Below are 55,934 nucleotides of genomic sequence, written 5' to 3' on the forward strand. Positions count from 1 at the left end.
GGCGTCGGCCACCTTCTGCAGCTCGCTCTCCGGCAGAAGCCGGAGACGATCCGGCGTCTCAAGACCCTCAAGGATCGTCGTGTCCGCTAGTGCCAATGCCTTCACCCGTCTCTCAATGCGTTCCCGTCGGCAGGCGGCTCCTGCAGGGCCGTACGCTCGAAGCCTCGAACGCGGCCCGCCTTCGGATCTCGCCCGCTCCCCGGAAACCGCTCTCCCGGGACATATGAACGATCATTCTAGCGCAAACCGATCACGGGATACCATGATCTCGCTGCAACAGCGGCACGTCTTTCAGAGGATTCGGCTGCCTCGTCTGCCTTCAGAGTTAAGGCAGCCCCGCGATTTCACGCGTGACGCGCCATCAATTATGGATGAAGGCTGCATTGATCAACATCTCACCCGCTCTTCTCAAGGCTGTCGCCCGATGCCTATCGCCGCAACGTTACCGGCTACGGTCGCGCTGGCGCTCGTCCTGATCAGCGGGAGCGTGGCCTGGGCGGCGGATGCCGGCAGGACCCGCCTCAACACGGTGCACTGCCCCGACGACGTGCGCTGCCGCCGTCCGCCGGGACCGCCGGACAGGGACATCCGCCCCCTGATCGAGCCACTCGGACGGCCCTGCGGCTTCCGCTGGAGGGAGACGCCGTCCGGCCCGCGCCGCGTCCGGGTCTGCTACTGAGCCGGCAATGGCGCTGCGTCCCCTCGTTCCGGCCCTTCTCCTCCTCGCCCTCTCCCACGCGGCGGCGTCGCAGGCCTTGCCGGAGGCGCCGGCCTGCCCGGCCCTGTTCGCGGACGGCCGGGCGCCGGCCCTCACCAACCCGAAGCTCGCGGACGGAGCCGTCCCACTCTGTTTCGAGGTCTTCGCCGTCCTGCATTCGGGCGCGTCGCGCACGCCGCTCTACGCCGCCGAACACCTGACGCGCCGGAGCGTGTCCGCTGCCCGGCGGGTCGAGCGCGCCGATGCCTTCCACGACGAGGACCGCCTGCCCGAGGACGACCGGGCGAGCCTCGCCGACTACGTCCGAAGCGGATACGACCGCGGCCATCTCGCGCCGGCCGGCGACATGCCGAGCGCGGTGGCCCAGGCCGAGTCCTTCAGCCTCGCCAATATCGTGCCCCAGAACCGGGCGCTGAACCGCGGCCTGTGGGCGGCGATCGAGGAGAGCGTGCGCCGGCTCGCGAGCGAGCGCGGCGAGGTCTTTGTCGTGACCGGCCCGATCTTCGAGGGCCGCTCGGTCGGTGCGATCAAGGGGCGGGTGCTGGTGCCGACCCAGCTCTTCAAGGCGATCTACGATCCGCGCACCGGCGAGGCCGGGGCCTATCTCGCGCCGAACAAGGCGGGCGCGGAGTGGCGCACGGTCTCGCTCGCGACCCTGCGGGACATGGCCGGGCTCGACGTGTTCCCGGCGCTGCCCGAGGCGATCAAGGCCAAGGCCATGACGCTGCCCGAGCCGCATGAATTCTCCCGCGACGGCCATGGTCAGGAATCCTTCGCCGACTTCCTCAAGCAACTGGCCGTCGATGTGCTGCGCCGGCTCTGGCGCGAATTGATGCGCGCGATCTTCTGAGTGATCTTCTGAGACGGGGGCCCCGATGCCGCGCCGAAAAGCCGATGTCCTTCCCTTCCGCCCCTTCGCAGAGGATGCGGGCGTCCAGACGTTCGCCGATTTCTCGATCGAGAACGGCACCCGCCGCATCGCCCTGCACGGCAGCCTCGACATCACCCGCGACCGTGCGGGGCTGAAGCGTGCGAGGGAGCTGAAGGGCCTGTTCGAGGCTATCGCCGCCGCACTCGAAGGTGAGGACCTGCCCGAAGCCGTCCCCGACGAGCCCGAGGTATCGGAGCCGGTGCGCAACCCGTTCGCCTGAGACCCTTTCGCTCGCGTCCCCGAGATCCGACATCGAGCCGGCACCCGGCGGTTCGCCTTGCCCCTGCCCGGCGGCCCTGATACTCGAACACGAAATTCTTCATCCGCGAGCGGACGGCGCCCCGCGCGGCATGGCTCGATCGAGCCAGCCTCGCGCGAGAGGCCACGCATCCGCGATCGCCGGCCTGACCGGCTCCCACGCTTCACGCAGGACGAACGCACATGGCCCGCGAATTCATCTACCACATGCGGGGTCTGACCAAGACCTATGTCGGGGGCAAGAAGGTCCTCGATAACGTCAACCTGTCCTTCTACCCCGATGCCAAGATCGGCGTGCTCGGCATCAACGGTGCCGGCAAGTCGACACTCCTGAAGATCATGGCCGGCATCGACAAGGACTGGACCGGCGAAGGCTTCGTCGCGCAAGGAGCGCGTGTCGGCTACCTGCCGCAGGAGCCGCAGCTCGACCCGAACAAGTCGGTGCGCGAGAACGTCATGGAGGGCGTGGCCGAGAAGCAGGCGCTGCTCGACCGCTACAACGAGCTCGCGATGAACTATTCCGAGGAGACGGCGGACGAGATGACCGCCCTCCAGGACCAGATCGAGGCACAGAACCTGTGGGAGCTCGACTCCAAGGTCGATCAGGCCATGGAGGCGCTGGGCTGCCCGAGCGACGAGCAGCCGGTGGCGACCCTCTCGGGTGGTGAGCGCCGCCGCGTCGCGCTCTGCAAGCTGCTCCTGTGGGAGCCGGAACTTCTGCTCCTCGACGAGCCGACCAACCACCTCGACGCCGAGACGGTGAACTGGCTCGAAGGTCACCTCAAGCAGTATCCGGGCGCGATCCTGATCGTGACCCACGACCGCTACTTCCTCGACAACGTCACGGGCTGGATCCTCGAGCTCGATCGCGGCCGGGGCATCCCCTACGAGGGCAACTACTCCGCTTGGCTGGTGCAGAAGCAGAAGCGCCTGGAGCAGGAGGGCCGCGAGGACATGGCCCGCCAGCGCTCGATCGCCCGCGAGCAGGAGTGGATCGCCGCCTCGCCCAAGGCCCGGCAGTCGAAGTCGAAGGCGCGTATCACCCGCTACGAGGAACTGGTCGCCAAGCAGCAGCAGAAGGTCGACGCGGCCGCGCAGATCGTCATCCCGATCGACGAGCGGCTCGGGCAGAACGTCATCGAGTTCAGTCACCTCAACAAGGCCTTCGGCGACCGCCTGCTGATCGAGGATCTCTCGTTCAAGCTGCCGCCTGGCGGCATCGTCGGCGTCATCGGCCCGAACGGCGCCGGCAAGACCACGCTGTTCAAGATGATCACCGGCCAGGAGAAGCCCGATGGCGGGACGATCGAGGTCGGCGACACGGTCAAGCTCGGCTACGTCGACCAGTCGCGCGATGCGCTCGATCCCAACGCCACCGTCTGGCAGGAGATCTCGGGCGGCAACGACATCATCTATTTCAACAAGCGCGAGATCAATTCGCGCGCCTACTGCGCGGCCTTCGCCTTCAAGGGCGGTGATCAGCAGAAGAAGGTCGGCACGCTCTCGGGCGGCGAGCGCAACCGCGTGCATCTGGCCCGCACGCTCAAGGGCGGCGCCAACGTGCTGCTGCTCGACGAGCCGACCAACGACCTCGACATGGAGACGCTGCGGGCGCTCGAGGACGCGCTGGAGGATTACGCAGGCTGCGCCGTCATCATCAGCCACGATCGCTGGTTCCTGAACCGCATCGCGACCCACATCCTCGCCTTCGAGGGCGAGAGCCACGTCGAGTGGTTCGAGGGCAACTTCTCGGATTACGAGGCGGACAAGAAGCGCCGGCTCGGGCTCGACTCGATTATCCCGAAGAAGCTGAAATACAAGAAGTTTTCGCGCTGATCGCCTGAACTTCGGCTCTCCTCCCCCGCCGTCTCATCCTGAGGTGCCCGCGTCGGCGGGCCTCGAAGGATCCTCCAGATCGCTCGCGATTCCTGGAAGACCTTTCGAGGCCGCTTCGCGGCCCCTCAGGGTGAGGGGGAATGACGGGCGGGAGCGAGCGAGACGCTCACCACCATGCCCGGCCCGCCCCGAGCGGCGGCAAGCCGAGATGCACCGCGACCGAGGCGCCGATATCCGCGAAGGTTTCGCGTTGCCCGATGGAGCGCGGTGTCAGACCCGGCCCGAAGGCCAGTACCGGCACCTGCTCGCGGGTATGCTCGGTACCGGTCCAAGTCGGATCGTTGCCGTGATCGGCGGTGATCACGCAGAGATCGCCCGGCTTCAGCACGGCTTGAATCTCGGGGAGGCGGGCGTCGAAGGCTTCCAGCTCGGCGGCATAACCCGGCACGTCCCGGCGGTGGCCGTGCTCGGTGTCGAAATCCACGAGATTGAGGAAGACGAAGCCGCCCTCGGGCAGTCCGGTAAAGGCGTCGAGCGCCGCGTCGAGGCAGGCAGCGTTGCCGCCGGGCTTGATCTCGCGGCCGGTGGCGCGATGGGCGAAGATGTCGCCGATCTTGCCGACACTCACAACGGAGCGTCCTGCCGCCGCCAGTTCATCGAGCAGCGTCCCGGCCGGCGGGGCAACGGAAAAATCCTTGCGGTTTCCGGTGCGGCGAAAGCCGTCTGCCTCGCTGCCCAGAAAGGGCCGCGCGATCACCCGACCGACACGGTAGGGGTTGCAGACTTCCCGTGCGATCCGACAGGCCTCGTAGAGCCGCTCCAGTCCGAACGTCTCCTCGTGGGCGGCGATCTGGAACACGCTGTCGGCCGAGGTGTAGCAGATCGGTCTGCCCGTCCGGACGTGCTCGGCTCCGAACGCCTCGATGATCGCGGTGCCAGAGGCGTGGCGATCGCCGAGAATGCCGGGGAGGCCGGCCCGCTCGATCAGCGCCGCGGTCAGCTCGGCCGGGAAGGCGGGGCGGGTGTCGGGAAAATGGCCCCAGGGCTCCCGCACCGGAACGCCGGCGATCTCCCAGTGGCCGGAGGGCGTATCCTTGCCGGCCGCGGTCTCGACGGCGTGGCCCCAGAGCGCCTGCACGGGTCCCTCAGCCGCGAGCCCCGGCGGCATGCGACCGGTGGCGCCTTCACAGGCCAGCCCGAGGCCGAGGCCCGTGAGGTTCGGCAGGCGTAAGGCCCCCGCGCGCAGGCCCGGCCGGTCGCCGCGCCCGGCGGCGCAGGCTTCCGCGATGTGACCGACCGTGTCGGAGCCGGCATCGCCGTAGCGGTCCGCGTCCGGGGCGCCGCCGATGCCGACGGAATCGAGGACGATGAGGAGGGCGCGGGCCATGCGTCAGACCGGCTCGCTCTCGGCGGTGGTCGCGGCATCCATCTCGAAGGCCGCCGCGAACAGGGTGCGGGTGTACTCGGTCTTGGGCGTCGAAAAGATCTCCTCGGCCGGTCCCTCCTCGACCACCTGGCCGTGCTGCATCACCATGACGTAGTTCGACAGCGCCCGAACCACCTTGAGGTCGTGGCTGATGAACAGGTAGGCGATGCCCCGCTCCCGCTGCAGGTCACGCAGGAGCGTCACGATCTGTGCCTGCACCGAGCGATCGAGCGCCGAGGTCGGCTCGTCGAGGACGACGAAGCGGGGCTTGAGTACGATGGCGCGGGCGATGGCGATGCGCTGGCGCTGGCCGCCGGAGAACTCGTGCGGGTAACGATCCATCACCGCCGGGTCGAGCCCGACATCGGCGAGCGCCTTCGCCACCAGGGTACGGCGCTCGTCGCTTCCCTTCACCAGCCCCTGCACGGCCAGCCCCTCGGCGACGATGTCGCCCACCGACATGCGCGGAGAGAGCGAGCCGTAGGGATCCTGGAAGACCACCTGCATGTCCTTGCGCAGAGGGCGCATCAGGGCAGGCCCGCGTCCCTCGATCCGCTGTCCGAGGAACACGATTGGCCCCTCGGACTCGGTGAGGCGCAGCAGGGCGAGGCCCAAAGTGGTCTTGCCCGAACCGGATTCGCCGACGACGCCGACCGTCTCACCGGCCCGTACCTTGAGCCGCACCCCATCGACCGCCTTGACGTGGCCCACGGTGCGGCGGAGCAGACCCGCCTTGAGGGGGAACCACACCTTGAGCGGTCCGGCCTCGACCAGTTCCGCCGCATCGGCCGGCACGGGGTTCGCCCGTCCTGTGGGCTCGGCGGCCAGAAGCCGCTGCGTGTATGCGTGCCGAGGCCGGGTGAAGACCCGCTCCACCGGCCCCGCCTCGACGATCCGGCCCGCGAGCATCACGCAGACTGAGGTGGCGATGCGCCGGACGATGCCGAGATCGTGGGTGATGAACAGCATCGCCATGCCGAGCCGCTTCTGGAGGTCGGCGAGCAGCGCCAGGATCTGCGCCTGAACGGTGACGTCGAGGGCGGTGGTCGGCTCGTCGGCCACGAGCAGGTCGGGCTCGCAGGCGAGCGCCATGGCGATCATCACCCGCTGGCGCTGGCCGCCCGACAATTCGTGCGGGTAGGCGCCGAGCCGCCGCTCGGCGTCGCGGATGCCGACGAGGTCGAGCAGTTCGAGGATTCTTTTGCGCGCAGCCTTGCCCTTCAGGCCCCGATGGATCTCCAGCACCTCGCCGATCTGCCGCTGGATGGTGTGGAGCGGGTTGAGCGAGGTCATCGGCTCCTGGAACACCATGGTGATGTCCGCGCCGCGCACCGCGCGCAGGTCGCGCTCGGGCAACTGTAGGAGGTCGCGCCCCTTGAACAGGATCTTGCCGCCTGGGTGATGCGCGGCGCCATCGAGCAGGCGCAGGATCGACAGGGCGGTCACCGACTTGCCGGAGCCGGATTCGCCCACCAGTGCCAGGGTCTCGCCCCGTTCGATGGCGAAGCTGACGCGATCCACCGCCAGCGTCTCGCGCGCGCCCCCCCGGAAGGCGACCGAGAGATCCTCGACGGTCAGCAGCGTATCGGACATCGAACCCCGGCGACGAAAATCGGCCCGCCGCGCTCCGGTGTCGGGCGGGCGGGCCGAGGGGTTATAGCGCGCGGGCACTCACACGCGAATTGTCTTCGCGTCGCGCGACTACTGCGCCAACCCGACCTGCACGAGGTTGTCGCTGAAGGTCGGCGAGTGGCCCATGCCGCCATAAGTCGAGGCGCTGATGACGTTCACCGCCCCGTCGCGGTTGAGTGAGTGCCAGTAGCCGAGCGAAGCGATGACGAGGCCGGGCGGCACCTCGTCGGTCACCCGCGCCTGCCCGTGGAAAGCGCCGCGGTCGTTGAACACCCGCACCAGCGCGCCTTCCGTGATCTCGCGGCTCGTCGCGTCGTGCGGGTTGATCAGGATCGTCTGCTCGCCCTGCGCCCGGACCTTGTGCGCCTCGTTGGCGTATTGCGAGTTGAGGAAGCCGTGGCTCTTCGGCGAGACGATGTTGAGGGGGTAGCGCTCGGCCTGGGCTGGGTTCGTCTCCGGGCGCTCGTTGGCCGGCACGTAGCCCGGCAGCGGGTCGAGGGGCTCACCGCCCTGGAACTGCTCGTACATCTGCCGGAAGGGCGGGGCGACGAAGTTTCCGCCGGTGATTGCGGCCTCCGAGTAGAACTCGCACTTGCCCGAAGGCGTCGGGAAGTTGCCCTCCGCGTGGGGCGTGCGCGTGGCCGGATCGCCGATGTTGAGGCGGTACCAGCCGTGCTGTCGAAAGTGATCCATGGAGATGCCGCCGAGCTTCGGGCTCTCCCAGTCGAGATACCATTCCATGAGTTCGGCCTCGCTCATGGAGAACTGAGGCTCGGTGAAGCCGAAGGTCTTGGCGAGCCGCCGGAACAACTCGGCATTCGAGACCGTCTCGCCCGGCGGCTCGATCGCCTTCTGGTTCAGCGTGAAGAAGAAGTGGCCCCAGGAGAACATCATGTCGTCGTGCTCGGCCGCCATGGTGGCGGGGAGTAGGATGTCGGCGTAGCGCGCCGTGTCGGTGACGAAGTGCTCGCTGACGACCGTGAACAGGTCCTCGCGCGCAAGCCCGCGCTTGATCTTGGCGGTCTCGGTCGAGTTCGAGACCGGGTTGGCGTTGTAGACCATCAGGGCATGGATTCCGGGCTCGATGCCCGCTTCGCCGGTCAGCACCTCGCCGAGCTTGAGCACGTTGAGCACCCGCGTGCCCTCCGGGATCAGGTCCGGCCGGCAGACCCGGTCCCAGTGCACGGGGAATTCCCACAGCGGCATCTGGTAGACGCCGCCGCCCGGATCCTTCCAAGACCCCGTCAGGGCGGGAAGCGAGAAGATCGCGCGCAGAGCCTGGGCGCCGCCGGCGCTGCGCTCCACCGCCACGCCCGGGCGCAGGGCCGCGTTGGGGGTGGTGGCGTATTCGCGTGCCAAGTGCCGGATGTCCTCGGCCGGGATGCCGCAGATCTCGGCCGCGTATTCCGGCGTGAAGGCTCGCGCCCGCTCCTTCAGCGGCTCGAAGCCGACGGTGTGGCGCGCGATGTAGTCGTCATCGGTCAACCCCTCGGCGATGATGACGTGGATCATCGCCATGGCGAGCGCGCCGTCGGTGCCGGGCTTCGGCATCAGGTGCCAATCGGCCTGTGCCGCCGTGCGCGAGCGGTAGGGATCGATCACGACGACCTTCGCGCCGTTGCGTTGCGCCTCCTTCACCACGTGCCAGTGGTGGATGTTGGTCGAGACCGAATTGCAGCCCCAGATCACGATCAGCTTCGACTGCGCGAAGCTCATCGGGTCGGTGCCGTTGGTCGGGCCGACCGTGAGCAGCCACGCCGTGCACGAGCCGGAGCCGCAGAAGGTTTTCTCCGCCACCGTCGCCCCGAGGCGGTTGAAGAAGGCGTCGCCGACGGTGAGCCCCTGCACCACGCCCTCGTTGCCGAGGTAGTTGTAGGGAAGGATCGCTTCCGCCCCGTGCGCCTCGATGGTCGCGCTGAACCGGCGGTGGATCTCGGACAGTGCCTCGTCCCAGGTGATCCGCTCGAACTGTCCGCTGCCCTTCGGGCCGGCGCGGCGCATCGGGTACAGGATGCGGTCGGGATTGTAGTGGTGCCGGTCGAAGTCCTTGAGCTTGCCGCAGAGCGCACCGCGGGTCATCGGATGGTCGGGATTGCCGCGCACGTCGATCAGTCGCCCGTCCTGGACGGTGTAGATCATCGAGCAGGTGTCCGGGCAGTCGTGCGGGCAGGCGCCCAGCCGAGTGATGGCCTCGGAAGCCGACTTGGCGGCCGCTTCGGTGTCGATCTCCGAGATGCGCTCTTCGAGCATCGTGTTCCTCCTCGTGAGGCCGGATCTTGGCGTCCGGCTCTTGCAAGCATCGAGCCTAACGCGGAGAGTATTAGAAAAATAGTGCGATTCTAAGAACGATCCTAAAGTACAACTGCCTCGCGAAGCTCTGAGCCCGGCACAATGATGCTCAAGGACAGGGCAGGCCGTGCCGAGTCGGAAGGCAGCCATCCCCTTCCTGGGCCAGTGCCCTAGATCAGCCGCCGTGCATCGCCTCGCTCTCGCCCTGCTGCCGGCCGTCCTTATCGTCTGCGCCGGATCCTCCCGCGCGGCCCCCTCGCCTGAGAGCGAGACGGTGGAGCAGGCGCTCTGCCGGCTGATCGAGGATTCGGCCAAGGCCCGCAGCCTGCCGGTGCCGTTCCTGACCCGGCTGATCTGGCGCGAGAGTTCGTTTCGCGTCGGCGTGGTGAGCCCGGCCGGCGCGCAGGGCGTGGCGCAATTCATGCCCGGCACGGCCAAGGACCGCGGGCTCGGCGATCCGTTCGATCCCGAGCAGGCGATCCCGCACGCCGCGCATTTCCTGGCCGACCTCAAGCGGCAATTCGGCAATCTCGGGCTCGCGGCGGCCGCCTATAACGGCGGCCCGGGACGCGTCTCGGCCTGGCTCGCCGGCAGCGGTGGCCTGCCCGCCGAGACACGGGCCTACGTCATCGCCATCACCGGCCGCCCGGCGGAGGATTGGCGGCCGAACGCCAGCGTCGAGATGCCGGAGGGGGCCGGTCCGGCGGCGAAGAAGCCGCAAGACAAGGCACAAGAGAAGACGGAGCAGAAAGCTGAGGACAAGCCGCCCCTGCCGGAGGCGGAGACGCAGACCTGCCTCCAGGTCACCGCCGCCTTGCGCATCCCGTCGCGCGGAGACCGCTTCGCCCTGGCGATCGAGGGCGGCCCGGCCGCGCCCTGGGGCGTGCAGCTCGCCGGCAACTTTTCCAAGTCGCTGGCGCTGGCAAGCTTCCAGCGGGCGCGCACGCGCTACACCGGCGTGATCGGCGAGGTGCGCCCGATGATCATCGGCACGCGCCTGCGCTTCCGCGGCACCCGCACCTTCTACCGGGTGCGCATCCCGGCCGAGAGCCGGGGCGCGGCCGACGGCCTCTGCCAGAAGATCCGCACTGTGGGCGGCGCCTGCATCGTCCTGAGGACATAACTCCCAACGCTGCCACCGCGCGGCCATGAAACCGCCGCGACCGCCGCGTCAATCATGGATCACATGATCAAGGCACTCGTCTTCCTCGTCTCCCTGGTCTGCCTCGGCCTCACCACCTTGGGCTTGAGCGGCTGCTCGCCGCTGGCGCTGTTCGATGCGCTGGGACCGCGCGACAAGGGCGGGCGCCTCGCGGTCCGCGACGCGGCCTACGGCGCGGATCCGCGTCAGCGCCTCGACGTGTTCGTGCCCACCGTGCCGGTGGAGCGGGCACCGGTACTGGTGTTCTTCTACGGCGGCTCGTGGAACAGCGGCAGCAAGGACGACTATGCCTTCGCCGCGCAGGCCTTCGCCGCCCAGGGCTTCGTGACCGTGCTGCCGGATTACCGGCTCTACCCGCAAGCGCGCTTTCCCGACTTCCTGAAGGACGGGGCGGCGGCCATCGCCTGGGTGCGCGACAACATCGCGGCGCAGGGGGGCGATCCGAACCGGATCGTACTGGCCGGCCACTCGGCGGGCGCCTACAACGCGGCGATGCTCGGGCTCGACCCGGAATACCTGCGGCAGGCCGGCGTCGATCCTCGGGCCATCCGGGCGGTGGCCGGTCTGTCGGGTCCCTACGACTTCCTGCCCTTCGACCAGAAGACCTCGATCGATGTGTTCGGGCAGGCGCCCGATCCGGAGGCGACGCAGCCCGTCTCCTTCGCCGGCGCCCACTCGCCGCCGACCTTCCTCGCCACCGGCGACAAGGATATCGTGGTGAAGCCCCGCAACACGGCGAGTCTCGCCGCGCGCCTGCGCACCGCACGCGTGCCGGTGCAGGAGCGGGTCTACGAGGGCCTCGACCATTCCGACACGCTTCTGTCGCTTTCCGTCAGCTTCCGCCGCAAGGCGCCGGTGCTCGCCGAGATGAGCGCCTTCCTCCACCAGCACGCGGGCGCGCGCCGGCTCACCACGCTGACGATGCACTGAAGCCCGATCCGCGCTCGTCGGGCGAGCGCGTCGATCCGTCGATCAGACCTGCCGCTCCTCCGGGATCGGCCGCGGCCGCCTGTCGGGGCCGATGGCGACGAAAGTGAAGAACCCTTCCGTCACCTTCATCGTGGCTTCGCCCTCCCGCTCCCGGCGCCAGACCTCGACCTGGATGCCCATCGAGGTGCGGCCGGTCTTCACGATCCAGGCATAGAAGCTGACCTCGTCGCCGACGAAGACCGGCCGGTGAAAGGTCATCGCCTCCGCCGAGATCGTGGCGCACCGCCCGCGTGCCCGGCGCGCGGCGACGTTGCCCGCGGCCATGTCCATCTGCGCCATCAGCCAACCGCCGAAGATATCGCCGGCGGGGTTCGTGTCGGTCGGCATCGCCACGGTGCGGATCACCGGCGGCCCGCGCTCGGTGGGCTGCGCGGACTCGGCGGAAGGCAGTTCGCTCGTCATCGGAGGACTTTGCGGATCATGGGGTGAGGCCAAGCGTAGCAGGTGCCATGTTGGTCGGGCCACCGCGCCCGGTGACGGTGCTCGGGACTTGTTTCGCGCCGGTTCTCGCACCCCTCGCGGACGTCGCCACACCGGTCGATCAAATGCGACGGATCGCGTTAACCGATTTTTAACCCGGCGATTGCGGCCGGCGGGCGGCTGTGAGAGCTTCATTAACGGAAGCTTAACTGCTCGGTCAGGGCCATGCGTATCGCGTTCTCCAAGCTCTGTGTCGTTCGGCCCGCCCGCTCTTTCGCGGCCCGCCTGGTGGCGGGCCTCGCCCTGGCCGGGGCCTTCCTCGCCACGCCGGCCTTCGAGGCTGAGGCACAGCCGTCCGCCGCGCTCCCGGCGATGAGCCTGTCGGCGGTGACCACCGGCCCCGCCCGGCCGATCGCCGCCTGGGCCGAGTTCTGCGAACGCTATTCCGGTGAGTGCGCGGTCGATCGCACCGAGGCCGCCAGCATCACCCTGACCTCGGCGCTGTGGCAGACGATCAATGCGGTCAATCGCCGGATCAACCGGGCGGTGGAGGCGGTGACGGATCAGGATCACTGGCGCGCCGCCGACCGCTGGGACCTCGCCGAGGACGGCCGGGGCGACTGCGAGGACTTCCAGCTCCTCAAGCGCCGCCTGCTGGTCGAGGCCGGCCTGCCGCGTCGGGCGATGCGGATGACCGTGGTGATCGATGAGAAGGGCGAGGGACATGCCGTCCTCACCCTCATCACCAACCGCGGAGATCTGATCCTCGACAACAAGACCAGCGCGGTGCTGCCCTGGACCCAGACCGGCTACACCTTCGTCAAGCGCGAGAGCCAGGAGGCGGTGGGTTGGGTGGCGCTCGGCCGCGACGCCTCGCCGCTCACGGCGGCTAACCGCTGAGCGGAACTTTTTCGGAAATTTTTCCTGATCCCAAATCGGGACCGGATCGGGACCTCAGGCGTTAGCAGGTTTTAACGGTTCGGCGGCCAAGGTTGACGAGAGGTTTCCGCGAGCGCGCGCCGCCCCGGAAAACCCCGTCACTGTCTCAGGTTCGCCGTCCCAGGGTCTGCTCGTCCCATGCGTCGCGTCCTCCTCGCCACCCTTCCAGCCCTTAGCGCCCTCGCTCTTCTCGCCGCTGTCCCGGCGCGGGCGGAAAGCTCGGAAGGCGCGCGCCACGCGGCGTGGCAGACCTGTCTCGACGAAACCTTCGCGGAGCAGGTTCGCACTACGAGCCGCAGCTTCGCCGCGACCAAGGCGGTCTCCACCTGCCGCGACCGGGAAGAGGCCTATCTCGGCGTGCTCGCCGGCTCGCCGTTCCTCGACGGCGAGGATGTCGCCCGCATCCGCCCCGCCCTCGTCGCCCGCGCCCGCGACCGTCTGATGGGCGAGCGTCGCTACAGCGCGCTCTGACCGGCCCGACCTGTCTGCCCCTCACGCCAGCATGTAGGCGAGCAGCGAGCGCAGCTGCGCCGGCTTGATCGGCTTGTGGACGAGTTCGGCCCCCGTGGCCTGGGCGCGGGCGGCAATGTCGGCCCCATGGTCTGCGGTGGTGAGGATCACCGGCGTCACCCAGCCCCGGTTGCGCCGCAGGTAATCCACCACGTCGAGGCCGCAGGCGCCGTTGTCGAGGTGATAGTCGATCACCATCACGTCCGGCCGCGCCAGACCGGCACCGAGGGCGGCCACCACGCCGGCGAGATCGCGAAACACCTGCACCTCGGCGTCCCAGTTGCGCAGGAGACGCTGCAGCGCCTCGGCTGTCGAAGCATCGTTCTCGATCGCCAGCACCCGCGCGCCCGTCAGGGCCGTCGCCAGCGGCGCCAGGGTCACGCGCGCGTCCGGACGCTGCGCAGCCAGCGGAAGCGTCAGGCTCAGCCGCGTGCCGTGGCCGGCGCGGGAATGCAGTTCGATGGCGTGCCCGAGCGTCGAGGCCATGCGCTGCACGATCGACAGGCCGAGCCCGAGGCCGACGCCGCCATCATCGCACTCGCGCGCCCCGCGAAAAAACTCCTCGAAGACCAGCGCCCGCTCGTGCTCGGGAATGCCGCAGCCGGTGTCGACAACATCGATCCGGCAGAGCTTGTCCCGCGGCCGCGCCGCGATCAGCACGCCGCCGCGGTCAGTGTAGCGGATCGCGTTGGAGACGAGATTCTGCAGGACGCGCTGGAGCAGGATCCCGTCGGTCTCCACCACGAGGTCAGCACAGCGGGTGACGAGGCGCAACTCCTTGCGCTCGGCGAAGGGCCGGAAGCTCGCCTCGATCCCCGCGACGAGGTCGGCGAGCCGCACCGGCTTCACCACGGGGCGCACGATGCCGGCATCGAGCTTCGAGATGTCGATGAGCGCCTTGATCAGATCCTCGATCGTCTCAAGGCCGCGCTCGACCTGCCGGGCGATCCCCTTCGCTTCCGGCCCCGGCGCAAGGTCGGTCAGCGCCGAGAGCGAGAGGCGGGCGGCATTGAGGGGCTGGAGCAGGTCGTGGCTCGCGGCGGCCAGGAAACGCGTCTTCGAGCGGTTGGCGGTCTCGGCCTCTTCTTTGGCCGCCTGCATCGCCGCGTTCGAGCGCTCCAGGCTGTGCATCAGCGCCGTCAGCTCCTCCGTGCGGGCGCGGACGCGGCCCTCCAGCATGATCGCGGTCTGGAACAGCGAGTATGCGCCGCCCTGCTGGTCCATGGTGCGCTCGACATGGGCCATCAGCGCCGCATTGATGCGTTCGAGCTTGGCTACGCGATGCGTCAGGGACTCGACGGTCTGCGGCTCGGGCGGCGGCTCCATCCAGAGGGTCGGACAGTTCATGGGGCCGTCTTCGCGTCGCGGCTCTCCGGCGTCTCAGCCCGGCCGATGGCAATCCCCGTAAAAGTCTGGTTCAGATGCATCGAGCGGTACTGCTCGCCGTAGGTCTCGAACCCGACCACGCCGTAGCGCCGGTACAGGTCGGCGATGCGGTGTCGCACCTGCCGGCTCTCGGCATCGAGGCGGCGGAACACGCAGTCGAAGCCGATCACGAGGTCGAGGCCGCCGAGCGCCTCGTCGAGACTCTCGAGTTCGGCCCGTGTCGCCTCGACGATGTCGCGGGGCTGGGCCAGCGTCAGCACCACGCCCTCGCCGATGGCGCAGAAGAAGGTCATCGAGCCGTCCGGCTCCACCCGGCTAATCGAGCGGCAGTAATACTCGCCGCCGATCTTCACCGCGAGCGGGTACGCGGCAAAGCTCATCGTCGAGAGGTTTTCCGGATCGAGACCGACCGCCATGGCGTATTCGCGCGCCGCGGGCTCGGCGTTCAATTCGGTGACGCGCCGCTCCTCCTCGCGGGCGGCGGTGACCACGAACTTGCGGTTGGTCGGTTCGAAATTGTCACTCTTGAAGATGCGGATCGGGAAATCCGTCTCGACCAGCAGGATCACCGCCGCGTCGCGGCAGAGCCGGCCGTCATGGATCAGCACCGTGCTGCGGAAGGCGAGATCGTCGCCGGCCGACCCTCCGATCAGCGGGATGCCATCGAGCGCCCAGGCCACTGCCGAGACGACCGTCTCCTCCGCGTTGGCGAGCGAGTCGATCAGCGAGAGGGCGAAACGGTGGCCGCTGCCGCCGTCCGGCCGCCCCCCGTCGAGAGCCCGGCGCAGGCCCCGCACGGTCGAGGCGGCGCCCTCCACGTCGAGCCGGGCGATGTCGGTGAGCAGGCCGGAGACGATCCGGAAGCCCTGGCGCGGAAAGGCGATGGCGACGAGGCCGCGGTCGATCGAGCCCGCCGGGCTGATTCCGCCGGAAGTGGAGCAGCCGGTGACCCCGATGCCGGGAAACTGTGAGGCCAGCGCCGCGGTGAGGGTTTCCGCCTCGTAGGCCGGTGAGAAGAACACGATGAGGTGGCCGATTGCCGCCCGGTCGAGGGTTCCCGCCACGGCCGTGACCGCGACCAAGGCGTCACCCGCATCCGTCCAGGCCGTCTGGATTCCGCACAGATGCCCGCGCATCTGCGTGCCGTGCGTCACCCTCTCGCTCCCTCGCGCGGAGTCTGTTCCGGCAAGCCGGCCGCCCCTGATGGATTGCACGCGACTATGTGCCCGGCGAAGAGGCGTGGCAATGGCCGCGTTGGCCCGCGCAGGGCTCCGACTTCAGGTCAACAATGTATCGGCGCGTGAGGACGCTCAGTGCCTGTCATGCCGGGGTGCCGAAGGCGAACCCGGAATGATGATGATCGCTGATGAGCTCACGGCACACGACACGGGCGAGTGAGCCTGACGGAATAGCGGGCCTGACGGAATCAAGCCGCGGCCGCCGGCTGCTCGCCACGCACCCGGTAGGACAGGGCCTCGGCCAGATGCAGCCGCCGCACCTGCACCTCGCCGTCGAGGTCGGCCAGCGTCCGGGCGACTCGCAGCGTGCGGTGGAAGCCACGGGCGGAGAGCCGCATGGTCTCCGCCGCATGGCGGATCAGCGCCGCCCCCTCGGCATCGGGCGCGGCAGCGGATTCGATCACGGTCGCCGGGCAGGTGGCGTTGGTCGTCGCAACCGGCAGGCCGAGGGCGGCGTAGCGTGCACTTTGCAGTCCGCGGGCCGCGGCGACCCGCGCGGCGGCCTCGGCCGAGCCCTCCGCGGGCGACGGCAGGATCAGGTCGGCGGCGGTCACCGCCGCCACCTCGATGCGCAGGTCGATCCGATCGAGCAGCGGCCCGGAGATGCGGGCGCCGTACTGGGCGACGCAGCGCTCGTTCGGTCCGCGGCGGCAGGCATAGCCGGGCTCCAGCGCCATGCCGCAGCGGCACGGGTTCATCGCCGCCACGAGCTGGAACCGCGCCGGGTAGGTCGTCCGATGGTTCGCGCGGGCGATCATGATCTCACCCGTCTCCATCGGCTGGCGCAGGGAATCGAGCACCTGAGGCGTGAATTCGGGGAGTTCGTCGAGGAACAGTACGCCGCCATGGGCGAGCGAGGCTTCGCCGGGCCGGGCGTTGAGCCCGCCGCCGACCAGCGCGGCCATGGAGGCGGAATGGTTCGGCTGGCGGAATGGACGCCGGTTCGAGAGCGCACCGCCCTTCAACGCGCCCGCAACCGACTGGATCATCGAGACTTCGAGCAGCTCGCGCGGTCCCAGCGGCGGCAGGATCGAGGGAAGGCGCGCGGCGAGCATCGACTTGCCGGCTCCGGGCGGGCCGTTCATCAGCAGGTTGTGGCCGCCGGCCGCCGCGATCTCCAGGGCGCGCTTGGCGCCCTCCTGGCCCTTGATGTCGCGCAGATCCGGCATCGGGCCGGCGGGTGCGGCCATGGCGGGCTGGGGCCGTGCCATCACCTGGCTGCCCTTGAAGTGGTTGGCGAGCTGAATCAGCGAGCGCGGCGCGAGCACGTCCATGTCGCCCGCGGCCCAGGCCGCCTCCGGGCCGGTCGCGGCGGGACAGATCAGCCCGAGCCCCCGGCCGTTCGCCGCCATCGCCGCGGGCAGCACGCCGGCCACCGCGGTGATCGAGCCGTCGAACGCCAGTTCGCCGAGGACGCAGTAGCCGCCGAGCGCGTCCGCCGGCAGGGCGGCGATGGCGCCCATCACCGCGAGCGCGATCGGCAGGTCGTAGTGCGAGCCCTCCTTCGGGAGGTCGGCAGGCGCGAGGTTGCAGGTGATGCGCTTGGCCGGCAGGGCCAGCCCCGAAGCGATCAGCGCCGAGCGCACCCGCTCGCGCGATTCCGCCACCGCCTTGTCCGGCAGACCGACGATGGTGAAAGCGACCGCGCCCGGCGCGATCTGCACCTGCAGGTCAACGGCGCGCGCCTCGATCCCCTCGAAGGCGACGGTGGCGACACGCGTGACCATAATCTCAGGAAGCCCCCAACCCGGAGGTTGCAGCCTAGGCGGCACTTCGCGTGCTGGCAATTGCAAGCGCGGCCTTGCAGCTCGCCGGGTCCGGCTCCTCGTCGGTTCGGGACGATGGCGAGGCCGTTCCCCTGAACGCGCCGTGCTGCTACGGCCCGGGCGATAGGAACAACCGGTGAAATGAATCGTTCGCCGGGTACCAATCAGCCGAAGGAGTCTTTCATGTTCGTCCGCCCGCTCGCCGTCGCCGCGCTCGGCCTTGCCCTGCTCGCCGGTCCGGCGCTCGCCGACCAGAAACTCCCGCCCGACCAGCAGACGAAGGTCGAGGACATCCTGAAGAAGGAAGGCTTCACGAAGTGGAAGGAGATCGAACTCGACGACGGCATGATCGAGGTGGACGATGCCATCGACGCCAACGGCAAGCAGTTCGATCTGAAGCTCGATCCTAAGACGATGGAGATCGTGAAGCGCGAGGCCGAGTGAGGGTTCGGCCCCGGGGAACCGCCTCCCCGGGGCTACTTCGCCCTGGCAAAGAAGGCGCCGCTCTCGGCCACGCCCTCGCCGTCCGGCTTGAGGCCCTGCCAGCGCGTGACCAGCTTGCCGCCCGCCCCCTTCGCGAGGGTGAACAGGGGCTGGCCCGGCGTGTAGACCGCCACCCCGTACTTGTTGACCATCCCACCATCGCCGTAGCCGTGGAACTCGACCGCGAGGTCATGTCCCTCGCGGCGGGTCCGGCAGCGGAGCTTCTCGTCGGTCTGGAAGCCCCGCAGGGTGAGGATGCAGCCGTCGCGGACATCCGGCGGCAACAGCACCAGATCGTAGTTCACGACGATCCCCGTACCTCCCGCCGTCCGCCCGGAGACCAACTCGTAGTGGTAGCGCCCCTGCCAGTCCTTCGGTGCCCCCTCCTGTGCCGGCTCCTGCGCGAGAGCAGGGGCGGACAGGCCCGCGAGCAGCGCGAGGGCGGTCAGGCGCGCCAGGATCGTGGTCGTCCGCAAAATCGCCTCGGGCATGGTCTCTCCCTTCCGGTGCCGAAAGCATGGCCGTGCGGATCGGATGAGGCAACCCGACTTGCATCCCGCCGCGCGGGCCGTCATATACGGCGCGGGAGGTTGGCGAGGGACGTTTCACTCGCCAACCGGGTCAGGTCCGGAAGGAAGCAGCCCTAACGAGACCGAGCGGGTCTTTGTCCAGCCTCCCACCCTCGCCGTCCGCTTGAGCCGGACGGCCCGGCCTCTTCCGAAAATTCGAACGGCGGCATGGACGAGACGCACGGCACGCTCACCGACGAGCCGGGCCTGCCCGGCATGCCCGTCGCTGCAACGGCTTCTGTGCCGGCCGCGGCCCCCTACCGCGTCCTGGCGCGAAAATACCGGCCCCAGACCTTCGACGACCTGATCGGCCAGGGCGCCATGGTGCGCACGCTGGCGAACGCCTTCGCGGCCAACCGCATCCCGCAGGCTTGGATGCTGACCGGCGTGCGCGGCGTCGGCAAGACCACCACCGCCCGCATCCTCGCCCGCGGCCTCAACTATCTCCGCACCGGCCAGCCGGATACCGGCCCGACCGTGTCGATGCCGGAACTCGGCCAGCACTGCCAGGCGATCATGGAATCCCGGCACATGGACGTGCTGGAGATGGATGCCGCCTCGCATACCGGCATCGACGATGTGCGCGGCATCATCGACGGCATCCGCTACGCGCCGGTCTCGGCCCGCTACAAGGTCTACATCGTCGACGAGGTCCACATGCTCTCGGAGAAGGCGTTCAACGCCTTCCTAAAGACGCTGGAGGAGCCGCCGCCCCACGCCAAGTTCGTGTTCGCGACCACCGAGATCCGCAAGGTCCCGGTGACGATCCTGTCGCGCTGCCAGCGCTTCGACCTGCGCCGGGTCGAGGCGGACGTGCTCTCCACCCACCTGAAGAAGATCTGTGCCGCGGAAGGCGTGGAGGCCGAGGACGAGGCGCTCGCCGCCGTCACCCGCGCCGCCGAAGGTTCGGTGCGCGACGCGCTCTCGCTGCTCGATCAGGCCATCGCCCACGGCGCGGGCGCGGTGACGGCCTCAGGCGTGCGCGACATGCTCGGGCTGGCCGACCGCTCGCGCATCGTCGATCTGTTCGAGGCAGCGATGCGCGGCGACGTGCCGGCCGCCTTCGCCGAGCTTCGGTCGCAGTACGATTCCGGCGCCGATCCGGCGGTGGTGCTGTCGGATCTCGCCAGCTTCACCCATCTCGTCACCCGCCTCAAGCTCGTGCCGGGGGCCGAGGCCGACCCGACCTTGAGCGAAGCGGAGCGGGTGCGCGGGGCGCAGTTCGCCGGGCGCCTGCCGGTGCGGGCGCTGTCGCGGGCGTGGCAGATCCTGCTCAAGGCGCTGCCCGAGGTGCAGGCCGCCCCCCGCCCGCTCGCGGCGGCCGAGATGGCGATCGTACGGCTCGCCTACGCCGCCGACCTGCCGACCCCCGACGAAGCCCTGCGCCAGCTTCGCGCCGATCTCGGCGCCTCCGAAGGCACCGGTCCGTCGGGCGCCCGCCCGAGCCTCGGCCGCGACGGCGGCGCGATGGCGCACGGTTCAGCAGCCCTGCAGATGGCACCGCCGGCCTCATCGCCTCCCTCCCCCCGGCCGACCCTGGCTGCGGTCCCCTCTCCCATCACCGCCTCGGCTGCGGAAGCGACGCCGCACCCGGCCCCGGCCGCTCCCGCAGGTCCTCGGCTTGGGCGCTTCGAGGACGTGGTCGCCCAGGCCGAAGCCGCCCGCGACATCGCCCTGAAGGTTGCGCTGGAGCGGGACGTGCATCTCGTGCGCTTCGAGGAGGGACGAATCGAGTTCCGCCTCGCCACCGGTGGGCGGCAGAGCCTCCCGACCGACCTCGCCCGGGCGCTGGATGCCTGGACCGGGCGGAGGTGGCTGGTGGCGCTCTCCAAAGAAGAGGGTGCGCCGACGCTTGCCGAAAATTCGCGGGCGGCCGAGCAGACCCGTCACCAGAACGCCGCTGCGCACCCGCTCGTGCGGGAGGTACTGTCGCGCTTCCCCGGCGCTCAGATCGTCGATGTCCGCGACAAGGCGCCGGACACCGATACCGCCGAGGCCGCGGCGGATGGTGCCGGACCGGCCGCTCCGCCGCCCGACGAGGCGGAGGACGACGACGTCTGAAGCTGACTCCTGCGCTTGACGCCGCCCCTGGCAGGCACGGGCACCCGCGCCTAAGTGCGGGAAGCGGACGTCTTTCTCGACCGGAACCGGAGCGGACCCACTATGCGCGACCTCATGGGCATCATGAAGCAGGCCCAGGCCATGCAGGAGAAAATGACCTCGCTGCAGGCGGAACTCGACTCGGTCGAGGTGTCCGGAGCCTCCGGCGGCGGCGCCGTGAGCGTGCGGATGACCGCCAAGGGCCAAGTGCTCGGCGTCTCCATCGATCCGAGTCTGATGGTGGCCGACGAGCGGGAAATTCTGGAAGATCTCATCGTTGCCGCCTGCAACGATGCCCGCGGCAAGGCCGAGACAACCGCTCAGGAACGGATGGCGGAGCTGACGAAGGGCCTACCACTGCCGCCCGGCATGAAGCTGCCATTCTAGACTATGCGAGCGGCTGGATCATCTGAAGACGGGAAAAGCGAGATCGTTCGCATTTAGATGAGCCGGCAAAAATTCGTACCCGGTACTGCATCTCTGCTTGGCTGCGTCACTTCGCCACAGATGGTGGCACGATCAGGCTGCAGCGTCGCCGCATGTCGGGAAATCGCTCACTGGATCATAGACATAACTGGGGCCAATCGCCGGCTGAACGAGCCGTCCCGATCCCGATGTTTTGAACGACGCCGATCCCAAGTGGTACAACTCTAAATTTTGTTAAGGCAGGAATTTCGCGGAACGCGCAGGGTCCGCCTGCCGGGTCGAACGCGGCCCCCCCTAGCGAGACTCGGCGGTTCCGCCGGTCTCTCTCCGAATCAGAGCCGGCGGAACCACCGCCGCGCCCCGGAGAGGTCCCGTGCCAAGCCTGCTTTCCGCGGCCTTGATTGCCGCGTGCGTTCTGCTCGCGACCCTTGTGGGCGCAAACCTCTGGGCTTTGCGGATAGCCGCGGCAATGACCGCCGCCGACGAGGAAGGTCGGACAGGGCGCTGACCCGAAATGCCCCAGTGCCTGGAGCCCGGAAGCGGTGGCTCAGGCCGAGAGGCGCAGCGGCGTCGTTTCCAGCCTCGGATCGGGCGCGATATCCTCGCGATGGCGGGCCACCACGACCTGCCGCACACCCGTTTCCTTGGCGAGACGATAGAGCGAGACGAGGGCCGGATCGTCGGCCGCCGCCTCGGAAGCGATCACGATCGCGTCCATGCAGGGTCCGATGGCGGGGATCAGCTCGGCGGCATCCCGCGTGCCGTCCGCCTCAAGGCGACAGAGCACCCAATCGTAGCTCTGCGACAGGGCATTGAGGCCGATGGCGAGACCTTGCGGCTCCTCCACCAGCACGTCGAGAGGCGCCACACCGCGCTTCACCGCGTGAAGCCGCGAGCCGCGCACGGGCTGGATCACGTCGAGGAAGTCGGCCTCGCCGGCCACGAGATCGGTCAGCCCCGGCTCGGACGAATCGGAGACCGCGCCGTTGACATCGACCAGCAGGGTCTGACGACGCGGACCCAGCACGTGGGCAAGGTTCGAGGCGAGGCCGGCGGTGCCGCTGGTGCGCAGGGTTTCGACTACGAGCACGCAGCCACCCTTCGGCTGGCCAGCGGGCCGCAACGTGCCCGCACCACTCTCCAGCCGGGCGATCAATCCGTCCAGGTCGGTCGAGAAGGCGGAGGATTTTGCGGGGACGCTGAACCCTCCCTTGCCGGCCATCGCAACATCCCCTTGAGCCGGTGCCTCCGGTCCGATCGGAGCCGTGCTCGCGAAGATCGGGTGATGCACCGTCGCCGTCGCCCTCAGGGAGTTGGCGAAGGCGAGCGCCGGGGCGAAGCGGTCCGTCGCAGAGGCCGGATAGGCGCCGCCATAGACCGGCTCGTAGGCGGGGCGGCGGGACGGCGGCTCGGGCTCGGGGTAGAAGTCGCGCACACGCCCGGTCGACGCGCCGGCGAAGACGGGCTCTCCTTCGTCCCCGGTGCGGTCGCCGCTTGGCCCGGGCGGAGCGACGAGGAGGTGGCGGCCGATGACGGCCGCGCTCGCAAGCAGGAAAGCGAGCACCGTCACGAAGGCGACGATCGGGACCTTCTTCGGGAAGGACGGCAGATCGGGCACGACCGCACGGGACACCACGCGGGCATTGGCCGGGCTCGCGTTCTCGGCGTCGCGCGCCGCGGCCTCGCGGTAGCGGGCGAGATAGGATTCGAGCTGCTCGCGCTGAGACTTCGCTTCGCGCTCCAGGGCGCGCAGCTCGACTTCACTGCTGTTGCCCTTGGCGACGACGTCCTGTTGCCCCTCGACCGCGGCGCGCAAGGACTCGACCCGTGCCCCCGCGATCTTGGCGTCGTTCTCCAGGGTGCGGACCACGCGCTCGGCGGCGGCCTTGATCTGGTTCTCAAGGTCCTGAACCTGGGCGGTCAGCTCCTTGATGCGGGGATGGGCCGGGAGCAGCGTGCGCGATTCGAGGGCGAGCTGCGCGCGCATCGCCATGCGGCTCTCGACCGTCCGCCGAATCAGCTCGTTATTGGCCACATCCGGGATTTCGAAGGCGCGCCCCTCCTTGATCATGTCCTTCAGGAGCTTGGCGCGTGCAGTCAGGTCTGCCTGGATCGTGCGCGCCTGCGAGAGCTGGCTCGACAATTCGGAGAGCTGCTGGGACGAGAGCGGCTGCGCGGCGGCGTTGCTGCCCGTGCCGATTAGGCCATGCTTGGCGCGGAAGGCCTCGACCTTCGCTTCGGCTTCTGCCACGCGGGCGCGCAGCGTCGCGATGTTGTTGCCGAGCCAAGTCGAGGCGTAGCGCGCGGTGTCGACGGAAGCGGCCTCCAGCGAGGCGAGGTAGAGGTCGGCCACGGTGTTGGCGCCGCGCGCGGCGAGTTCGGGATCGCGCGAGCGGAACTCGACGGCGAGGATGCGCGACTTGCCGACCGGATAGACCAACAGGTGGTCGAGATAAGTGTCGAGGATGCGATCCTCCGACGCCCGCTCCATCGGTGCCGACACGAGCCCGAGCATCATCAGCGTGCGCCGGATCGCCGAGGTGCCCTCGGCCTCGGGATCGAATTCGGGGTTGCCGACGAGCTTCAGGCTACGGATCGCCTCACGGGCAATGTCGCGCGACATCGCCACCTGCACCTGGCTCGCGACCGCCTGCTCGTCGATCAACTGGGGTTGGTCCGTCCGCTCCGCGGCCGTGCGGGCGAAGGCGGGATCGCGGCTCTCCAGCAGAACCTTGGCCTCACCGGTGAAGCGCGGGGTCACCACCTGCACGAACACCCCGGCACCGAGCGCGGCCACGAGCGTCGGCACGGCGATCCAGGCCCAGGAGCGGCGCAGGACGCCGGCAATCTGCGCCACCGCCAGTCCATCTCCCGGCCCACCGGAGCCACCGGACGGCGGAAGAGATGGATCGGTCGACAGCCTGAGGCGCGGCATGGGCAGTCTTTACGAAGGCAGGACGCGGAATCGGGTTGATCCACCCGTCTTTCGTCAATTGAGGCCGTTAAGGTTGACGCTGCGTTAAGATCTGAATTCTTCCAGCGCCTGCATTCGAGACGATGCACCTTGCTGGAGTCACGCTCCCGCGCGGCATCACGACCGGATAGCATTCGTTAACCATGTGACCTTAAAAACTGCCGAGGTTCCCCATAACGGCGATGGCGATGCAGCGGCGCGCATTCCTCCTGGCACTTCCGTCCGTTCTCGCGCTCGGCGGTTGCCTACGTCCGGATTTCCGGACCGTCGATCTCGACGCCACCGGCACCGGCTCCATCGGCGCACGCTATTCCCTTGCGGCGGGCGACAAGTTGCGGGTCATCGTGTTCGGACAGGACAACCTGTCGAACATCTACGCGGTCGATGGCGGCGGACGGATCGCGATGCCGCTGATCGGTGTCGTCCAGGTGGGCGGCCAGACCACGGCCCAGGCCGCTCGACTGATCGAGTCGAAGCTAGCCGCCGGATTCGTGCGCGAGCCGCACGTGACCGTGGAGGTCGATGCCTATCGACCCTTCTACATCCTCGGCGAGGTCACGACTTCGGGTCAGTACCCGTATGTCAACGGCATGACCGTCGAGACCGCAGTGGCGATCGCCGCCGGCTTCGGACCGCGGGCGGCGCGTGATTACGCCGTGCTGACCCGCGAGGGTCCGGGCGGGCTCATCAATGGCATTGTGCCGATGTCCTACCCGGTGCGACCGGGAGACACGATCGTCGTCAAGGAACGATTCTTCTGAGGCGGCACACGGCATCGTTCACCAAAGCCTAACCGCGATCCGTGAAAGGAGCCTGCAGGCGCAGGACGATTGCCGTTTGTGGGCTGATTGCGTTCGCCTCTTAACCGCGCGCTGACGGCGTCGCGCCGATCTTCCGCCGAATGGGTCCCCGCTTCGGGACCGCCGCGCGGAGATCGACGGACGTGACCGCTCCCATCGCCCCCTCTCTGACCGCCGCCCTTGCTTCGCAGCAAAGCCTCGGTGGCATTCCGGCCGTGGACCTGCGGTCCCGTAGCGGCGCGGGTGAGCGCCACCACATCCTCCACGTGTTCCGGGCGCCGGTCGGTGGCCTATTTCGCCACGTCGTCGATCTCACCCGCCTTCAAGCTCAGGCCGGCCATGCCGTCGGCCTCGTTTGCGACGCCTCGACCGGCGGCGAGCGGGCCGAGCGGGCTCTCGCGGAGCTGGCACCGCATCTCGCGCTTGGCGTCAAACGGATCCCGATGCGCCGCAATCCGCATGCGAGCGACCTTTTAGTGCTGCGTGCCGTGCGCGAGCGGGCTCTCGCCGTCGGCGCCGACGTGCTCCACGGTCATGGCGCCAAAGGCGGTGCGTTCGCCCGGCTCACGCCACTGGGTCGAGCCGGGCGCGACGTGATCCGCGCCTACACACCACATGGCGGAAGCTACAACTACCGGCCGGGCACGCCCCTGCACCGCGTCTACATGGCCGCCGAACAGGTGATGGCGCGCATGACCGACCTGTTCCTGTTTGAGAGCGAGTATGTCGCCTCGCGTCACGCGGCCTATGCCGGCGGGGCGCCGCGCCTCGAACGCATCGTTCACAACGGCATCGCCGAAGCCGAATTCGCGCCCGTCGGGACTTCGGACGATCCATTCGATCTCGTCTATGTCGGCGAGCTGCGCGAGGCCAAAGGGCTTCCCGTGCTGCTGCGTGCGCTCGCACGGGTGCGCGGCCGGGGCCGTGACCTGCGCCTCCTCATGGTCGGCTCGGGTCCGGACACCGAGAGCCTTGCGGCCATGGCCGAGAATCTCGGCCTGCGCCATGCCATCGCCTTCGAGCCGCCCCAGGCGATCCGCCCCGTGCTCGGCCGCGGCCGGGTCATGGTCGTGCCCTCGCTTGCCGAGTCGCTGCCCTATGTCGTGCTGGAGGCGGCGGCTGCGGGCCAGCCGCTGGTCGCGACCAATGTCGGCGGCATCCCTGAAATCTTCGGGGCCCTATCCGGCGACCTGGTACCGCCCGGTGACGACGAGGCTCTGAGTGCGGCCATCATCCGCATCCTCGACGAGGCTCCTGCCACTCGCGAAGGCCGCGCGCGCGCGCTCAGTGACTCACTGCGCACCCGCTTCTCCATGAACCGCATGGCGACCGATGTACTGTGTGGCTACGCCGCCGCGTTCCGCGCGAAGCGGGTCAGGGCGGCGTCTGCCGCAGCCGCGGCTTGAGTCCGGCCCTGGTGCGCCGCCTGTCCCATCTCAGGCCACCTGATCCGTGCCGCGCCTTAGGCTTTCGTGAAGATCGGTCCGGCATACTGCTCTGCCGGAAAGGCTCGACGTTTTCACGTGGAACATTCCGATGAGTGCCATCGACGTTCGAGATCTACTCAAGGTCGCTGAGCAAAGCGACTCGCTGACCCCCGTACCGGCGCCGCTGGCGCTCGATAGGGCACAGGGATCGCCGAGCGATTCAACTGACCCTGCACCGACTCCACAACCTCGGGGTTCGTGGCTCTCGCCGGTAGTGCTGGCCGGCTGCGTGCGACTCGCCGAGTTCTGCGGACTGATCATTCTTGGCCTTGCCCTGCACCAAGCACTGCTTCATGGCGTCGTGCCCATGGCGCCGCGCTACATCACCGCCGTCCTGGCCGTGACCGTTGCGGCCCTCGGATTGTTCCAGGCGTCGGGAAGCTACCGGATCGGTGCATTCCGCGATCTCTCACGAACTTCCATGAAGCTCGCGACGGGCTGGTCCGTGGCCTTTCTGATGGTGGCCGCGGCGATGGTGCTCGGCAAGATTGCCGATCATTATTCCCGGATCTGGCTGCTCAGCTACTACATGGCCGGACTGGGGCTGCTGCTCGGCGGCCGCGCCGTACTCTCAGCCTTCGTGCGCATGCAGATGGCCAAGGGCCGCTTCGATCGCCGCACGGCTATCGTCGGCGGCGGTCCGGCGGCCGAGGAACTGATTCGAGCTCTGGAAACCGGCGGCGAGAACGGTATTCGCATCATCGGCGTCTTCGATGACCGGGGCGACGACCGTTCCAGCGCCGAGGTGGCTGGTCATCCCAAGCTCGGCAATGTGAGCGATCTCGTTACCTACGCGCGCCACGCTCCGCTCGATCTCGTGGTCTTCACGCTGCCGATCTCAGCCGAGACGCGCATCCTGCAGATGCTCGCCAAGCTCTCGGTCCTGCCGGTTGATATCCGCCTGTCGGCTCACGCGACCAAGCTGCGCCTGCGGCCCCGTGCCTATTCCTATCTCGGCGACGTGCCGCTGCTCGACGTGTTCGACAAGCCGCTCGCCGATTGGGATGTCATTCTGAAAGGCGCGTTCGATCGTTTCGTCGGCCTGCTGCTGCTGATGGCCCTCTCGCCGGCGATGCTGGCCGTGGCGGTCGCGGTGAAGCTCACCTCACCCGGTCCGGTGCTGTTCCGGCAGAAGCGCTACGGCTTCAACAATGAGCTGATCGAGATCTTCAAGTTCCGCTCGATGTATGTCGATCTCTGCGACGCGGGGGCTACGCAGCTCGTCACCAAGACCGACGCCCGCGTGACGCCGGTCGGCCGCTTCATCCGTAAGACCTCGCTGGACGAGCTGCCGCAGCTCTTCAACGTGATCCGCGGCGACCTTTCCCTGGTTGGGCCACGCCCGCACGCGATCCAGGCCAAAGCGGCGAACACCCTCTACGATCAGGTGGTGGACGGCTACTTCGCCCGCCACAAGGTGAAACCCGGCATCACCGGCTGGGCGCAGGTCAATGGCTGGCGTGGCGAGACCGACACCAGCGAGAAGCTCCAGCGCCGCGTCGAGCACGACCTGCACTACATCGAAAATTGGTCGATCCTGTTCGACCTCAAAATCCTGCTCACCACGCCGCTCGCGCTCTTCAAGACCGACAACGCGTACTGAGGATTTTTGGGATATCGAACGGGTCGGAGCCCGGGACCGCCAGAGCGCAGTCCCGGGCTCTTCTTTTCCAAAGGGTCTTCGATAGTGACCGCCCTGCCTGTTACGGCAGCGCGCCGGCCTTCTCCTTCACCTTGGTCATCGTGTCCTGGCAGGCGGTCTCCTGACCGGCCTTGTCCTGCTCCTTGGCCTTGGCGAGCAGGGCGCGCGCCTCCTCGACACCGGCCTTGGTCGGCTTGGTCGCAGGGTCGGACGGGGCACCGGCCGGCGGCTTGTCGAGGGCCTTGGGCGAGTTCGAGGAGGTCGCGCCGCCCGGCGGCTCCTTACCGGTCACCTGCTCCGCGCCAGCACTGTTGAGCCGACGCTCCACGGTGGAGATGTCGTCCTTGCATGAGACCGCCAGAGCGGGACCGGCTGCGATGAGGACGGCAAGGGCAGCGGGCAGGCTGAGGGCATTGCGCATGGGTTCGGGCTCCTCCGAATCGACTTTTCGCGAACCGGTCCTGTGACCGCCGCTTCGGCCGAGAAAGCCCGCCAGACCGACATGTGGTTCCGATCTGCGACGCTTCGCCCGAGAATGCCGCGGAGCCCGCCGGCGTCGGCCCAGACATGCGAAAGGGTGCGGATCTCGCGATCCGCACCATTCTCATCCCGATGGGTCGGGCGGTTAGCGAATCAGATTGACCAGCGCCGAACCAGCCGGGCTCGCCAGCTCCTTGGCGTCGATCGTGCCGTCGTTGTCCGGATCGGCGGCCTTGAACTGGGCCTCGATGGCGGCGAGGTATTCCTTCTTGTCGAGGGTGCCGTCATTGTCCGGGTCGAGCTTCTTGAGATCGGCCTCGCTGACGCGGCCCTTCAGCTCCTTGGCGTCGAGGGTGCCGTCCTTATCCGGATCGAGCTTGTCGAAGGCGGCGGAGCCGGCGGCCTGGGCCTCCTTGAGATCGACGGTGCCGTCCTTGTCCGGATCGAAGGCAGCGATGTCGACCTTCGTCGTGGTCGTCGGGGCCGCGTAGGCCGGAGCCGCGACGAGGGCGGCGAGAAGAACGGCAGAGGAGAGGCGGAACGCCATTGGGGGCAGACTCCTGATCGAAGAGGCCCGGCCGGAGCCGGGCGAACGGCAAAATCGCAGAGCCGCTCACGACCACCCGCTCTCGGCAAAGTGGCCGCGCGGCCTCGCCTCGATTGCGTAACTTGCCCGGGATGATTTGGCAATAGGCGGAGCGGGAATCGCGCGTTTCGCCACCCGCCGCATCCTTGCTCACCTACCCAGATATAGAAGCGGCGCGGTTCCGGAGAACCGCGCCGCCTGCAACCCCAACGAGACTTCCCGGACCGGGACCGGTCCGGGAGAGATCGCTTCTCAACCCGGCTTCAGCCCTTGCGGACCAGCGGCAGCGGCTCCACCACCGGGGCCGGCGGCGGCGGCTCGAACAGGATGCGCAGGCCGCCGAAGGCCGCCACTGGCGCGCCGGGCGCGAGACTGCGGTTCGAGGTGGCGTTGGGCACCCGGACGATCGGCACCTCGTCCACCGGCGAGAAGGTGCCGAAGGTGGCGTAGCGGGCGCTGAACGCGTTCTCGACGAAGCCGTAGAGTTCGATGTTCGGGGCGATACGGTAGCTGGTGTTGAAGCCGAACACCGCGTAGTCGCCGGTGGTTTTGTTCTGGTTGGTCGGGTCGCCGACGAGGAACTTGCCGGTCGCGAAGCGGGCGAGCGCGCCGATCCGCCATTCCGGCGTCACCTGGTACTGTACGCCGACCTTGAGCTGGTGCGGCGCGACGCCGGGCAGGCGGTTGCCCGGACGCACGAGCACGACGCCGCTCTCGTCGCCGCCGGTGCTGTTGAACGGGTTGCCGGGGGCCGCGAGTTCGACGGGTGATTCGAAGGTCGCGTCGACGAAGGCGTAGTCGATGAAGGCATTCCAGGTCGGCGTGTTGTAGAACAGGCTCGCCTCCACACCCTGACGCTTGGTCGAGCCGACGTTGCGGAAATAGGCGCGGCCGATCGTGTCGGGGGCCGGCACGAACAGGATGTCGTCGTCGTTGCGGGTCGAGAAGAAGCCGGCCTTCCACGACAGGATGCCGCCGAAGACGTCGTCGGGCTGCGGGATGCGGCCGCGCACGCCCGCCTCGACGGTGCGGGCCACGACCTGCTTCAGCGGCGGGTCGCCGACGAAGAAGTTGGTGAGCGAGCACGGCGCCAGCGGGTCGGCGCAAGAGAGCTCCGCCGGGGTCGGGGCCCGGTTGGCTTCCGTGTAGCCGCCATAGGCGACGAGGTATTCGGGGATGATCTTGTAGGTCGCGCCGATGCCGGGGTTGAAGCGCTCGTAGTAGTGGTCGCCGTTGAGCGCCGTGCCGATCTGGTCGCGCAGGACGATCTTGGCCATGTTGAACCGGCCCTGCAGCGTCAGCGTCAACCGGTCGGTCAGGTCGGTGTTGTTGGTGAAGTAGATGCCGCCGTAATCGTTCGAGGTGCGCACGGAGACGGGGGTGATGATGCCGTCGTCGCTGGAGACGACGATGCCGGGGGGCGAGAAGCCGCGATCGAGGGTGAGGCCGCCGATGGAGTTGTCAGCCCCGAAGCGGGTCCGACCGCCGTCATAGGAGCCGCCGAGCACGAAGCGGTTCGGCAGGCCGAACAGCGGCTCGCGGATCACGGTCTGGACCGTGGCGCCGAAATTGTCGGTGTCGGTGCGGGTCTGGTTGAGGAAGGCGTAGGGGCCGCCCTCGTCGAAGCGGTTGGCGAAGACCGGGTTGACCGCGCCGAAGTTGAAGGTGCGCAGGCGATCGGCGCGCACGGGAGCGCCGGTGCGGTCGCGCAGGAAGAACTGGTTGTCGTCCGCGCCCTCGGAGCAGACGAAGGTCTCGTCCGCCTCGCAATTCTCCACGTCGGCCGCGTCGCCGTTGGCGGTGCGCTGCCGGAACAGGCCGTAATAGGCGTTGCCCTGCACGCTGATCGTCGGCGTGACGTCGTAGGTGCCAGAGAGCTGGAAGCGCAGGAAGTCGTTCTTGGTCTGGTCGGGATAGGTGAAGACGTCGCTGCGGTCGGCCTTGAGCAATTCGACTGGGGCGGTGCCGTTGCCGGTCAGGCTGTTGCTGGCGCCGATGACGTTGAAGTGGAACTCGCTCTTCTCACCCTGCACGCCGAGGTCGGCGTAGATCTGGTTGAGGCGCGACGGCGAGTGGCGCCGCCAGCCTTCCTCGCCGAGCTTGGTGCCGGCGACGTAGAGGCCGATATTGTCGATGCGTTGGCCGTGCTGGAACGCCACCGCGCCGCGGCCGAACGAGCCGCCGAGCACGTTGATCTCGCTGCCCTGGTAGGTGAAGCCGTTCTTGAGCGACACCGCGAGCGCGCCGCCCAGCGCGTTGAGGCCGAAGGCCGGGTTGGAGCCCTCGAGTTCGATCCGGTCGACGGCAATGTCGGGGATCAGATCCCACTGCACCGTGTCACCGAACGAGGTGTTGAAGCGGGCCCCGTTCAGGTAGACCGCGACGCCCTGCGGCGAGCCGCCCAGCGGCGAGGCCTCGAAGCCGCGATAGGTGATCGTCGGCTGGAAGGGGTTGCCCTGCGCGTTGTTGATGCTGATCGAGCCGATGCGCTCGTCGAGCGCCCGGACCGTGCTCGGGAAGCCGACCCGCGACACGTCGGCCGCCGTCAGCACGCTCGTGTTCTGTGGCAACTTGTTGCGATCGATGCCGTCGAGCACGACGGTCTCGCGCAGCCCCGACGCGGTCGGCGTTGCCACGATCCGACGCGAGGCCGCGACCGGCGTATTGGAGACGACGCTGATCTCCTCCAGTGTGACGGCTTGTCCGCCCGCCGCCTGCGCCATCACCTGTCCCGGAAGCAGCGCAACCGATGCGATGAGGCTGCCTCGCAGCACCCGCATTGTCATTCCCCAGCCCTTGTCATTCGTGCTTGCGGCCCCGATTGAGCGGGTCCGATGCCGGATGTTGCTGAAGGACGGCGGCCGCGACAATCGCCGCAAAGCTTCTTCGGGATCAATTATGATGGGACGCTCAAGCTTCCCACCGACGCGTGCTGTTATGGCAACATATTTCTGACGTCTCATCAGAGACTTACGGATAAAGAAGCAGAACAGCCCGGGATAATCTGGCAATCATTTTCCGAATGCCCCTCGCTTGTCCAGCAAAGGTCCGTTCGGCGACCGGCATGTACGACACAGAGCTGAGCCTCGGTCGAAAAGGCTCAGACGAGGTCCACCGGCTACGGAACAAGCGTCATCGCAAATCGCCGCGTCCGGTCCCGTACCATTGGCTCGACGAGAACCGATCAGAAGGGAGGAGCCGGGCACGGTTACGGAGGCCGAAATCACGGCCCGGCTCGACCGATACGCTCACCCACTCTACGGAGCTGCACGGATACGAAAGGCAGTGCCTCCGATCGGATCGCGGCTCAGCGTGCCTCACCAAACTCCCGGCCGCAGGCCGCTCTCGCTCTGGCGATGCAGCGCGGCGGGAGTTTTGTGCGAGACACTCAGACGCGCGCCTGGATGCGGCGGGCGATCTCGCCCAGGCGCTGCTCCAGAATCGTCGGGACCTCGCAGACGTAGGAGACCGACTGGTTTCGCTCGTCGAAGATGCGCCGGTCCCAGTTGAACTGGCTTTCCAGGTCCGCGGCCTCCTTGGAAGCGACCTTGGTGGGATCGGATTCCGGACTGTCCTTGAGCTCGCTCACCTTGTCGGCCTCGTCGCGGATGCGCTCGGCGAGCCGCCGCTGTCCCTGCGCGTAGCGGGTGATGCCGTTCATCACCGTGCTGCGCTCGCCGTTGATGATCTCGAACACCCCGGCGAACACGCGGGTGAGCCGCTTCGACTTCTCGGCCGGATCGAGTTTTTCGGTGAACTCGTCGAGCAGGGTGTCGGCCTCGCGCAGTTCCGTGCGGCGGGAGGCGAGCTTGCGGGCGAGCTGGGCCGCCTCACGGTCGTTGCCCCACTCTCCGGCCTCGGCAAGGTCGGGTCCCGTCCAGAACGATCCGTAGCCCAGCGTCGTCACCTTGCGCTGGGCGCAGGGCCAATCCGGGTCGGCCTTGGGCTGCGCCAGCGCCGGGGCCGCCGCGAGAACCAGGGCAAGACAGAGCGGGGCACGAACGGAACGGAAGGTCATGGGAAGTCTCTCAGGCGGCTTCGCCGGCCGGTCCGCCGCGCCGGGCCATGATGCCACGGCCCGGATCGTAGGCGATCACGGCGAGGGTGAAGAACAGGAGGCCGGTGCCGACCACGACGGCGCAGGCGACCGGCTCGAAGCGCCCGTAAAGGGCGAAACGCACCAGTTCGACCGCGTGGGTGAACGGGTTGGCTTGGCAGACGAGATAGAGCCATTCGCTCGACGCCCGCACCTGCCAGAGCGGATATAGGGCAGAAGAGGCAAAGAACATCGGGAAGATCACGAAATTCATGACGCTCGCGAAGTTCTCGAGCTGCCGCACCAGCGAGGACAGGAACAGACCGATGGCCCCGAGCATCAGCCCCGAGGCCAGGAAGGCCGGCAGGGCGGCGAGGTAGCCGACCGGCGGAATACCGGTGTCCCAGAACCACGCGATGGCAAGGAAGGCGTAGGCCTGCACGATCGAGACGCTGACGCCGGCAATCAGCTTGGCGAGCAGCAGCGTCCAGCGCGGATAGGGCGAGGTGAGCAACACCTTCATCGAGCCGACCTCGCGGTCGTAGACCATCGAGAGCGACGATTGCATGCCGTTGAAGAGCTGGATCATCACCGCGAGCCCCGGCACCACGTAGGCCTCGTAGAGCACGTAGGTCTCGTAGGGCGGCGTGATCGAGGTGCCGAGCGTGTTGCGGAAACCCGCCGCGAAGATGAACAGCCAGACCAGCGGGCGCACCATCGCCGAGAAGAAGCGCTCCTTCTGGTGGAAGAAGCGCAGCAACTCCCGGCGCACGATGCCGCCGAGCGCGATGAGGTAGCCGACCGCGTCGAGCCGGCCCGCATGGGGGGCGGGCCTTTTGGCCGCCTCGGTGCGAGCGGCAGTATCGGGCGAAAAGCTCATGCGGCGGACTTCACGGTTCTCTTGTCGGGCTCGGCGACGAGGCGGCGGAAGGCGGCCTCCAGCGTCTCGCCGGGTCCGCCGATCTCCCCGGCCCGGCCGCGGGCGACGATCCGGCCCTTGTGGAGGACGACCGCATCGTCCTCGGGCGAGATCTCCTCGAAGATGTGGGTCGCCCACAGCACCGAGAGGCCCTCCTCGCGCACCAGGGCGCGGACGATGGCGACGATGTCGGCCCGCGATTCGAGGTCGAGGCCGACGGTGGGCTCGTCGAGGAGCAGCAGGCGCGGCTCGTGGATCAGCGAGCGGGCGATCTCGATGCGCCGCGACTGGCCGCCGGAGAGGGTACGGATCTTATCGTCGCGCCGCTCGGCCAGGCCGACGCGGGCGAGTAGGCTCTCGATGCGGGCGCGAGCGGCGGAGCGGGCGATGCCGTGCAGGCTGGCGTGGTAGTGCAAATTCTGCGCGACGGTGAGGTCGGTATCCAGCGTTCGGGCCTGGAACACCACGCCGAGGCCGGCGAGCGCCCGCGACGGCTCCCGGTCGAGAGGATGGCCGAGGATCGAGACTCGGCCCTCCTGATTGTTGTAGAGCCGGGTGATCACCGAGAACAAAGTGGTCTTGCCCGCGCCGTTGGGGCCGAGCAGCGCCATGAAGTGCCCGCGCTCCACCGTCAGCGACACATCCGACAAGGCGGCACGCTGACCGAAACGGTGGCTGACGCCGGCGACTTCGAGGGCGGCGCTCATTTCGGCAGCGCCCGCCGGGCATCGTCGAGCGCTTCCAGGCACTCGTCGAACTCGCCCTCGCCCTGCTCGCGCTCGGCGATCTTCAGGGCACGCTTGAGCTTCTGCGGGACGGCCTCGGGCGCGAGCTTTTCGGCCTGCGCCTTCACGGCGGCGATACCCTCGGCGCAGGCGGCCTTGTCATCGGCCAGGGCGGGGCTGGCGAGGAGGAGAAGGAAGAGGGAGAGGAAGGTGCATGCGCGCTTCATGAGATATCCCACCTCACTTCACCGTAATCGTGCCAGCCATGCCCTTCTCCTCCAGGCCCTGCGCATACCACTTGTAGGCGCCGGGCTTGATAGCGACGAACTCGATGGCGATCTCGCCGGGATCGTCGAATTCGAGATGGTCGGGCGGGCCGCCGCCATGGATCTCCTTGTGCTCGATCACGATCTGGTTGAACCAGATGTAGCGGAAGAACTCGGGCGCGTAGAACTTGTACTCCTGCCGCCCCTTGGCGACGATGCGCAGCCGGTAGGCCTTGCCGGCCTCCAGCTCGATATCCTTGTTCTCGACCACGAAGTCGTTGCCCTCCTCGTTGCCGAGCACGAGATCGGGCAGGTTCTGTCGCTTCTTGGTGAGGTCGAGGGCGCCCGCCGGGGCACCGGCGAGCATCAGGGCCGCGGTGGCGAGGCCGAGGCGCGTGGTCCATCTCATGTCGCTTCCTCCCGTCGTTCGTCGGTCTTGCATCGTTTTCCTCGACAAGCCGGCAACGACCTTTCGGGACGATATTTTAGCCGGCGAACTGAACTTACTTCCTCGAGATCGCCACGCCCCAGGGCAGCAGCCCGACCGGGATGCTCTTGACCACCTTCAGCCCCTCCACATCGATCACCGACACGTCGTTGGAGGTACCGTTGGTGGTGTAGAGCTGCTTCTCGTCGGGCGTGAAGGCGAGCTGCCAGACGCGCTGTCCCACGGGAAGGTACTTCTGCACCTCGTAGGTCTTGGCATCGACCACGGCGACGCGGTTGGCAGGGCCCAGTGCGACGAAGGCCCGGGTGCCGTCCTTGGTGAGGCGCACGCCGACAGGCTGGATCTGCTCGTCGGTGACGCTCGGGATCTTGAAGCTGATCTTCTTGATGACCTTGCGGGTGGCGACATCGATCACCGAGACCGTGCCACCCACCTCGGCGGAGACCCAGAGGAACTTGCCGTCCGAGGAGAACTCGGCGAAGCGCGGCCGGGCATCCACCAGCACGTTGTCGATCACCTCGAAGGTCTTGGTGTCGATGAAGTGGGCCATGTTGGTGGTCTCGGAGGTGTTCACGAGAACCTTGCCGTCCGGCGACAGGCCCATCCCCTCCGGCTCGACCCCGACCGGGATCTCGGCCAGCACCTTGTTCTTCTCGATGTCGATGATGGTGACCTGGCTGTCGTCCTCGTTGGCGACGTAGAGCGGGTTGCCGCTCTGATCGAGGATGAACTGCTCCGGATCCGGCCCCGAGCGCAGCGAGCGGACCACCTTGCCGGTGGCGGTGTCGAGCACGTCGATGCGGTCGTCGTCGCTGGCGCAGACGAACAGCTCCTTGTCGTCCTTGGAGAGGGTCACGCCGCGCGGCCGCCGCCCGACCTTCCAGGTCGCGGTCACCGCCATGGTTGCGGTGTCGATCACCGAGACCGTGTTGGCTTTCTCGTTGGTGACGTAGGCCGTGAAGGCCTGCGCCTGCCCGATTGTGCCGAACCACGCCCCCGCGAGGCCAAACCAAGAGCCTGCGAGCACTGCACAACCCAGCCCCGCCCTCAAGCGAGCGACCATCGGCGTCCTCCCTGTCGTCTCCGGCGCGTCGTTGCGCGCCCGCGTTATAATCGGTTGCAGCGACATGGCCCTCACGGCTGCACTGCTCAAAGGAAAAACCGGCGGCGAGCGGCCCCTTGCCGGGTGGTCGATTGCCGCATCGTCCTTTGTCCGGCTTCCGATCGGCCTGGAGCGGCCGTCACCGGAGCTTGCACGCCGTCTCCGGCTCGTCGGCGCCGAGCGTGTCCAGCGGCGTGCGCTGGTGGATGAAGCCTTGCTCGGGCGCGACGGAGACCATCGCCTTGGGCTGCACCACGATGATCGGCTGGCGCAACTGGTGGTCCCAAGGCCTGTAGGTCAGCGAGACGCCCTTGTAGGCCGGCAGCGAGAATTCGGGCGTGACGAGATGGGCGGCCAGCTTCGCCGGATCGGTGCCCCGCGTCTGCGTCGCGGCCTCGCCGACCGTGCGCACGGCCGCCCAGACCTGATAGTCGAGCGGCCGCATCAGGCGCCCGGCGAGCCGCCGGAAGCGGTTCTGCGCCTGGGCCGCACCCCAGGTCTCCAGCGTCGGGTGCCACGTGGTCGCGATCAGCCCCTGCGTGCCGGCCACGGGACGCGGATCGACGGTGCGGAACGGGACGTAATCGCCCCAGTCGCCCTCTTCGTCGGCGACCACCGCCAAGTCGTAGTCGAGCCCGCGGGTGAACACCATCGCCTCGGCCCGGGTCGGCGTGTCGCCGCGGGCCTTCGCCAGCGGCCCGAAGGTCCAGGGTTTCTCCGCGGTGATCTTGAGGCCGAACTTGCGGGCGGAGTTTTTCATCGCGTCGGCATAGGCCTTGTCGCGCTCGGTCGGGCCGACGATCAGGAAAATCTTCCGCCAGCGCATCAGCGTCAGGTACTGCGCCAGCGCATCCGTCTGCATGGCGCGGCTCGGCAGCACGTGGAACAGGTTGGCGCGGCAATCGGCCCCGCGCAGGCGGTCGTCCGGCGCGCCGGCATTGAGGATGACGGCGCCCGTCTCCTTCAGCGCGTCGGCCACGGCCAGCACCTCGGCGGCGGGCAGGGCCAGCACGAAGAACCGCACGCCCTTCGCCGCAAGATCCTTGGCCGCCTGCACCGGATCGCGCTCGTCATCGAGGACGACCTCGTCGAGGGCGAAGGTCTGCTTGGTGAAGCGGCCGGTGGTGTTGTTGTCCTTCACCGCCATGCGCGCGCCCGCGATGCCGAGATCCTCGGGATCGGCCTCCGCGTCGTAGGACGAGGGCGCCGGGACCGGGCGGTAGAGAACGGCGATATGCGTTTCCGAGCCGGGGACCGGCGTGGCTGTCTGGGTGGCGGGCGATCCCGGCGGCGGCTCGCCGGTCGCCGCCTTGGGCTCCTGGGCGTGGAGAGGAACGGCCAGGAACGCGGCCAGGCTGGTCGCAAGACCCGCGGCGAGGAGGAGAGGGACGGACGAACGCATTGCCCGGCAGGCTAGCAACATCTTGCCACCGGCCTCAACGACAGAAGCATAAGATTTTCATAAGATTACGGAACTCCTTCGCTCCCGTGTGGCGCTTGCGACGGGTCCCTCCCGGAGTTCGAGCCGCCGACGCGATGCCGGGAGAGGTGCCGGCCGTTGCCAAATCCTCCGAGGAGCCAAATTAGAGTCTGCCCGCGCGGCACCGCGCCCGATCCAGGCTCCGCTTCCATGCGACTTCGCGTCCTCCTGCCCGCCCTCGCCCTCCTGTCCGCCGCCAGCAGCGCGGCCTTGGCCGAGGAGGCGGCACGCAAGGCAGCGATCTTCCCGGCGGAGGTGAACGATCCGACGCTGGCCTATGGCCGCAAGCCGTTGCCGGCCGATCAGAAGCGCCTCGACCTCGTCACCGAGGTGCTGCGGACGCAACTCGCCGAGAAGGGCGGCCTCGAGAGCGTCGATCTCGGCCCCCAGGCCGCGGAGATCCGCAAGGAGAGCCCGCTCTACAAGTGCAACGGCTGCACCGCTCCCATCGCCAAGGCGCTCGGAGCGGAGCTCGCCGTGACCACCTTCGCCGACAAGGGCGCCAATCAGTTGTTCAGCCTCGTCGTCACCATCGCGGAGGCCGAGTCCGGCAAGGTCGTGCGCCAGGGCCAGGTCGTGATAAGAGCCAACACCGACGACGACTGGTCCCACGCCGCGCGCTGGATCGTGAAGAACCGCCTGCTGGCCGAGCCGCTGCCCGGCCGTTCCTGAGGCGGGGCTTGTGCAGGCGCGCAAGGCTGAGCAAGAACGTTCCCTGTGTCCGACCTTGAACCGATTTCCTCCACGCGCCCCCGCCTGCTCGTCAGCGTGCGCGGCCCCGACGAGGCGCTGACCGCGCACCGGGCCGGGGCAGACCTGATCGACGCCAAGGATCCCGAGCGCGGGGCGCTCGGTGCGCTCCCGGCGGAGACCGTGCGCGGCCTCGTCGCCCGTATCGGCGGGCGAGCGGTCACCAGTGCGGTGGCCGGTGACGGCACGGGGACGGAGATCGCCGCCGCCATTACGACGATGGCCGCGACCGGTGTGGATTTCATCAAGATCGCAGTTGGAGCCGCGGACGGCACCGCCCTGGCCGAGGCCGCCGCGAGGGCGCCGGGCCGGGTGATCGGCGTGCTCTTCGCCGAGGACGACGTGACCGAGGGCTCTTTCCCTGCGCGCTTGGCCGCGGCGGGTTTCGTCGGGGCAATGATCGATACCCGTGGCAAGAGCGGGATTGCGCTTCCCAGCCTCATGTCCGCGCCGCAGCTCGCCGCCTTCGTCGCCGGCTGCCGCACCCACGGCTTGATGAGCGGGCTCGCCGGCTCGCTCGGGCTTGCCGACATTCCGGTGCTCGCGAGCTTCGGGCCCGATTATCTCGGCTTCCGCGGCGGCCTGTGCCGTGACGGCGACCGGCGGCAGGCGCTCGACGGTGCGCGGGTCTCGCGGGCGGTCGAGGCGATGCGCACCTGCCCGCGGGCCGACGCGGCGTGACCGCCATGGCAAGCGCGACGCCGGTCCCTCTTTCCTCCGCGGGAAAGGGTGGCCCGCAAAGCGGGTCGGGTGAGGGGCAGGCTCCGCACGATCCGGAAACGTCGCTCCCCTCTTCTGCCTCGCACCCGCGAGGCCCCCTCCCCCGCGGAGCGGAAAGGGTTTCGAGGAGCGCTGTTGTCAAAATCGGCGGCAGCCTCGTTGCCGACCGAGCGCGGCTCCGCGCCATCCTGTCCGACTGCGTGGACAACGCCCCCGTCGCGGTCGTGCCCGGCGGCGGCCCCTTCGCTGATGCGGTGCGAACGGCGCAGTCCGCGCTCGGCTTCGATGACGCCCTCGCCCACCGCCTCGCCCTCGACGCCATGGGCCGCATGGCCGAGGTGTTTTCCGCGCTCGAAGGGAGGCTCACCATCGCCGCGAGCCCGGACGCTGTGGCGGAGGCCCTCGCACAGGGCCGCTCCGTGATTTGGGACCCGGCGGCCCTGAAAGTCGGCCATCCGGACATCGCTGAGAGCTGGGAGGTCACTTCCGACAGCCTCGCCCTCTGGCTCGCCGGCGTGCTCGGGGCGGAACGCTGCATCCTCGTAAAGTTGGCAAACATCCCGCCCTGGACCGACCCGGCCACGCTCGCGCGAACCGGCCTCGTCGATGCCGCCTTCCCGCGCTTCGCGGCCGCCTATCCCGGCACGATCGTGATCCGTGGCCCCGAACCGCATCGCGAGAGGCCCGCCGCATGAGCGTGCCCGAACATCTCGTCTTCATCACCGGCAAGCTGGCCCATGCCCGGCTGGAAAAGGTTGCCGCCACCCTGCCGGCCGAGCGCTTCACCTGGAGCATCGCCGATGCCGGGGTGAAGGTCGCCGCGCTGATGACGGAAGAGATCATCAAGCGCCGCGTGCAGATGCCCGAGGGCGCGACCCGAATCGTCCTGCCCGGCCGTTGCCGCGCCAACCCGGAGGCGCTCAGCAACCACTTCGGCCTGCCGGTGGAGCGAGGCCCGGACGAAATCGTCGATTTGCCGGCTTACCTTGGCCTGACCGGCCGCAAGGTCGATCTCTCGCGCCACGATCTGCGCATCTTCTCCGAGATCGTCGACGCCTCTAAGATGACGCCCGACCAGATCCTGGCCAAGGGTCTCGACCTCGCCCGCCGCGGCGCCGACGTGATCGATCTCGGGGGACTGCCCGACACGGCGTTCCCGCATCTCGAAGACAGCGTGCGGGCCCTCAAGGGCGCCGGATTGAAGGTCAGCGTCGATTCCTTTTCCCTCGACGAGTTGACCCGCGGTGCGCGCGCGGGTGCCGATTATCTCCTCAGCCTCAACGAGGAGACGCTGGATCTCGCCTTCGAGACCGACGCGGTGCCGGTCCTCGTGCCGATGCGGCCCGACGATCTGCCCTCCCTCGACCGCGCCATCGAGCGGATGGAGCAGGCCGGGCGCCCCTACATGGCCGATCCGATCCTTGAGCCGATCCATTTCGGCTTCGTCGATTCGATCTGCCGCTACCGCGAGATCCGCGCGCGCTGGCCGAACATCGAGATGATGATGGGCACCGGCAACCTCACCGAACTCACCGAGGCCGACAGCCTCGGCGTCACGGCGCTCCTCGTCGGCATGTGCTCGGAACTCGCCATCCGCAACGTGTTGATCGTGCAGGTCTCGAACCACACCCGCCGCACGGTGGAGGAGCACGATGCCGCGCGCCGGGTAATGTACGCGGCCAAAGAGGACGCCGCCCTGCCCAAGGGCTACGGCCGCGAATTGCTCGCGCTGCACGACAAGCGCCCCTTCGTGCAGACCTCCGATGAAATTGCCGCCCTGGCCGCGGAGGTGCGCGATCCCAATTACCGCATCGCCGTCGCCGAGGACGGCATCCACGTCTACAACCGCGACCGTCACACCACCGGCACCGACGCGATGGCCTTCTTCCCCGAACTGAGCGTGGAGAGCGACGGCGCGCACGCCTTCTATCTCGGCGGAGAGCTGACCAAGGCCGAGACCGCGTTCCGCCTCGGCAAGCGCTACGTGCAGGACGAACCCCTCGATTGGGGCTGCGCCGCCGACCGCACCCAGGAAGACACCACCGCCTTCAAGGCGGCCGGGCCGACGAAAGCGGCGCATACCAAGCATAGCGGCCCCGAGGCACCCGCCGCGGAGCGTGCAGCCGGGACCGATCCGGAGCGCGGCGCCGTGCCGCCGCGGACCGAAACTGGAAGCGGCACAGCATCGGAACGCGACCCGCTCAGCGAGCCGAAGGGCGGCCGCATCGTCTGCGGTCGGCTGGTGCCCGACGAGGACCGAAATTGAGATGCCGCTGATCCTTGAGACCGTCGTCACCACTCTTTCGACGACGGGCGCGATGCATCTCGTGCCGTTCGGCCTGATCCGCGAGGACGAGGATTTCGTGCTCGCCCCGTTCCGCCCCTCGCCCACGATCGACAACCTCGCGGAGCGCCCCTACTTCACGGCCTCGGCCCCGAGCGACGTGCGGGTGATCGCGGGCGTCGTCACCGGGCGGCGCGATTGGCCGGTGGTGGACTGCGACACCATTCCGGGCAAGCGCCTCGCCGAATGCTTCGGCCATGCCGAGTTCGAGGTGGCGGCGATCGAGGACGACCCGCAGCGCCCACGCTACCGCGGGCGGATGGTGCACGCGGCGAGCCACGTGCCGTTCATCGGCTACAACCGGGCGCAAGGAGCGGTGATCGAGGCGGCGATCCTGTCCACGCGGCTCCACATGCTGGAGCCGGAAAAGGTCCTGACGGAGATGGCCTATCATGCCATAGCGATCTCCAAGACCGCCGGCCCGGCCGAGCGCGAGGCCTGGGACTGGATCGAGGACAAGGTCGCGGGGGCCCTGGCACGCACCGGCCGTGTCCTCGACGGGACGAGCCGCCCCCTGTGAGGCGCCGACAGATTCGAGAGATTTCCAAGGAGACACCCGGTTTGAAGCGGATCGCACTGCTCGCCGCCACGGCGCTCGCTGTCACCACCGTCGCGGCAGAGGCCCAGCACGCGCCGACCCGGCGCAAGATCGTCGAGAGCGTCATCATCGACGCCTCTCCCGACAAGGTCTGGGCGGTGGTCGGCAACCCCGCCGATGCAGACTGGATCGAGAACGTGACCCGCGGCGAGCGGCAGGGAAGCGCGGATAAGCCGGTCTTCCAGCTGACTCTGAAGAACGGCCACGTCATCGTCGAGGCGAGCCGCAAGCTCGATTCCGAGCACCGAAGCTTCGCCTACTACATCCTCGAGAACGAGGTCGGCGACCTGCCGGCCAAGGATTACTCGGCCACGATCTCGGTGCAGCCCGAAGGCGAGCACGCGCGGGTCGAGTGGCGGGCCGCCTTCTACCGCGGCCATCCGAACAACGACCCGCCGCCCGAACTCAATGACGAGAATTCGGAGAAGCGCGTGCGGGCCTGGGTTCATGCCAGCCTTGAGAACCTCAAGGCCAGGCTTGAGAAGAGCGGCTCCTGACACAAGTCGCTCGGACGAAGGGTGAGGCGGCCATGCTCGGCGGCTTCGATGGGAGGAAAGAAACGATGAAGTTCAGGACACTCGCCGCCGTGGCGGCGCTCGCCACGGTGACCTTCGCCGCACAGGCGCACGGCCCGACCCGGCAGAAGGTGTCGGAGTCGATCGAGATCAACGCCCCCGCCGACAAGGTCTGGGCGATCGTCGGCAACTTCCAGGACGGAAGCTGGATTCCGGTGGTCGAGAAGACCGAGGGTAAGGGCGGCAACGAGGTCAAGGCGACCCGCACGCTGACGCTGAAGGGCGGCGCCACGGTCGAGGAAGAACTCGCCAAGTACGACGCCGAGAAGAAGACCCTCATGTACCGGATCACCAAGGTCGACGTGAAGACCCTGCCGGTGAACGATTACTCCTCGACGATCGAGGTCGAGGGCGACGGCGCCAAGACCAAGATGACGTGGCGCGGTGCGTTCTACCGCGGCTACATGAACAACGATCCCCCGCCCGAGCTGAACGACGAGGCCTCCAAGAAGGCCGTCTCCGGCCTCTACAAGGCGAGTCTGGAGAACGTGAAGGCCAAGGCCGAGAAGGGCTCGTAAGGCTTCGATGATGCGGAAGGCCGGCGTGTTTCGTTTCACTCGGCGGGCGCGCCGGCCTTCCAGCCCTCCCACCCGGGGAAAGGGGAGGATCGGGGCATGGGGCCTCGTCTGGATGGCCTTGCCGTCCGCCCCCGCCCTCGCCCAGGAAGCTCTCGTTACGGCGCAGCTCGGCAACGCCGTCGAGATCGTGGATCTCGCGTCGAAAAAAATCCTGCAATCGATCCCCGTGCCGGGCGCACCGGCCGGCATCGCCCTCTCGCCCGACCGGAAGACCGCCTACGTCACCCGCCCCGAGGGTCATGGCGTCTCGGTGATCGACCTCGACGCGCGCAAGGTACGCGCGAGCCTCGACCTGCCCGGCGGGCCGCTCGGCATCGGCGTCAACCCGACATCCGGCGAAGTCTACGTCGCCGACTGGTACGGGACGCGCGTCTTCGTGCTGCGCCCGACGACCGACGGTCTGACGCTGGAGGGCGAGATCGCCACCGGGAAATCTCCCTCCGGCATCGCCGTGACGCCGAACGGCGCCACACTGCTGGTGGCCAATCGCGAATCCGACTCGGTCTCGATCATCGACGTGGCGAGCCGCCGGGAGACGCGGCGCGTCCCTGTCGGCCAGCACCCGTTCGGCCTGACCCTCTCGGCGGACGGCGCCACCGCCTACACCGCCAACGTCGTCTCGAACGACGTCTCGGCCATCGACATCGGGGCCGGCCGCGAGACCGGCCGCGTCACCACCGGCCAGCGGCCCTACGTCATCGCGTTCGCCGCCGGCAAAGGGTTCGTCACCGACCAGTACTCCAACACCGTGACGGTGTTCGACCCCGCGACCCTGAAGGCGCTCGCCGCGATCGATGTCGGCGATCATCCCGAGGGCGTCGCCGCCACCCGGGACGGGAAGACGATCGTCGTCGCCAACTGGGGCGACAACTCCTTAAGCCTGATCGATCCGTCGAGCCTCGCCGTCACCGGCACGGTCCCGACCGGCGACGGCCCGCGCGTCTTCGGGGACTTCCTGCGGTAACGTCAGGCCGCCGCGGGCGGATCGCCGGACCCCGTCTCGGCGGGTGAGTTGAGGATGTCCTCCAGCTCGTCCACGAGGCGGTCGATCTGATCGTCGCTCGCGAGCACCCGGGTGGTGCGGCCGTCTTCGGTGACGAAGGCCAGCTCGATCGCCTCGCCGGTGCGGGTGGCCAGGATGCGGGCGAGCTTGTTTCCTGCGGTCATTCACATCTCCTCGTGGATGTCGTCCCCTTCAACGCGCGGGGACGGCCCGGTTTCACGCGATCAGGCCGACGGCCACCGCGGGCCCGCAGGTCGAGACCCAGGCGGCATCGCCGACGCTCACCTGGCCGGCGATCAGGGCGGTGAGGGGCATCGAGGAACGGCCGAGCCGCAGGGCGAGCCGCTCGGCCAGGAAGCAGCCGGCGCCGCAGACGACGAGCGGCGCGTCCCCGGGCAGATCGGAGCGCGACAGCAGAACCGCGGCGGCGTCGTGCAGCGGTCGCAACTGCGCCTCGGCGAACCACGCGGCCAGCGCCCGCCACTCCTGCGCGCTCCCCTCCCCCCGGTCGCGGCCGACCATGCGGGCGAGCCGAGTCTCGGTCTCAGGTGTCGACTTGCCCTTGAGATCCGCGCTGTATTGCTGGTCGGCGCCCTCGGGCAGGTCGCCGGTGAGGCGGTAGATGTCGGCGGTGCTGGCAAACGTTTCCGACATCAGCGCCGTGCGCCGGCCGCGCCAGGGCGCGTGGGTGGCGAAGGCGAGGAGCGGCGTGCGCACGACACCGGTATAGACGAGTTCGCCCGTCTCCAGCCGCTCCGCGTCGCTGTAACCCTGCGCAACGGGTGTGCCCCCGACGATCGGGATCAGGTCGGCGGTGGTCGAGCCGATATCGACCAAGAGAGCGTGCGCCGCGTGCCGGCCGACCAGGGCGGCAGTGGCGTGCCAGTTGGCCGAGGCGATGTCGGCCGCATGCGCGCGGGCGTCCTGCGCCGCGACGAAGCCGGCGCGGCCGGCATAGATCCGCACATCACCAGTCAGGGTCGCGGCGGCCCAGGCGGAGAGCTGGTGCACCCCGTCGGCCCGGTCGGCGAAGCAGTCCGTCAGTTCGCCCGTCATGGTGACGGCGTGGTGGGCCTCGCCCCGAACCCAGTCCGGCAAGAGCGCGAAGGTCTCGTCGAGGGCGGGGACGCCGCGCCAGAGCCGGCAGGGCGCCTGGACCGCCTCGACCACGCGACCTTCTTCGACGAGCGCCGCCTTGACATGCACCCCGCCGAGATCCCACCCGATCACCCTGGTTTTCGTCCGGTTCACGCGATGTCTCACGGTTCTGAGGGGCGGCCGTTTCGGCTGATCCCGGTGGTCGACCTGCGCCGCGGGCAGGTGGTGCGCGCCCGCGCGGGCGAGCGGGACGCCTATGCCCCGATCGACACCCCCTTGGCCAGAGGCTCGAAGCCCGCCGACGTGGCCCGCGGCCTCCTCGACGCCGTCGGGAGGGACCTGCTCTATGTCGCCGACCTCGACGCGATCATGGAGGGCCGGGCACCCGATGCTGCCAGCCTGGAGGCGGTGGCCCGCGCCTGCCCCGGCGTGACGCTGTGGGTCGATGCCGGATTCTCCGATTTTTGCGAGGTCGAGCGCTTCACCCGGCTCGGCCTCGGTCGCCCGGTGATCGGCAGCGAGAGCCAGCGCGACGCCGGTCTCGTGCGGGCGCTCGGCAACCGGGCCGTGCTCTCCCTCGACAGCCGCGGCGACGAGCGGCTCGGACCGGATGCCCTGCACGAGGATGCGGAGATTTGGCCGGAGGATGTGATCGTGATGACGCTGGCGCGGGTCGGCACGGGCGCAGGCCCTGATCTCTCCGGGATCTCGCGTGCCGTCGCGGCGGGACAGGGCCGGCGAATCTACGCGGCCGGCGGCGTGCGCGGGCCGGAGGATGTGGCGCGGCTCAGCGCGGCCGGTGCGGCCGGCGCGCTCGTCGCCTCGGCGATCCACGATGGGCGGCTGCGCTGAGGGTTGAGGCGCAGCGCCCAAAAAGAAAGGGACGGCCGAAGCCGTCCCAATCCATCAACGTCCAAGGAAGATCGAAGCCAGTCGCTGGAGCAGACCCCGCGGTGCGGGCGGAGGCTCGCTCTGCCCAGGACTGTCCCCGATCTAAGCGTTGGCGGCGAAGGGGTGCTGCGCCGAGTTGCGCTGCTCGGTGACGACCGAGGCCTTCGGCTCGCCGTTGACGGCGCGCTGGATCGAGAGCTTGGTGGCCTCGTAGTTGTACTTCTGGATCTTGGCGTCGTCGGCCGCTTCCCAGTGGATGAACACGCCGACCAGGATGTACAGGTCGTCGGCCTCGTCCGCCGGGATGATGCCTTCGGCAACCGCATCCTGCACCGCCTTGGCGACGCCGTGCTGGGCCGGGCCGAACATCTGGACGGCCTGACGGGCGTCGTTGATGGTGACCTTGTTGAACATCAGGGTGTTCGGCTTGCACGGCAGGTTCGGCGCGATGACCGCGAGCAGGCTGGTGAAGCCGTGCTTGTTGTTGACCAGGCCGTTGCAGAAAGCGGTCTCGGCCGGCGAACCGCGCGGTCCGATGATGAGGTCGATGTGGGCGACCTCGTTGCCGTCGCCGACGAGGGCCTCGCCGACCTGAACCTTGGTGATCTTTGCCATTCGGGGTCTCTCCCTGGATTCCTGAAAAAAGGCCCGCCCTGAGAGGAGGCGGGGCCTGGAAGCCATCCTTGTTTGCGGCGCCCGGCTGAGAGCCGAGCCGGTTTGCCCGGATAGCGGGCGGACCCTACAGCGGGCCATTCCGCCGAACAACCCGCGCAAGGCCCTGAAATCGGCGATTTTTTGGAAGCATAGGGGCCTTGACGCGGGAAGATTCGTCCCCTCGCGCGTCCCCTCGCGGGTGAGGGCTCAGGCCGTCTCGCCGCGGGCGGCGAGCAGCGCGTCGAGGAACAGGGTCGCGACGGTGAAGTCGGCGCTCGTGCCTGGATTGATGCCGGCCTCCTTCAGCATCCGATCATAGGCGAGCAGCACCTCGACCGGAGACGCGGCAAGGTCGAGTCCGGCGAGCCGAGCCCGCGCCTCCACCCGCACCGCCTCGGCCCGCTCGGGGCCGTGCTTGCGGACGATATGGCTGTCCGGCACTTCGGTCAGGTAGGCGAGGTGGACGGCCGTCGTGGTCCAGGGCGGTGCGAGGCCCCGTCCGCGTGCCGCGCGCAGCGCCGGCAGGCCGATCTCGAAAAGGTCGCGAAAGCCGTCGGTATAGGCGCGGGCGATGCGGTCGCGCGGGGCGGCCTCCGCCATCGCGTCGAGGAGCGGCGGCACCGGCCCCTCGGCACCGACGTCGTGGCGCTCGGCCCGGCCGAGGCCGCCGGGATTGGCCCGGCGAATCGCCGCGAACACGTCGCGGGAATCGGATGCATCGAACGCCGCCAGCACGGCCTTGAGGGTCTCGGCCAGGGGGCTGGGCCGTTCCGCGGCGCGGGCGAGCGGGGCGCAGAGGAGCAGGATGCCGAGATTGGTGTTCTGACCGACGGCGGCGAAGGTGGCTTCGACCCCGCCCCGGACCCGCTGCCCGACCCGCGCGCCGGGTTCGGCGAGCGGCGGCGCCGACACATCGGCGCTGGTGACGAAATCGGCGGTCACCATGCGGTGGCCCGGAGCGTAGCCGTGGACGTTGCCGGGCTTCAGCGCATCGAGTTCGGCGAGGCAGGCCGCGCGGTACAGGTCGGCCACCGTCGCCGCGGGCAGGCCGCCCTGCGCCGCCGCGCTCATCCGAGCACCGAGACCAGCCGCGGCGGGCGGGCGGCGCGGACCGCGTTGAGGAAGCCGCGGGCCACCGCCCCGGCGATGTCGACCTCCGTCACCTGCTGCAGGCCGGACCAGGCCGGCATGGAGTTCACCTCCAGCACCAGAAAGCCGCCCTCGCCGTCCTCGACGAGGTCGATGCCGGTGTAGTCGACGCCGACGGCGGCCGCCGCGGCCTCGGCGAGTTCGGCGGCGCGGGCCGGCACGTCCCAGGCGAAGGGGCGGCCGCCGCGATGGACGTTGGTGATCCAGCCGTCGCCCTCGCGGATCATGCCGGCGATCGCCCGACCCTCGCAGACGAAGACGCGGTAGTCGCGCCACAGCCCGTCGGCCCGTGGCACGTAGCGCTGGAGATAGTAGACGCCGCTGACCGCTTCTTGCGCCGGCAGATCGTCCGGGTTTTCGAGGAGCATCAGCCCCTCGCCCTGCGAGCCGAACAGGGGCTTGAGCACGATCGGCGTTCCCGGCCGCGCCTCGCGGGCGACGATCTCGGCCGCCGCCTCGCGCTTCGAGACGACGAAGGTGTCGGGGGTCGGCAGCCCGGCGCGGGCGATCAGCAGCGAGGTCGCGGCCTTGTCGACCGAGCGCTCGATGGCCGTCGGGCCGTTCCAGACCGTGACACCGGAGGCGACCAGCGCGTGGAGCACGCCGAGCCGCATCGTCGTGGCCTCGAACGTGCCGCCGGCAATGGTGCGCAGCAGGACGCCGTCCGGCAGCTCGTCTTCGAAGCCGGGCACCCGCAGCGGCTCGCCACCGCCGGTCACCACGGCGACGTCGGCGAGCGAGAACAGCACCGGCTCGACGCCGAAGCCCCGCAGCGCTTCCCGCAGCCGCGCCTTGTGCCAATTGCCGTTGTCGGCCGCGAGCCCGATGCGCATTCGTTTTTCCAGCTATTTTTGACCCCACTCCCCTCTGCGGGAGGGGGAGTCCTCGCGTCAGCGAGGGGCGCGAGAGGGGAGCGCCGCCTTCGGACAGACCTGAGCCGACCCCTCCCTGCCCGCTCGGCGGGTACCCTCCCCCACCCAAGTCGGATCTGCCCGGCTTGGGCAGACGCTTGCGGATCTCGGGCAAGCCCGAGATCCGTCGGGGAGAAGGTCTTGCGCTTCTTACGCGAACGAGGCGTCCACGAGCTGCGGCTCCAGACGGCCGCCGCGGAACGTCTTGCCGGTCTTGACCGAGGTGACGATCGCCTCGGCCGGCGAGAACAGCGCGCCGTCGATCTTGTAGAAATCGCCGTTCACCCGGGCAAAGATCTCGGCGAAGGGCGCGCCGTGATCGGCCGAGGTGGTGGAGGGAAGTTGCTCGGCGAGCTGCTTGGCATCGGCATCGTCGGCATCGACGAAGAGCTGCACCCGGCCGCCATAGATGATGGCGTCGTTGGTGCGGCCCATCGCCTGGATGAAATCCGGATGCTGCGGCGAGAGCGGGGCCGAGCCGATGCCGTCGAGGATCTTGTGCAGGTCGAAGCCGACGGTGTGGGCCTTGTGCAGCGCCACTTCCAGGACGCGGGCGACGACCTGGGTCGCGCCGGCGAGGCTCTGGGTCGGGGCGTAGATGAAGGTGACGTTCTCCGGCGCGAGGCCGGTGGCGCTGGCGACCTTGTTGACGACGGAGGCCGGCGGGGCGCTGGCGGATTCGAGCACCAGGGCGGTCGTCGTCGCGTTGTCGCGGTAGCCGAGCTCCTTATAGAGCTCCTCGACCACGGCCACCGCGCGGCCGGGGCCCGAGCCGAGGGCGAAGAAGCCGGAATCGCCCTCCTCGTCGGCGAGGCTCCAGCCGGCATATTGCGAGCCGAGGCAAGCCAGCACCGGATCGGCGGAGTGGACCACCACCGTATAGGGCCAGGAGGCAACCGGGCCGGTGGGGGCGATCGTCACCGTGCCGAGGCCGCCGAGGCAGATCTCGGCGATACGGCGGCCGGCTTCGATCGAGCCGCGGGCGTTGGCGCCGGCGTCGACGGTGCGCGCGCCGTTCTCCTGGGCAACGATGAGGCGGAGCTTGGCCGCGTCAGCGACGAGGCTCTCGACCAACGGCCCGGCCAGGGCATTGAGGCTCGGCGCGGTCGTGTTGGAACTCATGATTGTTCTCCGTCTCCTCCAGCAGCGCGCGAACCTGCTCGGCCCTCGCCCGCAATTCTTCTTTGACCGCCGCGGCGTCCGGCCCGGAGGCCGTCACCGTGCAGAGCGGTGCGTCGCGCGCCACGAGACTGCCCGCCCGCGGCCGGTCACGCACGTGGTCGGGCCAGTCGAGCGGCGGCATCGCCGCACGGGTCTGGGCCGCGTAACAGATCTCAGCGCCCGTCGCATCCGCCGGTGCTGCCTCGATCGACGGCATCCGGCCGAGCGCCGCCTCGATATGGTGGATCAGGAGCGGGGTCGGGCGTCGGTCGAGCACGTCGAGGGTGGCGCCGGGGCGCGGATTGATCTCCAGCAGCCACCAGCGTTCGCCGTCGACGAGGCAGTCGGCGCTGGCGAGTCCCGTGAGACCGGTGGCGCGGGCGAGCCGATGGGCCGCCTCCGCGATCTCCGCGACGAGCGACGCCGGGACCGGCCCCGCCTCGTCGCGGCCGCGGGCAAGCGCTCCGGCATAGCGGAACGGCCGCAACGGTGATGGGGATTGCCACTGCTCGGTCAGCGCCAGTGGTTCGATGCGGCGCCCGTCGCTGAGAAAGTTCAGGGCAAACGCGCGGCCGGGCATCCGGGCCTGGAGGTAGTGGCCGGGCGGGACGGCACCGGCCGCACTCGCGCGGATATGCGCGCCGCCGCAGCCCCCCGCCCGCTTGACGAGCCACGCGCCGCGCTGTGTCACCGGGCCAGCGCTGACCGCCGGATGCGGGACCGCAAGGCGTTCGCAGAGGGCGGCGAAGCGGAACGGATCCTTCAGCGCAGCGACGGTCTCCGCGCCCGCGCCGAGCAGGCGGTGGCGGGCAGCGATCTCGGCGATGAGGTCCGGCGCGCCCTCGAAGCCGCTGCCGAGGACGACACCGAGGGCGCCGCCCGCCTGCTCCGACAGGTCATCGAGCCCCGCAAGCACGCCGGCCCGGTCGCGCCTGCCGGCGCCGAAACGGCCGGGCAGCGGGCGGTGGCGTTCCGCCAGCGCCAGGGTGTCCTCGTCGCCGAACAGGTCGAGCACGAACGGCCGAAGACCCGCCCGCCGCGCGGCCTGGGCCAGCGCCCGGCCGGACTGGGCGGCGATCAGGACCGCGCCGCCCTCACCGCCGCCCTCACGATGACGAAGCGGGCCCAGTGCCGCGCTCAGCCGGCGATCTCGACGGCGAGCTGATAGGCGTCGCGGAAGTCGAGGCAGAGCGGCTCCTGGGCCTCCAGCATCTTTCGGAACAGGCGGCACTGAGTCTGGTACTTCACGTTTCCGACCGCGAGCGCGCCGATGCCGACACCCTTGCCGGTGGGCAGCGGAACGTCGACGGCGTTCACGTCGATCCCGGCAATGCCGGCGGGCGGCACCGCGTTGACGTCGGAGGCCACCAGCAGCTTGGGCGCGGATTCGAGATCCTCCGCCGTCAGGATCGAGACGCCGGCGGGGCCGGCCGAGAGGATCACGTCGGCATCGGTGATGGCCGCGCGACGCGCCTCGGGCAGGGTGCCGTCGACGGCGCCGACCTCGATGCCGAAGCGCCATTTCATGGTGAAGGCGATCTTCGAGACGCGCTCCTCGCCATCATGACCGACGAGCACGCTCTGCGCGCCTTCCAGCGCACCGATCACAGCGGCGACGTAGGCGACCACGCCCGCGCCGCCGAAGATGACGATGCGCTTGCCCTTGAGGTCGGTGTTGAACTTCGCCTTCAGCGCGCGGGACACCTCGGCGACCATCGCCGCGCCGGTGGTGAAGGAGCCGGCCGGGTCGGCGAAGACGTGGTTGACGAAGGGGGGCACGAAGGCCTTCTTCGCCCGGTCCACCATATCGAGCGCCAGCTCGGCGTTCTTGCCGCCGATGAAGATGCAGGTGCGTACGCCGTCCTGCGGCGCGCGGGAGAAGATCGAGTCCTGCGTCAGCGAGACGACGTCGGTGAGATCGACGCCGGTATAGGGAATCAGCGTCTCGAAGCCGGCGTCGATCGCCATGTTCACGTCGAACGGGCTCATATGCTTGAGCGGCGTCAGCATGTGCAGGATCGAGCGGGCCATGGTGTTCGTCCTCTCGTAACCGCGCCCTTGCGGGGCGCTTCAGGTGCAAAACCGGAACGACCGGCGCTGGTCAAGCGCAGGTTTCTTTGACGTACGAAAAAGAAAAAGCTCTAAACTCCGGCAACCGAGGCGCCGACGTTGCGTCCACGCGCGATGACGAAGCGTAACCGGCCGGGCCGCGCCAGCCCCGCGACAAGCGCCTCCGCCTCCTTCTGCGAAGGCATCAGCGCGAAGCCGGTTGGCCCCCACGAGCTCTGGCCGTATCCGGGTACACCGGCCTGCGCGATGGCGGCGAGCGCTTCGGCCACCGCCGGGCTCGCGAAGCGACCGCCCTGATGAGGGGCGAAATGGTCGCCGATCCGCTTCTGAATCGCGGTGATGCCGGCGCCGAAACCGTTGGGCTCGGCGGTGGCGGCAGCCGGCAGCACCTGCATCAGCACGATCCGGCAGATCTCGGCGGCTTGGCTCGCATCGAACGGGGGCAGATCGCGGAACGCCTCCGTCTCACGGGAGCCATGCACTCCGGTCATGGCCTCGTCGAGGATCAGCACGATCCGCCAGTCTTCCGGGTAGGGCAGCCGAGCGATGACGGGCGGTGGTGCGCCGGAGGTGTCGCGCCCGCCATCGACGATCAGCCCACCTTCGGTGAAGGCAGCGAGCCCAACGCCGGAGCGGTTGCCGCGATCGAGCACGTCGGCAAAGTCGGCCGGCGCGAAGGGTCTTCCGTTGAGACGCGCGAGAGCGGCGGCCACGGCCAGCGCGACCTGCGTGCCCGAACCGAAGCCGGCATGCGCGGGGATGGCCTCCTCGACTTCGACCGCCACCGTCTCCGGCACGTCGAGATAGGAGGCTGCGGCGAGCAGGTTGGCGCGCACCCGCTCGGCCTCCGGGCCGCTGGCGGAGGCGCGTTTCGCGGAGCGTGCAACGAGTTGCACCGCCGGCGCGTCGAGGGCGAGCCCGATACTGCCGAACCGGCGTCCGAGACCGCCGTTGAGGTCGAGGAAGCCGAAATGCAGGCGCGCGGGGGCACGAACCCGCACGGCAGCCCCAGCGGGGCGCGGCAGGCTCACGGTGTCACCTGTCTGGTCCGGGACCTCGGCCACGGTCTCATGTCCTCCCGTCAAAGCTGCCGGCTCGGCCGGCGCACACACGCCCGGTGATGCGGGCGGCTTCTCCCATGCTGCGGCGCCCGCGACAACCTCGCCGGCACCTCCTCGGGAGATGCGAACGACGCTGTCATTGGGCCGGATTCTCGTCGTGCCCGGATCGGACCGATGCACGAAATCCTCGATGCAAACTTCGCCGGGGGCTTGCAGGCTCCGGCTCAGGAAGGCAAAACCAGCCCGCTCCCTTTCGTGGAGCCGGTCCGAGCCGCCGTTCTCGAACCCGAGCCGGGATTTCGAGACGACCGAAGCTCCACCAGGGGTGTCTCTCCGACGCCCTTCGGACATGACCGTCTTTCGCCCCGCCTTGAAGCGGGGATGCCCGAAGAAACGACGGTGAGGAAGCATGGCAGCCTGGGTGAAGGGAGGCGCGGCGGATGTGGACGCGGCGGTTGAAGCCGCTGCCGACCTGCTTGCCGCGTCACGCGTGCCGGTGCTGGCGGGCCTGAGCGCCGAAGTCTCGGCGCTTCGCGCCGCCTACCGATTGGCCGAGACCCTCGGCGCCTCGCTCGACCCCGTCTCCGGGCCCGGCGTCTACGCCGAACTCGGCGCACTCAGCGCAGGCGGCATCATGAACACGACGCGGGCCGAGACCATCGGCCGGGCGGATGTGATCCTGATCCTCGGCAACCGCCCCTGGGACGGTGACCTGATTGCCGAGATCGCCGCCGCAGCGCCGAGCCGCGGACGCGCGGCGGGCGCCGAGCGCGCCCTGCTGTCGCTCGGCGGTCCTCAGAACGGCGCGACCCGCCACGTCGCCTACGCGGCGGAAGCCGGCGGCCTCGCCGTCTCGCTCGGGCATTTGCGCGCCTTCGCCAAGGGGCACCTCGCCGGTGAGGCGGCCTACGCCGACCTTGCCCGGCGCCTGTTTGCCGCGCAGTACGGCGTCGTCGTCTACGATCCGGAGGAGGTCGGCGAACTCGGCGTCGAGATGCTTCAGGGCTTGATCCGCGACCTCAACGAATCCACCCGCTTCTTCGCGCTGACGCTGGCCGACCCGTTCCAGGGCCGCGCCGCCGTGCAGCTCTCCGCCTGGACGACCGGGCAGGCGCCCCGCGTCGGCTTCGGTCGCCACCAGCCCGAGCACGATCCGTGGCGGTTCGACAGCGCCCGCCAGATCGCTTCGGGCGAGGCGGACGCGGCTCTGTGGCTCGCCTCGCTGCCCGCGCCGCGCCCGGCCTGGCTCGGCAGCCTGCCGACGGTGGCCATCGTCGGCGAAGGTTCTCCCGAAGCTGCGGGCGAGACGGCCGACATCGTCATCACCGTGGGCGTGCCCGGCCAGAGCGTCGGCGGCGCCCTCTGGAACGAGCGGCGCGGCGTCATCGCCTATGCCGAACCGAAGGCCGCGGCCGAAGCGCAGACCGCCGCCGGCGTGCTCGCCCGCATCCGCGACCGCCTCATCGAGAAGGGTGTCTCATGCTGACCCGTATCCACGGCGGACGGGTGGTCGATCCGACGGCCGGGCGCGACGGTATCGGCGACGTCTGGATCGAGGACGGCCGCGTCGTCGCCCACTCCGAGCGCGCGCCCGACCGGACCATCGACGCCACCGGCTGCGTGGTGATGGCCGGCGGCGTCGAGGTCCACTCGCACATCGCCGGCGGCAACGTGGTGATGAGCCGCCTGCTGCTGCCCGACCTCTACGTCAGCGAATCCGCGCCCAACGGCCATCCCTTCGCTCATGCCGGCGGCTCGGGAAGCTGGATCGGCGCCAACTACGCGCGGATGGGCTACACCACCGCGGTCGAGCCGGCCCTGCCGCCCTCGAACGCGCTCGCGACGCATCTCGAACTCGCCGACATTCCGCTGCTCGACCGCGGCGGCCTCGCCGTGCTCGGCAACGACGACCACCTGCTCCAGCTGCTGCGCGACGGCGAGGGCAAGAACGCCGTTCGCGATCTCGTGCAGCAGACGCTGGCCCATTCGCGGGGGCTGGGCGTCAAGTGCATCAATGCGGGCGGCGCCTCGGCCTTCAAGGACGGCGTCTTGAAGCTCAGCCTCGACGATGAGATTCCTTGCTACGGTCTCTCGACCCGCAAGATCATGTCGGCCCTGCTCGACGCGGTGGAAGAGATCGGCGTGCCGCACCCGCTGCACGTCCACTGCAACAATCTCGGCCTGCCCGGCGCCGACGACTCCCTCGTCGCCACGCTGGAGGCGGCCGAAGGCCGGCGCATTCACTTCGCCCACGCCCAGTTCTACGCCTACGGCGTGGTCGATCCCGAGAACCCGATGACCGGCGGCTTCCGCTCGGCGGCCGAGCGGATCAACGCGGCCATGGAGG

General features: G+C 69.0%; 53 protein-coding genes and 1 other RNA gene (1 of these 54 running past the window's edge). 26 read left to right on the forward strand and 28 right to left on the reverse strand.

Going from position 1 to position 55,934, the window contains the following annotated elements; all coding sequences use genetic code 11:
• The first annotated feature begins 424 nt into the window (after nt 1-424).
• From FHU13_RS02625 to ettA, 4 genes are all read left to right on the forward strand, one after another.
• Entirely contained in the window at nt 425-679 is a 255-nt protein-coding gene (locus FHU13_RS02625; protein ID WP_183434310.1) for a hypothetical protein, read from the forward strand.
• A 7-nt stretch (nt 680-686) separates the two neighbouring features.
• A complete protein-coding gene (locus tag FHU13_RS02630) occupies nt 687-1,568 on the forward strand; it encodes a DNA/RNA non-specific endonuclease (protein ID WP_183434311.1) in 882 nt (293 codons plus the stop codon).
• 25 nt (nt 1,569-1,593) lie between these two features.
• On the forward strand, nt 1,594-1,869 hold the full coding sequence (locus tag FHU13_RS02635) for a hypothetical protein (protein WP_183434312.1): 276 nt from the start codon (nt 1,594-1,596) through the stop codon (nt 1,867-1,869).
• A gap of 221 nt (nt 1,870-2,090) precedes the next feature.
• Nucleotides 2,091-3,743, forward strand: coding sequence for an energy-dependent translational throttle protein EttA (gene ettA, locus FHU13_RS02640; protein WP_183434313.1), 1,653 nt, complete (start codon nt 2,091-2,093; stop codon nt 3,741-3,743).
• A gap of 166 nt (nt 3,744-3,909) precedes the next feature.
• Here the strand turns inward: ettA and FHU13_RS02645 are convergent, their stop codons facing one another.
• From FHU13_RS02645 to FHU13_RS02655, 3 genes are all read right to left on the reverse strand, one after another.
• Nucleotides 3,910-5,130 (reverse strand): phosphopentomutase, encoded by a 1,221-nt coding sequence (locus FHU13_RS02645; RefSeq protein ID WP_183434314.1) that lies wholly within the window; start codon nt 5,128-5,130, stop codon nt 3,910-3,912.
• Between the two features lie 3 nt (nt 5,131-5,133).
• Nucleotides 5,134-6,762 (reverse strand): ABC transporter ATP-binding protein, encoded by a 1,629-nt coding sequence (locus tag FHU13_RS02650; RefSeq protein WP_183434315.1) that lies wholly within the window; start codon nt 6,760-6,762, stop codon nt 5,134-5,136.
• 108 nt (nt 6,763-6,870) lie between these two features.
• Nucleotides 6,871-9,051, reverse strand: coding sequence for a molybdopterin-dependent oxidoreductase (locus tag FHU13_RS02655; protein ID WP_183434316.1), 2,181 nt, complete (start codon nt 9,049-9,051; stop codon nt 6,871-6,873).
• Nucleotides 9,052-9,274: 223 nt separating this feature from the next.
• On the opposite strand from FHU13_RS02655, the gene FHU13_RS02660 reads away from it, so the two are divergent.
• Complete coding sequence (locus tag FHU13_RS02660) at nt 9,275-10,213, forward strand: lytic transglycosylase domain-containing protein (RefSeq protein ID WP_183434317.1); 939 nt, start codon at nt 9,275-9,277, stop codon at nt 10,211-10,213.
• 63 nt (nt 10,214-10,276) lie between these two features.
• Nucleotides 10,277-11,182, forward strand: coding sequence for an alpha/beta hydrolase (locus tag FHU13_RS02665; RefSeq protein WP_183434700.1), 906 nt, complete (start codon nt 10,277-10,279; stop codon nt 11,180-11,182).
• 42 nt (nt 11,183-11,224) lie between these two features.
• Here FHU13_RS02665 and FHU13_RS02670 read toward each other — a convergent pair whose 3' ends face one another.
• Nucleotides 11,225-11,644: an acyl-CoA thioesterase gene (locus FHU13_RS02670; protein WP_183434318.1), complete on the reverse strand. Its 420-nt coding sequence runs from the start codon at nt 11,642-11,644 to the stop codon at nt 11,225-11,227.
• Nucleotides 11,645-11,887: 243 nt separating this feature from the next.
• Here FHU13_RS02670 and FHU13_RS02675 point away from each other — a divergent pair, with 243 nt between their 5' ends.
• A complete protein-coding gene (locus FHU13_RS02675) occupies nt 11,888-12,562 on the forward strand; it encodes a transglutaminase-like cysteine peptidase (RefSeq protein ID WP_183434319.1) in 675 nt (224 codons plus the stop codon).
• Between the two features lie 177 nt (nt 12,563-12,739).
• Entirely contained in the window at nt 12,740-13,072 is a 333-nt protein-coding gene (locus FHU13_RS02680; RefSeq protein ID WP_183434320.1) for a hypothetical protein, read from the forward strand.
• Between the two features lie 21 nt (nt 13,073-13,093).
• Here the strand turns inward: FHU13_RS02680 and FHU13_RS02685 are convergent, their stop codons facing one another.
• The 3 genes from FHU13_RS02685 to FHU13_RS02695 all read right to left on the reverse strand — a co-directional run bounded on the left by FHU13_RS02685 (nt 13,094) and on the right by FHU13_RS02695 (nt 17,462).
• Nucleotides 13,094-14,458, reverse strand: a complete 1,365-nt coding sequence (locus FHU13_RS02685; protein ID WP_246714455.1) for a hybrid sensor histidine kinase/response regulator — start codon at nt 14,456-14,458, stop codon at nt 13,094-13,096.
• Nucleotides 14,455-15,651: an FIST N-terminal domain-containing protein gene (locus tag FHU13_RS02690; protein WP_183434321.1), complete on the reverse strand. Its 1,197-nt coding sequence runs from the start codon at nt 15,649-15,651 to the stop codon at nt 14,455-14,457. The genes FHU13_RS02685 and FHU13_RS02690 overlap by 4 nt, the downstream gene beginning before the upstream one ends.
• Before the next feature lie 272 nt (nt 15,652-15,923).
• Nucleotides 15,924-17,462, reverse strand: coding sequence for a YifB family Mg chelatase-like AAA ATPase (locus FHU13_RS02695; RefSeq protein WP_183434322.1), 1,539 nt, complete (start codon nt 17,460-17,462; stop codon nt 15,924-15,926).
• A 222-nt stretch (nt 17,463-17,684) separates the two neighbouring features.
• Here FHU13_RS02695 and FHU13_RS02700 point away from each other — a divergent pair, with 222 nt between their 5' ends.
• The gene (locus FHU13_RS02700) at nt 17,685-17,945 is read left to right on the forward strand and encodes a PepSY domain-containing protein (protein WP_183434323.1); all 261 of its coding nucleotides are present in this window, start codon (nt 17,685-17,687) and stop codon (nt 17,943-17,945) included.
• Nucleotides 17,946-17,977: 32 nt separating this feature from the next.
• Here FHU13_RS02700 and FHU13_RS02705 read toward each other — a convergent pair whose 3' ends face one another.
• A complete protein-coding gene (locus tag FHU13_RS02705; protein WP_183434702.1) occupies nt 17,978-18,460 on the reverse strand; it encodes a DUF5991 domain-containing protein in 483 nt (160 codons plus the stop codon).
• Nucleotides 18,461-18,567: 107 nt separating this feature from the next.
• Here FHU13_RS02705 and ffs point away from each other — a divergent pair.
• The 3 genes from ffs to FHU13_RS02720 all read left to right on the forward strand — a co-directional run bounded on the left by ffs (nt 18,568) and on the right by FHU13_RS02720 (nt 21,040).
• Nucleotides 18,568-18,666: signal recognition particle sRNA small type (ffs, locus tag FHU13_RS02710), an RNA gene on the forward strand.
• Between the two features lie 55 nt (nt 18,667-18,721).
• Nucleotides 18,722-20,614, forward strand: a complete 1,893-nt coding sequence (locus FHU13_RS02715; RefSeq protein WP_183434324.1) for a DNA polymerase III subunit gamma/tau — start codon at nt 18,722-18,724, stop codon at nt 20,612-20,614.
• Between the two features lie 102 nt (nt 20,615-20,716).
• Nucleotides 20,717-21,040 (forward strand): YbaB/EbfC family nucleoid-associated protein, encoded by a 324-nt coding sequence (locus FHU13_RS02720; RefSeq protein ID WP_183434325.1) that lies wholly within the window; start codon nt 20,717-20,719, stop codon nt 21,038-21,040.
• Nucleotides 21,041-21,626: 586 nt separating this feature from the next.
• Here FHU13_RS02720 and FHU13_RS02725 read toward each other — a convergent pair.
• Nucleotides 21,627-24,014 (reverse strand): GumC family protein, encoded by a 2,388-nt coding sequence (locus FHU13_RS02725; RefSeq protein ID WP_183434326.1) that lies wholly within the window; start codon nt 24,012-24,014, stop codon nt 21,627-21,629.
• A gap of 221 nt (nt 24,015-24,235) precedes the next feature.
• Between FHU13_RS02725 and FHU13_RS02730 the strand changes: the two genes are divergently transcribed.
• The 3 genes from FHU13_RS02730 to FHU13_RS02740 all read left to right on the forward strand — a co-directional run bounded on the left by FHU13_RS02730 (nt 24,236) and on the right by FHU13_RS02740 (nt 27,943).
• A complete protein-coding gene (locus FHU13_RS02730; RefSeq protein WP_183434327.1) occupies nt 24,236-24,814 on the forward strand; it encodes a polysaccharide biosynthesis/export family protein in 579 nt (192 codons plus the stop codon).
• A gap of 140 nt (nt 24,815-24,954) precedes the next feature.
• Nucleotides 24,955-26,259, forward strand: coding sequence for a glycosyltransferase family 4 protein (locus FHU13_RS02735; protein ID WP_183434328.1), 1,305 nt, complete (start codon nt 24,955-24,957; stop codon nt 26,257-26,259).
• Nucleotides 26,260-26,389: 130 nt separating this feature from the next.
• The gene (locus FHU13_RS02740) at nt 26,390-27,943 is read left to right on the forward strand and encodes an undecaprenyl-phosphate glucose phosphotransferase (RefSeq protein ID WP_183434329.1); all 1,554 of its coding nucleotides are present in this window, start codon (nt 26,390-26,392) and stop codon (nt 27,941-27,943) included.
• A gap of 100 nt (nt 27,944-28,043) precedes the next feature.
• Here the strand turns inward: FHU13_RS02740 and FHU13_RS02745 are convergent, their stop codons facing one another.
• From FHU13_RS02745 to FHU13_RS02790, 10 genes are all read right to left on the reverse strand, one after another.
• Complete coding sequence (locus tag FHU13_RS02745) at nt 28,044-28,403, reverse strand: hypothetical protein (protein WP_183434330.1); 360 nt, start codon at nt 28,401-28,403, stop codon at nt 28,044-28,046.
• Nucleotides 28,404-28,607: 204 nt separating this feature from the next.
• Complete coding sequence (locus tag FHU13_RS02750) at nt 28,608-29,009, reverse strand: EF-hand domain-containing protein (protein WP_183434331.1); 402 nt, start codon at nt 29,007-29,009, stop codon at nt 28,608-28,610.
• Nucleotides 29,010-29,311: 302 nt separating this feature from the next.
• Nucleotides 29,312-31,828 (reverse strand): TonB-dependent receptor, encoded by a 2,517-nt coding sequence (locus FHU13_RS02755; protein ID WP_183434332.1) that lies wholly within the window; start codon nt 31,826-31,828, stop codon nt 29,312-29,314.
• A 608-nt stretch (nt 31,829-32,436) separates the two neighbouring features.
• A complete protein-coding gene (locus FHU13_RS02760) occupies nt 32,437-33,066 on the reverse strand; it encodes a hypothetical protein (RefSeq protein WP_183434333.1) in 630 nt (209 codons plus the stop codon).
• A 10-nt stretch (nt 33,067-33,076) separates the two neighbouring features.
• A complete protein-coding gene (locus FHU13_RS02765; protein ID WP_183434334.1) occupies nt 33,077-33,964 on the reverse strand; it encodes an ABC transporter permease in 888 nt (295 codons plus the stop codon).
• Nucleotides 33,961-34,710: an ABC transporter ATP-binding protein gene (locus FHU13_RS02770; protein ID WP_183434335.1), complete on the reverse strand. Its 750-nt coding sequence runs from the start codon at nt 34,708-34,710 to the stop codon at nt 33,961-33,963. Before FHU13_RS02770 ends, FHU13_RS02765 begins: the two co-directional genes overlap by 4 nt.
• Complete coding sequence (locus tag FHU13_RS02775; RefSeq protein WP_183434336.1) at nt 34,707-34,955, reverse strand: hypothetical protein; 249 nt, start codon at nt 34,953-34,955, stop codon at nt 34,707-34,709. Before FHU13_RS02775 ends, FHU13_RS02770 begins: the two co-directional genes overlap by 4 nt.
• Nucleotides 34,956-34,968: 13 nt before the next feature.
• Nucleotides 34,969-35,403, reverse strand: a complete 435-nt coding sequence (locus tag FHU13_RS02780; RefSeq protein WP_183434337.1) for a hypothetical protein — start codon at nt 35,401-35,403, stop codon at nt 34,969-34,971.
• Nucleotides 35,404-35,497: 94 nt separating this feature from the next.
• Nucleotides 35,498-36,505, reverse strand: a complete 1,008-nt coding sequence (locus FHU13_RS02785) for a YVTN family beta-propeller repeat protein (RefSeq protein WP_183434338.1) — start codon at nt 36,503-36,505, stop codon at nt 35,498-35,500.
• A 178-nt stretch (nt 36,506-36,683) separates the two neighbouring features.
• Nucleotides 36,684-37,946, reverse strand: a complete 1,263-nt coding sequence (locus FHU13_RS02790; protein ID WP_183434339.1) for an ABC transporter substrate-binding protein — start codon at nt 37,944-37,946, stop codon at nt 36,684-36,686.
• Nucleotides 37,947-38,174: 228 nt separating this feature from the next.
• Between FHU13_RS02790 and FHU13_RS02795 the strand changes: the two genes are divergently transcribed.
• From FHU13_RS02795 to FHU13_RS02830, 8 genes are all read left to right on the forward strand, one after another.
• The gene (locus FHU13_RS02795) at nt 38,175-38,696 is read left to right on the forward strand and encodes a DUF3280 domain-containing protein (RefSeq protein ID WP_183434340.1); all 522 of its coding nucleotides are present in this window, start codon (nt 38,175-38,177) and stop codon (nt 38,694-38,696) included.
• A 45-nt stretch (nt 38,697-38,741) separates the two neighbouring features.
• Nucleotides 38,742-39,455 (forward strand): (5-formylfuran-3-yl)methyl phosphate synthase, encoded by a 714-nt coding sequence (locus FHU13_RS02800; protein ID WP_183434341.1) that lies wholly within the window; start codon nt 38,742-38,744, stop codon nt 39,453-39,455.
• A 182-nt stretch (nt 39,456-39,637) separates the two neighbouring features.
• On the forward strand, nt 39,638-40,189 hold the full coding sequence (locus tag FHU13_RS02805; RefSeq protein WP_312889549.1) for a uridylate kinase: 552 nt from the start codon (nt 39,638-39,640) through the stop codon (nt 40,187-40,189).
• The gene (locus FHU13_RS02810; RefSeq protein WP_183434343.1) at nt 40,186-41,760 is read left to right on the forward strand and encodes a DUF6513 domain-containing protein; all 1,575 of its coding nucleotides are present in this window, start codon (nt 40,186-40,188) and stop codon (nt 41,758-41,760) included. The genes FHU13_RS02805 and FHU13_RS02810 overlap by 4 nt, the downstream gene beginning before the upstream one ends.
• Before the next feature lies 1 nt (nt 41,761).
• Nucleotides 41,762-42,358, forward strand: coding sequence for a DUF447 domain-containing protein (locus FHU13_RS02815; RefSeq protein WP_183434344.1), 597 nt, complete (start codon nt 41,762-41,764; stop codon nt 42,356-42,358).
• A gap of 41 nt (nt 42,359-42,399) precedes the next feature.
• Entirely contained in the window at nt 42,400-42,933 is a 534-nt protein-coding gene (locus FHU13_RS02820; RefSeq protein WP_183434345.1) for an SRPBCC family protein, read from the forward strand.
• Nucleotides 42,934-42,998: 65 nt separating this feature from the next.
• Nucleotides 42,999-43,529 carry an SRPBCC family protein gene (locus tag FHU13_RS02825; protein ID WP_183434346.1) on the forward strand — a complete coding sequence of 177 codons (531 nt, stop codon included), beginning with the start codon at nt 42,999-43,001 and terminating at the stop codon, nt 43,527-43,529.
• Between the two features lie 7 nt (nt 43,530-43,536).
• Nucleotides 43,537-44,553, forward strand: a complete 1,017-nt coding sequence (locus FHU13_RS02830; RefSeq protein ID WP_183434347.1) for a YncE family protein — start codon at nt 43,537-43,539, stop codon at nt 44,551-44,553.
• A 2-nt stretch (nt 44,554-44,555) separates the two neighbouring features.
• Here the strand turns inward: FHU13_RS02830 and FHU13_RS02835 are convergent, their stop codons facing one another.
• Nucleotides 44,556-44,756 (reverse strand): hypothetical protein, encoded by a 201-nt coding sequence (locus tag FHU13_RS02835; RefSeq protein ID WP_183434348.1) that lies wholly within the window; start codon nt 44,754-44,756, stop codon nt 44,556-44,558.
• Between the two features lie 52 nt (nt 44,757-44,808).
• Nucleotides 44,809-45,843, reverse strand: coding sequence for a hydantoinase/oxoprolinase family protein (locus FHU13_RS02840; RefSeq protein WP_183434349.1), 1,035 nt, complete (start codon nt 45,841-45,843; stop codon nt 44,809-44,811).
• A 3-nt stretch (nt 45,844-45,846) separates the two neighbouring features.
• Between FHU13_RS02840 and FHU13_RS02845 the strand changes: the two genes are divergently transcribed.
• Nucleotides 45,847-46,542, forward strand: a complete 696-nt coding sequence (locus FHU13_RS02845) for a HisA/HisF-related TIM barrel protein (protein WP_183434350.1) — start codon at nt 45,847-45,849, stop codon at nt 46,540-46,542.
• Nucleotides 46,543-46,683: 141 nt separating this feature from the next.
• Here FHU13_RS02845 and fae read toward each other — a convergent pair whose 3' ends face one another.
• The 7 genes from fae to FHU13_RS02880 all read right to left on the reverse strand — a co-directional run bounded on the left by fae (nt 46,684) and on the right by FHU13_RS02880 (nt 53,590).
• Nucleotides 46,684-47,196 carry a 5,6,7,8-tetrahydromethanopterin hydro-lyase gene (gene fae, locus FHU13_RS02850; RefSeq protein ID WP_017485248.1) on the reverse strand — a complete coding sequence of 171 codons (513 nt, stop codon included), beginning with the start codon at nt 47,194-47,196 and terminating at the stop codon, nt 46,684-46,686.
• Nucleotides 47,197-47,442: 246 nt separating this feature from the next.
• Nucleotides 47,443-48,306, reverse strand: coding sequence for a triphosphoribosyl-dephospho-CoA synthase (locus tag FHU13_RS02855; protein ID WP_183434351.1), 864 nt, complete (start codon nt 48,304-48,306; stop codon nt 47,443-47,445).
• Nucleotides 48,303-49,217 carry a RimK family alpha-L-glutamate ligase gene (locus FHU13_RS02860; RefSeq protein WP_183434352.1) on the reverse strand — a complete coding sequence of 305 codons (915 nt, stop codon included), beginning with the start codon at nt 49,215-49,217 and terminating at the stop codon, nt 48,303-48,305. Before FHU13_RS02860 ends, FHU13_RS02855 begins: the two co-directional genes overlap by 4 nt.
• Nucleotides 49,218-49,445: 228 nt before the next feature.
• A complete protein-coding gene (mch, locus tag FHU13_RS02865) occupies nt 49,446-50,417 on the reverse strand; it encodes a methenyltetrahydromethanopterin cyclohydrolase (RefSeq protein WP_183434353.1) in 972 nt (323 codons plus the stop codon).
• Nucleotides 50,347-51,471 (reverse strand): ATP-grasp domain-containing protein, encoded by a 1,125-nt coding sequence (locus tag FHU13_RS02870; protein WP_183434354.1) that lies wholly within the window; start codon nt 51,469-51,471, stop codon nt 50,347-50,349. The genes mch and FHU13_RS02870 overlap by 71 nt, the downstream gene beginning before the upstream one ends.
• A gap of 122 nt (nt 51,472-51,593) precedes the next feature.
• Nucleotides 51,594-52,487, reverse strand: a complete 894-nt coding sequence (mtdB, locus tag FHU13_RS02875; protein WP_183434355.1) for an NAD(P)-dependent methylenetetrahydromethanopterin dehydrogenase — start codon at nt 52,485-52,487, stop codon at nt 51,594-51,596.
• Nucleotides 52,488-52,597: 110 nt separating this feature from the next.
• Complete coding sequence (locus FHU13_RS02880) at nt 52,598-53,590, reverse strand: beta-ribofuranosylaminobenzene 5'-phosphate synthase family protein (RefSeq protein ID WP_183434356.1); 993 nt, start codon at nt 53,588-53,590, stop codon at nt 52,598-52,600.
• Between the two features lie 406 nt (nt 53,591-53,996).
• Here FHU13_RS02880 and FHU13_RS02885 point away from each other — a divergent pair, with 406 nt between their 5' ends.
• Together FHU13_RS02885 and FHU13_RS02890 are read left to right on the forward strand one after the other, a co-directional pair.
• Complete coding sequence (locus FHU13_RS02885) at nt 53,997-55,073, forward strand: formyltransferase (RefSeq protein WP_183434357.1); 1,077 nt, start codon at nt 53,997-53,999, stop codon at nt 55,071-55,073.
• Nucleotides 55,067-55,934: the 5' portion of a formylmethanofuran dehydrogenase subunit A gene (locus tag FHU13_RS02890; RefSeq protein WP_183434358.1), read on the forward strand. The gene runs 779 nt beyond the window's last position; the window shows 868 of its 1,647 coding nt (coding positions 1-868); the start codon lies at nt 55,067-55,069; the stop codon falls past the right edge of the window. The genes FHU13_RS02885 and FHU13_RS02890 overlap by 7 nt, the downstream gene beginning before the upstream one ends.

Source organism: Methylobacterium sp. R2-1 (assembly GCF_014191355.1).
Classification (GTDB): domain Bacteria; phylum Pseudomonadota; class Alphaproteobacteria; order Rhizobiales; family Beijerinckiaceae; genus Methylobacterium.

Coding starts and splice junctions, on each gene's coding strand:
- FHU13_RS02625 (WP_183434310.1), top strand. CDS start 425: ATGCCTATCGCCGCAACGTTACCGGCTACGGTCGCGCTGGCGCTCGTC.
- FHU13_RS02630 (WP_183434311.1), top strand. CDS start 687: ATGGCGCTGCGTCCCCTCGTTCCGGCCCTTCTCCTCCTCGCCCTCTCC.
- FHU13_RS02635 (WP_183434312.1), top strand. CDS start 1,594: ATGCCGCGCCGAAAAGCCGATGTCCTTCCCTTCCGCCCCTTCGCAGAG.
- ettA (WP_183434313.1), top strand. CDS start 2,091: ATGGCCCGCGAATTCATCTACCACATGCGGGGTCTGACCAAGACCTAT.
- FHU13_RS02645 (WP_183434314.1), bottom strand. CDS start 5,130: ATGGCCCGCGCCCTCCTCATCGTCCTCGATTCCGTCGGCATCGGCGGC.
- FHU13_RS02650 (WP_183434315.1), bottom strand. CDS start 6,762: ATGTCCGATACGCTGCTGACCGTCGAGGATCTCTCGGTCGCCTTCCGG.
- FHU13_RS02655 (WP_183434316.1), bottom strand. CDS start 9,051: ATGCTCGAAGAGCGCATCTCGGAGATCGACACCGAAGCGGCCGCCAAG.
- FHU13_RS02665 (WP_183434700.1), top strand. CDS start 10,277: ATGATCAAGGCACTCGTCTTCCTCGTCTCCCTGGTCTGCCTCGGCCTC.
- FHU13_RS02670 (WP_183434318.1), bottom strand. CDS start 11,644: ATGACGAGCGAACTGCCTTCCGCCGAGTCCGCGCAGCCCACCGAGCGC.
- FHU13_RS02675 (WP_183434319.1), top strand. CDS start 11,888: ATGCGTATCGCGTTCTCCAAGCTCTGTGTCGTTCGGCCCGCCCGCTCT.
- FHU13_RS02680 (WP_183434320.1), top strand. CDS start 12,740: ATGCGTCGCGTCCTCCTCGCCACCCTTCCAGCCCTTAGCGCCCTCGCT.
- FHU13_RS02685 (WP_246714455.1), bottom strand. CDS start 14,458: ATGAACTGTCCGACCCTCTGGATGGAGCCGCCGCCCGAGCCGCAGACC.
- FHU13_RS02695 (WP_183434322.1), bottom strand. CDS start 17,462: ATGGTCACGCGTGTCGCCACCGTCGCCTTCGAGGGGATCGAGGCGCGC.
- FHU13_RS02700 (WP_183434323.1), top strand. CDS start 17,685: ATGTTCGTCCGCCCGCTCGCCGTCGCCGCGCTCGGCCTTGCCCTGCTC.
- FHU13_RS02715 (WP_183434324.1), top strand. CDS start 18,722: ATGGACGAGACGCACGGCACGCTCACCGACGAGCCGGGCCTGCCCGGC.
- FHU13_RS02720 (WP_183434325.1), top strand. CDS start 20,717: ATGCGCGACCTCATGGGCATCATGAAGCAGGCCCAGGCCATGCAGGAG.
- FHU13_RS02725 (WP_183434326.1), bottom strand. CDS start 24,014: ATGCCGCGCCTCAGGCTGTCGACCGATCCATCTCTTCCGCCGTCCGGT.
- FHU13_RS02730 (WP_183434327.1), top strand. CDS start 24,236: ATGGCGATGCAGCGGCGCGCATTCCTCCTGGCACTTCCGTCCGTTCTC.
- FHU13_RS02735 (WP_183434328.1), top strand. CDS start 24,955: ATGGGTCCCCGCTTCGGGACCGCCGCGCGGAGATCGACGGACGTGACC.
- FHU13_RS02740 (WP_183434329.1), top strand. CDS start 26,390: ATGAGTGCCATCGACGTTCGAGATCTACTCAAGGTCGCTGAGCAAAGC.
- FHU13_RS02745 (WP_183434330.1), bottom strand. CDS start 28,403: ATGCGCAATGCCCTCAGCCTGCCCGCTGCCCTTGCCGTCCTCATCGCA.
- FHU13_RS02750 (WP_183434331.1), bottom strand. CDS start 29,009: ATGGCGTTCCGCCTCTCCTCTGCCGTTCTTCTCGCCGCCCTCGTCGCG.
- FHU13_RS02755 (WP_183434332.1), bottom strand. CDS start 31,828: ATGCGGGTGCTGCGAGGCAGCCTCATCGCATCGGTTGCGCTGCTTCCG.
- FHU13_RS02760 (WP_183434333.1), bottom strand. CDS start 33,066: ATGACCTTCCGTTCCGTTCGTGCCCCGCTCTGTCTTGCCCTGGTTCTC.
- FHU13_RS02765 (WP_183434334.1), bottom strand. CDS start 33,964: ATGAGCTTTTCGCCCGATACTGCCGCTCGCACCGAGGCGGCCAAAAGG.
- FHU13_RS02770 (WP_183434335.1), bottom strand. CDS start 34,710: ATGAGCGCCGCCCTCGAAGTCGCCGGCGTCAGCCACCGTTTCGGTCAG.
- FHU13_RS02775 (WP_183434336.1), bottom strand. CDS start 34,955: ATGAAGCGCGCATGCACCTTCCTCTCCCTCTTCCTTCTCCTCCTCGCC.
- FHU13_RS02780 (WP_183434337.1), bottom strand. CDS start 35,403: ATGAGATGGACCACGCGCCTCGGCCTCGCCACCGCGGCCCTGATGCTC.
- FHU13_RS02785 (WP_183434338.1), bottom strand. CDS start 36,505: ATGGTCGCTCGCTTGAGGGCGGGGCTGGGTTGTGCAGTGCTCGCAGGC.
- FHU13_RS02790 (WP_183434339.1), bottom strand. CDS start 37,946: ATGCGTTCGTCCGTCCCTCTCCTCCTCGCCGCGGGTCTTGCGACCAGC.
- FHU13_RS02795 (WP_183434340.1), top strand. CDS start 38,175: ATGCGACTTCGCGTCCTCCTGCCCGCCCTCGCCCTCCTGTCCGCCGCC.
- FHU13_RS02810 (WP_183434343.1), top strand. CDS start 40,186: ATGAGCGTGCCCGAACATCTCGTCTTCATCACCGGCAAGCTGGCCCAT.
- FHU13_RS02815 (WP_183434344.1), top strand. CDS start 41,762: ATGCCGCTGATCCTTGAGACCGTCGTCACCACTCTTTCGACGACGGGC.
- FHU13_RS02825 (WP_183434346.1), top strand. CDS start 42,999: ATGAAGTTCAGGACACTCGCCGCCGTGGCGGCGCTCGCCACGGTGACC.
- FHU13_RS02830 (WP_183434347.1), top strand. CDS start 43,537: ATGATGCGGAAGGCCGGCGTGTTTCGTTTCACTCGGCGGGCGCGCCGG.
- FHU13_RS02835 (WP_183434348.1), bottom strand. CDS start 44,756: ATGACCGCAGGAAACAAGCTCGCCCGCATCCTGGCCACCCGCACCGGC.
- FHU13_RS02845 (WP_183434350.1), top strand. CDS start 45,847: ATGTCTCACGGTTCTGAGGGGCGGCCGTTTCGGCTGATCCCGGTGGTC.
- fae (WP_017485248.1), bottom strand. CDS start 47,196: ATGGCAAAGATCACCAAGGTTCAGGTCGGCGAGGCCCTCGTCGGCGAC.
- FHU13_RS02855 (WP_183434351.1), bottom strand. CDS start 48,306: ATGAGCGCGGCGGCGCAGGGCGGCCTGCCCGCGGCGACGGTGGCCGAC.
- FHU13_RS02860 (WP_183434352.1), bottom strand. CDS start 49,217: ATGCGCATCGGGCTCGCGGCCGACAACGGCAATTGGCACAAGGCGCGG.
- mch (WP_183434353.1), bottom strand. CDS start 50,417: ATGAGTTCCAACACGACCGCGCCGAGCCTCAATGCCCTGGCCGGGCCG.
- mtdB (WP_183434355.1), bottom strand. CDS start 52,487: ATGGCCCGCTCGATCCTGCACATGCTGACGCCGCTCAAGCATATGAGC.
- FHU13_RS02885 (WP_183434357.1), top strand. CDS start 53,997: ATGGCAGCCTGGGTGAAGGGAGGCGCGGCGGATGTGGACGCGGCGGTT.